At 68.3% G+C, this 57671-nt stretch carries 52 protein-coding genes and 3 tRNA genes (1 of these 55 running past the window's edge); 29 read left to right on the plus strand and 26 right to left on the minus strand.

Annotation, left to right across the window (positions count from 1 at the left end; all coding sequences use genetic code 11):
• Positions 1-40 precede the first annotated feature (40 nt).
• The 4 genes from FDK12_RS11110 to FDK12_RS11125 all read right to left on the minus strand — a co-directional run bounded on the left by FDK12_RS11110 (position 41) and on the right by FDK12_RS11125 (position 2806).
• Positions 41-562 (minus strand): flavin reductase family protein, encoded by a 522-nt coding sequence (locus tag FDK12_RS11110; protein WP_137369641.1) that lies wholly within the window; start codon positions 560-562, stop codon positions 41-43.
• Positions 563-605: 43 nt separating this feature from the next.
• Positions 606-1046 carry a redox-sensitive transcriptional activator SoxR gene (gene soxR, locus FDK12_RS11115; RefSeq protein WP_137369642.1) on the minus strand — a complete coding sequence of 147 codons (441 nt, stop codon included), beginning with the start codon at positions 1044-1046 and terminating at the stop codon, positions 606-608.
• 94 nt (positions 1047-1140) lie between these two features.
• Entirely contained in the window at positions 1141-1998 is an 858-nt protein-coding gene (locus FDK12_RS11120) for an SDR family oxidoreductase (RefSeq protein ID WP_137369643.1), read from the minus strand.
• A 157-nt stretch (positions 1999-2155) separates the two neighbouring features.
• On the minus strand, positions 2156-2806 hold the full coding sequence (locus FDK12_RS11125; protein WP_223263240.1) for a nucleoside/nucleotide kinase family protein: 651 nt from the start codon (positions 2804-2806) through the stop codon (positions 2156-2158).
• A gap of 233 nt (positions 2807-3039) precedes the next feature.
• Here FDK12_RS11125 and FDK12_RS11130 point away from each other — a divergent pair, with 233 nt between their 5' ends.
• Complete coding sequence (locus FDK12_RS11130) at positions 3040-3669, plus strand: SGNH/GDSL hydrolase family protein (protein WP_137369645.1); 630 nt, start codon at positions 3040-3042, stop codon at positions 3667-3669.
• 23 nt (positions 3670-3692) lie between these two features.
• On the opposite strand, the gene FDK12_RS11135 is transcribed toward FDK12_RS11130, so the two are convergent.
• Positions 3693-4472, minus strand: coding sequence for a hypothetical protein (locus FDK12_RS11135; RefSeq protein WP_137369646.1), 780 nt, complete (start codon positions 4470-4472; stop codon positions 3693-3695).
• A 209-nt stretch (positions 4473-4681) separates the two neighbouring features.
• Here FDK12_RS11135 and FDK12_RS11140 point away from each other — a divergent pair, with 209 nt between their 5' ends.
• On the plus strand, positions 4682-5935 hold the full coding sequence (locus FDK12_RS11140) for an amidohydrolase (RefSeq protein WP_137369647.1): 1254 nt from the start codon (positions 4682-4684) through the stop codon (positions 5933-5935).
• Positions 5936-5981: 46 nt separating this feature from the next.
• Positions 5982-6287, plus strand: a complete 306-nt coding sequence (locus tag FDK12_RS11145; RefSeq protein WP_137369648.1) for an MmcQ/YjbR family DNA-binding protein — start codon at positions 5982-5984, stop codon at positions 6285-6287.
• Here FDK12_RS11145 and FDK12_RS11150 read toward each other — a convergent pair.
• The 8 genes from FDK12_RS11150 to FDK12_RS11185 all read right to left on the minus strand — a co-directional run bounded on the left by FDK12_RS11150 (position 6260) and on the right by FDK12_RS11185 (position 17152).
• A complete protein-coding gene (locus FDK12_RS11150) occupies positions 6260-7312 on the minus strand; it encodes an acyl-CoA thioesterase (protein WP_137369649.1) in 1053 nt (350 codons plus the stop codon). The genes FDK12_RS11145 and FDK12_RS11150 overlap by 28 nt on opposite strands.
• Before the next feature lie 39 nt (positions 7313-7351).
• Positions 7352-8419, minus strand: coding sequence for an alcohol dehydrogenase catalytic domain-containing protein (locus tag FDK12_RS11155; RefSeq protein ID WP_137369650.1), 1068 nt, complete (start codon positions 8417-8419; stop codon positions 7352-7354).
• Positions 8420-8471: 52 nt separating this feature from the next.
• A complete protein-coding gene (locus FDK12_RS11160) occupies positions 8472-10097 on the minus strand; it encodes a BCCT family transporter (protein ID WP_137369651.1) in 1626 nt (541 codons plus the stop codon).
• 323 nt (positions 10098-10420) lie between these two features.
• Positions 10421-11644, minus strand: coding sequence for an MFS transporter (locus tag FDK12_RS11165; protein ID WP_189636332.1), 1224 nt, complete (start codon positions 11642-11644; stop codon positions 10421-10423).
• Between the two features lie 221 nt (positions 11645-11865).
• Positions 11866-12213, minus strand: coding sequence for a hypothetical protein (locus FDK12_RS11170; protein ID WP_137369653.1), 348 nt, complete (start codon positions 12211-12213; stop codon positions 11866-11868).
• 120 nt (positions 12214-12333) lie between these two features.
• The gene (locus FDK12_RS11175) at positions 12334-13254 is read right to left on the minus strand and encodes an AEC family transporter (RefSeq protein WP_137369654.1); all 921 of its coding nucleotides are present in this window, start codon (positions 13252-13254) and stop codon (positions 12334-12336) included.
• A gap of 100 nt (positions 13255-13354) precedes the next feature.
• Entirely contained in the window at positions 13355-14995 is a 1641-nt protein-coding gene (locus tag FDK12_RS11180; RefSeq protein WP_137369655.1) for an arabinogalactan endo-beta-1,4-galactanase, read from the minus strand.
• Positions 14996-15073: 78 nt separating this feature from the next.
• The gene (locus FDK12_RS11185) at positions 15074-17152 is read right to left on the minus strand and encodes a beta-galactosidase (RefSeq protein WP_137369656.1); all 2079 of its coding nucleotides are present in this window, start codon (positions 17150-17152) and stop codon (positions 15074-15076) included.
• 178 nt (positions 17153-17330) lie between these two features.
• Between FDK12_RS11185 and FDK12_RS11190 the strand changes: the two genes are divergently transcribed.
• From FDK12_RS11190 to FDK12_RS11235, 10 genes are all read left to right on the plus strand, one after another.
• The gene (locus FDK12_RS11190; RefSeq protein WP_137369657.1) at positions 17331-18632 is read left to right on the plus strand and encodes an ABC transporter substrate-binding protein; all 1302 of its coding nucleotides are present in this window, start codon (positions 17331-17333) and stop codon (positions 18630-18632) included.
• A gap of 238 nt (positions 18633-18870) precedes the next feature.
• Complete coding sequence (locus FDK12_RS11195; protein WP_137369830.1) at positions 18871-19740, plus strand: carbohydrate ABC transporter permease; 870 nt, start codon at positions 18871-18873, stop codon at positions 19738-19740.
• A gap of 1 nt (position 19741) precedes the next feature.
• Positions 19742-20635: a carbohydrate ABC transporter permease gene (locus tag FDK12_RS11200; RefSeq protein ID WP_137369658.1), complete on the plus strand. Its 894-nt coding sequence runs from the start codon at positions 19742-19744 to the stop codon at positions 20633-20635.
• Between the two features lie 19 nt (positions 20636-20654).
• Positions 20655-21698: a LacI family DNA-binding transcriptional regulator gene (locus FDK12_RS11205; protein ID WP_137369659.1), complete on the plus strand. Its 1044-nt coding sequence runs from the start codon at positions 20655-20657 to the stop codon at positions 21696-21698.
• A 163-nt stretch (positions 21699-21861) separates the two neighbouring features.
• Positions 21862-26880 (plus strand): fibronectin type III domain-containing protein, encoded by a 5019-nt coding sequence (locus tag FDK12_RS15420; protein WP_317616735.1) that lies wholly within the window; start codon positions 21862-21864, stop codon positions 26878-26880.
• A gap of 136 nt (positions 26881-27016) precedes the next feature.
• Positions 27017-28291 carry an Nramp family divalent metal transporter gene (locus tag FDK12_RS11215; protein WP_223263241.1) on the plus strand — a complete coding sequence of 425 codons (1275 nt, stop codon included), beginning with the start codon at positions 27017-27019 and terminating at the stop codon, positions 28289-28291.
• A gap of 31 nt (positions 28292-28322) precedes the next feature.
• A complete protein-coding gene (locus tag FDK12_RS11220; protein WP_137369661.1) occupies positions 28323-28664 on the plus strand; it encodes an MTH1187 family thiamine-binding protein in 342 nt (113 codons plus the stop codon).
• A gap of 46 nt (positions 28665-28710) precedes the next feature.
• Complete coding sequence (locus FDK12_RS11225) at positions 28711-29250, plus strand: GNAT family N-acetyltransferase (RefSeq protein ID WP_223263242.1); 540 nt, start codon at positions 28711-28713, stop codon at positions 29248-29250.
• A gap of 215 nt (positions 29251-29465) precedes the next feature.
• Positions 29466-30278 (plus strand): spermidine synthase, encoded by an 813-nt coding sequence (locus FDK12_RS11230; RefSeq protein WP_137369662.1) that lies wholly within the window; start codon positions 29466-29468, stop codon positions 30276-30278.
• Positions 30279-30516: 238 nt separating this feature from the next.
• Complete coding sequence (locus FDK12_RS11235) at positions 30517-32241, plus strand: cation:proton antiporter (protein WP_137369663.1); 1725 nt, start codon at positions 30517-30519, stop codon at positions 32239-32241.
• A gap of 33 nt (positions 32242-32274) precedes the next feature.
• Here the strand turns inward: FDK12_RS11235 and FDK12_RS11240 are convergent, their stop codons facing one another.
• Positions 32275-33726, minus strand: coding sequence for an NCS2 family permease (locus FDK12_RS11240; protein ID WP_137369664.1), 1452 nt, complete (start codon positions 33724-33726; stop codon positions 32275-32277).
• A 146-nt stretch (positions 33727-33872) separates the two neighbouring features.
• On the opposite strand from FDK12_RS11240, the gene FDK12_RS11245 reads away from it, so the two are divergent.
• On the plus strand, positions 33873-34499 hold the full coding sequence (locus FDK12_RS11245; RefSeq protein WP_223263243.1) for a copper resistance protein CopC: 627 nt from the start codon (positions 33873-33875) through the stop codon (positions 34497-34499).
• A 76-nt stretch (positions 34500-34575) separates the two neighbouring features.
• Here the strand turns inward: FDK12_RS11245 and FDK12_RS11250 are convergent, their stop codons facing one another.
• Positions 34576-35229 carry an FAD-dependent monooxygenase gene (locus FDK12_RS11250; protein ID WP_223263244.1) on the minus strand — a complete coding sequence of 218 codons (654 nt, stop codon included), beginning with the start codon at positions 35227-35229 and terminating at the stop codon, positions 34576-34578.
• 258 nt (positions 35230-35487) lie between these two features.
• Between FDK12_RS11250 and FDK12_RS11255 the strand changes: the two genes are divergently transcribed.
• Positions 35488-36489 (plus strand): universal stress protein, encoded by a 1002-nt coding sequence (locus FDK12_RS11255; RefSeq protein ID WP_137369665.1) that lies wholly within the window; start codon positions 35488-35490, stop codon positions 36487-36489.
• A gap of 78 nt (positions 36490-36567) precedes the next feature.
• Here the strand turns inward: FDK12_RS11255 and FDK12_RS11260 are convergent, their stop codons facing one another.
• Positions 36568-38124: an NlpC/P60 family protein gene (locus FDK12_RS11260; protein ID WP_137369666.1), complete on the minus strand. Its 1557-nt coding sequence runs from the start codon at positions 38122-38124 to the stop codon at positions 36568-36570.
• A gap of 151 nt (positions 38125-38275) precedes the next feature.
• On the minus strand, positions 38276-38647 hold the full coding sequence (locus tag FDK12_RS11265) for a metallopeptidase family protein (RefSeq protein ID WP_223263245.1): 372 nt from the start codon (positions 38645-38647) through the stop codon (positions 38276-38278).
• 203 nt (positions 38648-38850) lie between these two features.
• Here FDK12_RS11265 and FDK12_RS11270 point away from each other — a divergent pair.
• The 13 genes from FDK12_RS11270 to FDK12_RS11330 all read left to right on the plus strand — a co-directional run bounded on the left by FDK12_RS11270 (position 38851) and on the right by FDK12_RS11330 (position 46920).
• A tRNA-Glu gene (locus tag FDK12_RS11270) sits at positions 38851-38923 on the plus strand.
• Between the two features lie 85 nt (positions 38924-39008).
• Positions 39009-39082 (plus strand) — tRNA-Asp (locus FDK12_RS11275).
• Between the two features lie 71 nt (positions 39083-39153).
• Positions 39154-39226 (plus strand) — tRNA-Phe (locus FDK12_RS11280).
• Between the two features lie 160 nt (positions 39227-39386).
• Positions 39387-39896: a hypothetical protein gene (locus FDK12_RS11285; RefSeq protein WP_137369667.1), complete on the plus strand. Its 510-nt coding sequence runs from the start codon at positions 39387-39389 to the stop codon at positions 39894-39896.
• A gap of 108 nt (positions 39897-40004) precedes the next feature.
• Positions 40005-40463: an Asp23/Gls24 family envelope stress response protein gene (locus FDK12_RS11290; RefSeq protein ID WP_137369668.1), complete on the plus strand. Its 459-nt coding sequence runs from the start codon at positions 40005-40007 to the stop codon at positions 40461-40463.
• A 7-nt stretch (positions 40464-40470) separates the two neighbouring features.
• Positions 40471-40662 (plus strand): DUF2273 domain-containing protein, encoded by a 192-nt coding sequence (locus tag FDK12_RS11295; RefSeq protein ID WP_104117580.1) that lies wholly within the window; start codon positions 40471-40473, stop codon positions 40660-40662.
• A complete protein-coding gene (locus FDK12_RS11300) occupies positions 40659-41078 on the plus strand; it encodes a hypothetical protein (RefSeq protein ID WP_317616736.1) in 420 nt (139 codons plus the stop codon). Before FDK12_RS11295 ends, FDK12_RS11300 begins: the two co-directional genes overlap by 4 nt.
• Complete coding sequence (locus tag FDK12_RS11305; RefSeq protein WP_137369669.1) at positions 41075-41677, plus strand: DUF6286 domain-containing protein; 603 nt, start codon at positions 41075-41077, stop codon at positions 41675-41677. Before FDK12_RS11300 ends, FDK12_RS11305 begins: the two co-directional genes overlap by 4 nt.
• Positions 41674-42315, plus strand: coding sequence for a hypothetical protein (locus tag FDK12_RS11310; protein WP_137369670.1), 642 nt, complete (start codon positions 41674-41676; stop codon positions 42313-42315). Before FDK12_RS11305 ends, FDK12_RS11310 begins: the two co-directional genes overlap by 4 nt.
• 178 nt (positions 42316-42493) lie before the next feature.
• Entirely contained in the window at positions 42494-43843 is a 1350-nt protein-coding gene (locus tag FDK12_RS11315) for an ABC transporter substrate-binding protein (RefSeq protein WP_104117583.1), read from the plus strand.
• A 131-nt stretch (positions 43844-43974) separates the two neighbouring features.
• The gene (locus FDK12_RS11320) at positions 43975-44940 is read left to right on the plus strand and encodes a carbohydrate ABC transporter permease (RefSeq protein WP_137369671.1); all 966 of its coding nucleotides are present in this window, start codon (positions 43975-43977) and stop codon (positions 44938-44940) included.
• Positions 44937-45902 (plus strand): carbohydrate ABC transporter permease, encoded by a 966-nt coding sequence (locus tag FDK12_RS11325; RefSeq protein WP_137369672.1) that lies wholly within the window; start codon positions 44937-44939, stop codon positions 45900-45902. The genes FDK12_RS11320 and FDK12_RS11325 overlap by 4 nt, the downstream gene beginning before the upstream one ends.
• Before the next feature lie 4 nt (positions 45903-45906).
• Complete coding sequence (locus tag FDK12_RS11330; RefSeq protein ID WP_137369673.1) at positions 45907-46920, plus strand: LacI family DNA-binding transcriptional regulator; 1014 nt, start codon at positions 45907-45909, stop codon at positions 46918-46920.
• Here FDK12_RS11330 and FDK12_RS11335 read toward each other — a convergent pair.
• From FDK12_RS11335 to FDK12_RS11375, 9 genes are all read right to left on the minus strand, one after another.
• Positions 46917-47756: a hypothetical protein gene (locus tag FDK12_RS11335; RefSeq protein ID WP_137369837.1), complete on the minus strand. Its 840-nt coding sequence runs from the start codon at positions 47754-47756 to the stop codon at positions 46917-46919. The two genes, FDK12_RS11330 and FDK12_RS11335, sit on opposite strands and share 4 nt — an antisense overlap.
• 5 nt (positions 47757-47761) lie before the next feature.
• Entirely contained in the window at positions 47762-48571 is an 810-nt protein-coding gene (locus FDK12_RS11340; RefSeq protein WP_137369674.1) for an exodeoxyribonuclease III, read from the minus strand.
• Between the two features lie 26 nt (positions 48572-48597).
• Positions 48598-49422, minus strand: coding sequence for an ammonia-dependent NAD(+) synthetase (nadE, locus tag FDK12_RS11345; protein WP_137369675.1), 825 nt, complete (start codon positions 49420-49422; stop codon positions 48598-48600).
• A 107-nt stretch (positions 49423-49529) separates the two neighbouring features.
• Positions 49530-50591 (minus strand): Gfo/Idh/MocA family protein, encoded by a 1062-nt coding sequence (locus FDK12_RS11350; RefSeq protein ID WP_137369838.1) that lies wholly within the window; start codon positions 50589-50591, stop codon positions 49530-49532.
• A gap of 163 nt (positions 50592-50754) precedes the next feature.
• The gene (locus tag FDK12_RS11355; protein WP_137369676.1) at positions 50755-51753 is read right to left on the minus strand and encodes a sugar phosphate isomerase/epimerase family protein; all 999 of its coding nucleotides are present in this window, start codon (positions 51751-51753) and stop codon (positions 50755-50757) included.
• A gap of 24 nt (positions 51754-51777) precedes the next feature.
• A complete protein-coding gene (locus tag FDK12_RS11360; RefSeq protein WP_137369677.1) occupies positions 51778-52968 on the minus strand; it encodes a Gfo/Idh/MocA family protein in 1191 nt (396 codons plus the stop codon).
• Positions 52969-53012: 44 nt separating this feature from the next.
• Positions 53013-53852, minus strand: coding sequence for a carbohydrate ABC transporter permease (locus tag FDK12_RS11365; RefSeq protein ID WP_137369678.1), 840 nt, complete (start codon positions 53850-53852; stop codon positions 53013-53015).
• A complete protein-coding gene (locus FDK12_RS11370) occupies positions 53845-54828 on the minus strand; it encodes a carbohydrate ABC transporter permease (RefSeq protein WP_137369679.1) in 984 nt (327 codons plus the stop codon). Before FDK12_RS11370 ends, FDK12_RS11365 begins: the two co-directional genes overlap by 8 nt.
• A 69-nt stretch (positions 54829-54897) precedes the next feature.
• Positions 54898-56223 (minus strand): ABC transporter substrate-binding protein, encoded by a 1326-nt coding sequence (locus tag FDK12_RS11375; RefSeq protein ID WP_223263246.1) that lies wholly within the window; start codon positions 56221-56223, stop codon positions 54898-54900.
• Positions 56224-56474: 251 nt separating this feature from the next.
• Between FDK12_RS11375 and FDK12_RS11380 the strand changes: the two genes are divergently transcribed.
• A protein-coding gene (locus FDK12_RS11380) for an ROK family transcriptional regulator (RefSeq protein WP_137369680.1) crosses the window boundary here: on the plus strand, positions 56475-57671 show its 5' portion. Its footprint extends 36 nt past the window's final position; the window shows 1197 of its 1233 coding nt (coding positions 1-1197); the start codon lies at positions 56475-56477; the stop codon falls past the right edge of the window.

Here is a 57671-nt window from a genome sequence, read left to right on the forward strand (position 1 = left end):
GTCGCTCATGTGGTGCTCCTCGTTCGGTGTGGCGGTGGTTTCAGCCCAGCATCGACTGGTCGCCCAGGCGATGGTAGGAACGGTTGTGGTAGACGAGCGGGGTGGCGTCGTCGCTCCTGGCCTGCTCGATCGTTACGACCTCGGCGGCGAGGATCATCGATCCGCCGATGGGGAGTCGGTGCAGGATGCGGCAGCGCAGGGCCCAGGGTGCGTCCGTCAGGAGCGGCTCGCACGTCGGGAGCGGCTGCCATTGGACCGCTCCGCCGAATCGGTCTGCACCCCGCGTGGCGAACAGCCGTGCGATGTCGAGCTGCTCCGCGCCGAGCAGGTGCACCACCAGGGTCTCCGCGGCGACGAGGACGGCGGCCGACGACGACGCCGTCGACACCGAGAAAGCCAGGACAGGCGGTTCCGCCGATACCGAGGAGACCGATGACGCCGTCAGGCCGACCGGACCGTCGGGCCCCTGCGCCGTGATCACGGCTATGCCGGCAGGATGCGTGCGGAACGCATCCTTGAAGAGCTCTGCGGTGGGGGCGGCGTGCCCGGTGGGGATCGTCATGCCTCCAACGCTAGAACCTGAACAAAGGTTGAGGTCAAATCGGTCAGGAGTCGAGCAGCGTCGAGCGGATGCCCTTCGATGCCGCGGCATCGTCCGGGTTGACGAAGCCGCAGGTCGCGAGCGAAAGACACCCGCAGCCGATGCACCCGCCCAGTCGGTCGCGGAGGTGTTCCAGCTGGGCGATGCGCCTGTCGATCTCCTGGTGCCAGGTCGCCGAGAGCCGCTGCCAGTCCGCCTGGTCCGGCACGCCGTCCTTCGGAAGCTCCGCGAAGGCGGTGGCGACCGTCGCGAGGGGGATTCCAGCGCGCTGCGCCGCCGCGATCACGGCTACCCTGCGCAGCACCGAGCGGTCGTACCGGCGCTGGTTGCCAGCGGTCCTTCGGCTGTGGATCAGGCCCTGGCGCTCGTAGAAGTGCAGCGCGGAGACGCTCATGCCGCTGCGCGCGGCCACCTGCCCCACCGAGAGATCCGGGTCATTCGGCATGAGCGCTCCTTCCTGCTGCGGCGAACCGCCGTCGTCGTGCCAGCGTGGGCCGCGGGGCGGCGTCGATGGCGGGGGCGACGGCGAGCGCCATCAGCTACTTGCCCAGCAGCTCGCTGACGTACTGCTTCAGCGGCGTCGTCGGGCGCCCGATGGTGCGGGAGAGCGAGCCGTCGCTCTCGGCCAGGAGTCCGTCCGCGATATTGGCGTCGATTGCGGCGACGAAGCCTGCCGTGCCCTCGTCGAGTCCGAAGCCCTTGAGTGCCGCGATGTGCTCGTCGGTCGAGACCTGGTTGACGGTGACGTGGTTGCCGGCAACGTCCGAGACGGTGGCTGCAAGCTCCTCCATGGTCCAGGGCTCATCGCCGCCGAGCTCGAGGATCTCGCCCGTGTACTCGTCCGAGAGCAGGACGACGGCGGCCGCTTCTGCGTAGTCCCTGCGCGTCGCGCTCGCGACGCTGCCGTCACCCGCACTCGTCAGGATCGCGCCCGTCGAGGCCGCCTGGCGGATGGTGTCGTCGTAGTTCTCGGTGTACCAGTTGTTGCGGAGCACCGTGTAGGTCAGTCCCGAGCCCTCGAGAAGTCCTTCGGTGGCTTTGTGCTCCGGCGCGAGGACGAGCGCCGATGTCGATGCCTTCGGTGCGCTCGTGTAGACCAGTGGGGCATCCACCCGGCGGGCGGCGTCGATCACGGCCTTGTGCTGGACGGAGCGCTGCCCCACCTCGTTGCCCGAGATGAGGAGGATCTTGTCGGCCCCCGCGAAGGCGGTGTCGAGCGTCGTGGCGTCCGCGTAGTCGACGCGCGCGGTACGGACACCGTGCGATGCGAGCATGCCGAGGGCTTCCTCGTTGCGTCCGCCGGCGACGATGGTCGAGGGATCGACGCCGCGCGCCAGCAGCTGCTCGACGACCTGGCGGCCGAGGTGACCCGTGGCTCCGGTGATGACGATGGTCATATGTGTCCTCCTGGTGGGTAGATCGGGCACCTGGGCGGTGCGTCTACGAGGGGTAACCGGGCGCGGGCGGATTCACTTCCCGGTGGCGGGTCCGGGCTGCGCGGGAAGCGGAGGATCACCGGCGGACCTGATCAGGGCAGGTCGTCCCTGCGCCGTGTCATGACTCGGCCGGCTGCCACTGGGACAGGTCGACGATGCGGTCCGCGGCGCTCCTCGTCGCCTCGACGAGCGCGGCATTCGGCTCGTCGACGCGCTGGACCCACTCCTCCGCGGCGCGCGCGTCCTTGCCGAAGCGGATGTGGCGGTCGACCAGGCGACGACGGCGGACCTCCTGGTCGCCGTCGACGAACCAGACCTCGTCGAGCTGCTCCCTGGCTTCACGCCAACCCGGCGCATCGAGCAGGAGATAGTTGCCCTCGGTGACGACCAAGGATGCCGAGGGCGCAACGGGCAGGGCATTGGCCAGTGGCTGCTCGAGGGTGCGCTCGAAGGCCGGGACATACACTATATGACCGGGATTGCGCCGGACCCGTGCGAGCAGCGCCGCATAGCCGTGTGCGTCGAAGGTCTCGGGGGCGCCCTTCCGTTCGAGGAGCCCCAGTGCGTTCAGGGCCCGATCGGCGAGGTGGAAGCCGTCCATGGGAACATGCGCCGACGCTCGGGGGCCGAGGGCCACCAGTGCGGATGCGAGGGTGGTCTTCCCTGCGCCCGGCGCCCCCACGACCCCCAGCAGGATGCGCTGCCCTGACGCGGCGCGCGGCACGAGCCGGCGGAGCGCGTCGGTATCCCGGATCTGCTGTGCTTCCATGCCGCCGTCCCTCGCCACGCATCGGTTTCGTCCTGCCGTGCTGCCCAGCAGGCATTCCAGCTCCATCATGCCGGGAGGCGCCAGGTAAAGCGCGCACGAATTCGCACGACGGGCGCACCAGTGGGCCGGGAGCACGAGCGCGGGACCGGCGCAAGCGCTACCTGCCCGAGGGCGTGACTGGAGGGCCGGACAGGCGCTCCGCGAGGATGGAGCGATACCTGCCGGGAGGGCGAATGGGACACGCGGTGCTGCTGGGGGACTCCATCTTCGACAACAAGCGGTATGTCGGCGGCGGTCCCGACGTCGTGGAGCAGCTGCGGGACGTCCTGCCGGTGGACTGGTCCGCCACCCTGCTGGCGGTCGACGGTGACATCACGACCGGAGTCGCCCGCCAGCTGCGCTCGGTGCCCGCCGATGCCACCCACCTCGTGGTCAGCGTCGGCGGCAACGACGCCCTCGGGCACAGCCACCTGCTGCAGCGGCCCGTCGGGAGCGTGCCCGAAGCACTTCTCGCGTTCCATGCCGCGCAGCAAGCCTTCGCCCACGACTACGCGACCATGCTCGACCGCGTTGTCGCCATGGGTCTGCCCGTCGCCGTCTGCACCATCTACGACACGCCCAGCTCGGAGCCGGCCTACAGGGTCATCCGCACGGCGCTCGCGTTCTTCAACGACTGCATCACCCGGGCGGCCTTCGCGCGGGGCGTGTCCGTCGTCGACCTCCGATTGGTGTGCGACGACGACGGCGACTACGCGAATCCGATCGAACCGTCGGTGCAGGGCGGCCGCAAGATCACCGCAGCCATCCGAGCATTCCTCCTGCCTGAACCGACCGTCAGGCACTCAGCCGTCATCGCGGGCTGAGGTTCCCACCCGGTCACGGCCTGCTAGCCCGCAGGACGCAGCGAGGTGATCATCGTCCTGATATCCCGGTACTCCTCCGTCTCCATGTAGGCCTGCGGAGTGTCGATGTGCATCGGTTTGCCCGGATACGCCTCGAACGGATCGTAGGTGCCCCCGAAGGCAGCCCCGGACGGCGGCCACGTGAAGAAGTGGGAGATGGGGCAGGCCGTGGGTCCCGCTGGTTCAGGGGCGGAGGTGATGCCGTAGGCGAGCGTCGATGCGGCCACCGGATCCGCCACGGCGGGATCCGTGCGTCCCTCGAAAACGAATCTCGGAGCGTCCGGTCCCTGTGCCAGCGCAGGCAGGGGCTCCGAATCGAGGAGGGCATACGGAAGTTCCGCCGGACATACTGCCCCGGTGACCAGATTGGTCCGGAGGGTTGCCAGGTGTCGGCCGGCTTCGTCCGCGACGATGACGGAAGCGCCCTGCTCAGGTGCATCCGGGGAAACGGCCGCCGACCAGCCGGACGGGTGATCGAAGGACAAGCTCCCGTCGGTCGTCGTGTAGGTCGCCCAGTCCCCGTCCGCGACCGGGTCCGCTGACGCCTTGGATGCCGGTGACGTAGCTGGGGCCGGCGACGGTGCCGGAGGCGGCGGCTGGGTCGATGTGGGCGCCGGCGCGGGCGAGGTCGCCGTGACGGCGTCGGCGTCCTGGCCGGGATCACCGCCCGCGGTGCCCGAGCCGGGGGAACTGCAGGAGGCGAGCACGACGGCGAGGCACAGGGCCCCGGACGGGAACAGCGCGGTTGTAGTTGATCGATGCATGGTTACTCCTTCAGAACGCGGTTGGATCGCCCCATGATGCTGTTCCTCCAGGGGTGAGGAACAGCATCGCAACGGGATTGTTGCCGGTACCGCCTGATCGATGCAGATTCGTGCGCTCGTCGTTATACCTGCGTGATCACCCGCGGCGACGACTGCTGCCGCCGGATGCTGTGGCGCCACCGTCGCCGGTCGGTGCGTAGGGTCGAACCATGAGACCCGAGACGATCACTGCCCTCCGCCGCCAGTTCCATTCCCACGCCGAGCCCGGGTTCCTCGAGTACCGGACGGCGTCCGTGATCCTCGCGGAACTGGCGGGGATGGGCGTGCGCGCCACCACCGGAAGGGACGCGATCGACGTCGGAGGCATCGCGCTCCCGCCCACCCAGGCCGAGAAGGACGAGTGGGGCGGGCGGGCCGTCGCAGCCGGAGCATCGGCGGAGGATGTCGCCTACTTCCAGGAGCACGGCACGGCGATCATCGCGGAGCTGGAGGGGAACCGGGCAGGCCCGACGTGGGGACTCCGGGTGGACATCGACGCCCTGCCGGTCGACGAGGAGACAGCCACCGATCATGCCCCGGTGGCTGGAGGATTCCGCTCGACCACGCCCTGCATGCATGCCTGCGGCCATGATGGCCACGCGGCGATCGGTTTGGCGCTCGCGGACCGCCTGCGCGACGGTAACTTCCCGGGTCGCGTGCGCATCATGTTCCAGCCGGCGGAGGAGGGTGTCCGCGGGGCGCAACCGATGATCGACGCCGGGGTCACGCGCGGCGTGAACCGAATGCTCGCGGTCCACCTCGGTGGGGACCTGCCGACCGGGACGGTGGTCGGCGGCGTCACGGACGCGATGGCGACCACCAAGTGGAAGGCCACCTTCGACGGCGAGGCCGCCCACGCGGCGGCAGCACCGGAGAAGGGACGCCACGCCCTCGCGGCCGCCGCCCAGGCGACCCTCGCGATCCTCGGACTCACCCGCTTCGCGGAGGCGGACACGCGAGTCAACGTCGGGACCTTCCATGCCGAGGGCAGCGCCAACATCATCCCCGCACGTGCCACCATCACCTACGAGACCCGGTCGACGTCGAACGCGGTCCTCGCCGATCTCAACGACCGTGCGGAGGCAGCCGTCCAGGGAGCGGGGCAGATGTACGGGGTGACCGTCTCCACGAGAGCCTACGGACGGGCCGCGGTCTCGCAGCCGGACGACGGGCTGCTCGAGGACGTCGCCCGCGCGGCCGCCGGCGTTCCGGGCGTCACGACCTTCACCCCCAAGGGTCCCTCAGGCGGTGGAAGCGATGACGCACACCTGCTCATCCGCGACGTCCAGGCGGCCGGTGGCTCGGGCACCTACATCTTCGTCGGTGCCTCCAACCCGGCACCGCACCACCACCGCCGGTTCGACGTCGACGAGGACGCCCTGGTTCTCGCCGTCGACCTGCTCGAACGCCTCTTCAGGAGCTGAACGACGACCACTGGACCGGACGGGCGGCCGGTGCGAGGGTTGGGGAATGGTCAGCGAAGACGACGTCCGGTCGGTATGCCTCGCACTGCCCGGGGCCTCCGAGCGGCTCAGCTGGAACAGGCCCGCGTGGTTCGCGCGCACGCTGTTCGCCCGGATGTGGGACGACGCCGTCCTGACCGTCAAGACCGTCGAGCGCGACGCATTGATCGCTACCCAGCCGGACGCCTTCTTCGTTCATCCACACCATGAGCGGTACGAAGCGCTTGTCCTCGTCCGGCTCGACGCGGTGGACCTCGGTGAGCTGACGGAACTGATCGAAGAGTCCTATCGGATCGCTGGGCGCCGGTCCTGAAGGCCGACCAAGGGTCCAGCCACCGGCGCCTCCTGGCCGGTGGCCACCCGAAGATGGGTGGGGAGGATCGCTCCGGGCGCGCGGCTGCGGATCAGGAGGAGGTTCCGGGCATGCTCGTGAAGCCGGCGGTCCTCCTCCGAGCGCGGCACCCAGGGCGGCACCGGGACAGCGGTGCCCTCGTCGTCGCGCGCGACCATGACGGTCAGGCACGTGGTGGTCAGGGCCATCTCCCGCGACGTCGGGCTCCCCGAGCGGACATGGACGGCGACGTGCATGCCCTTGTGGCCCGTGTAGACGAGGCGCGCCTCCACCTCGACGACGTCCCCGATGCGCAGTGGCTTGAGGAACCGGACGCCGCCCGAGAAGACGGCCACCGTGTCGAGTCCGCAGTACCGCGTCGAGCAGACGTAGGCGGCTTCATCGATCCAGTCCATCACCGTTCCACCGTGCACCTTGCCGCCCCAGTTGACGTCGGTGGGTGCGGCCAGGAACCGGAGGACGGTGCGTTCCGCCGTGCCCGCGTCCGTGTACTCCTGTCGGCGCATCTCCTCGACGATCTCCTTGCGGACGCCGATGCGCGCCACCGCGTGGTCGCTCTCCAGCCGCTCGGCATCCGTAGCCGGCACGAAGGCGGGGACGGGCACGGGTCTTCCGTCGGGTCCCACGGCCACGAAGATCACAAGGCACTCGCTGCGCTTCCCGCCGTCGTTCCCGGAGACGGAACCGGACGAGACCACGGTGCGGATGTGCATGGAGGACGTGCCCGTGTGCACGATCGTGGCCTCGACCTCCACGAGATCGCCCACCACCACAGGGTCGGCGAAGTGGATGTTGCCCACATAGGCCGTCACGCAGTAGGTCTTGGCCCAACCGACCGCTGCCGCGTACGCCGCCTTGTCCACCCACTCGAGCACTGTCCCGGCGTCCACCGAGCCGCTGTGCCCGAGATCGGTGGGAGAGGCAAGGAACCTCAGGGTGACGGCGTTCGAGGGGGGCTGGGCCGGAAGGGCCGGGTGTTCGTCCATGACCAAGTATCACCATGTTAAGGACATGGTGATATCTGATCACCCCTGGGCGTCGAAGTGTTGCCCGGGTCCGAGGTCGACGACGGTCAACCCACCCGCCGAACGGTCGTCCGCCATGGCGACGAGGGCATCAGGGACGTCCGCGAGGGAAATGGTCCGCTCGATCAGGTCCTGCGGACGCAACCTGTTGTCGGCGACGAGGTCGAGCAGGCCCGGGTAGTCCTGCGCCGGCATCCCGTGGCTGCCGAGCACGGACAGCTCCTTGCCGATCACCGCGCCCATCGGGATCACCGGATCCTTCGGGAAGAGGCCGATCTGCACGTGGCGGCCGCGGGGTCGTAGCGAGAGGATCGCCACTGCAGCGGTCTCCTCGCGGCCGAGGGCGTCCACGGACACGTCGAACCCGCCCGGTGCCGCCGTCGCCAGGGCCTGCAGCACCGCGGCTCGGGACATCCCCGACGAGTCGACGGTGCTGGCGGCGCCGAAGCGGGCGGCGCGCGCCAGTGCCGCAGGATCGACGTCGACCGCGACCACCTCCGCGCCCAGCGCGACGCCGATCATGACGGCGCTCAGTCCTACCCCGCCGCAGCCCACCACGACGAGCGTGTCCCCGGCTCCGAGCCGCGCCTGGTGCACGAGCCCGCGGTAGGACGTGGCGAACCGGCAGCCGAGAAGGGCAGCTGCACCGCTGTCCAGGGACGCGGGCACGGCGATGAGGTTGGTGTCGGCGTCGTGCAGGGCCACGAAGTCGGCGAACGAGCCCCAGTGCGTGAAGCCCGGCTGTGTCTGGTTCCGGCACACCTGACCGTTGCCGGACGCGCACTCCGGGCACTGCCCGCAGGCGCACACGAAGGGAGTGGTGACGCGGTCACCCACGGAGAAGCGGCGGACCTCGTCACCGAGCGCGGTGATGGTACCGACCAGTTCGTGGCCGGGGACGTGCGGGAGGGCTATCCCGTCGTCGTGCCCCAGCCAACCGTGCACGTCGCTGCGGCACAGGCCGGTCGCCTCCACCCGGACGACGACGCCTCGCCGCGAAGGGGTGGGCTCGGGAACGTCCCTGAGAACGGGACGGGCGGAGAATTCGTCGAACCAGACAGCGCGCATCGCACCATTCTGCCTCGCGGATTCCCCGCCCGGACCATTCAGGCCTGTCGTATCAGGACCTGCGCTGCCCTGCTGTGCGTGCAGTGCGCGAGCCGGTGCGCCGGGCTCCGGTGATGAGGGGGTCCTTCGAGAGGTCCATCATGAGTGCAACGCACAGCCCGATCATCACGAGCAGGAACGGTGCCGCGGCGATGATCGTGAGTGTCTGCAGGGCCTGGAGGCTTCCGACCGACAGCAGGATGGCGGCCACGCCGCCCGTCAGGGCCCCCCACATGATGGTCAGCCACTTGCGCGGCACGGCCGCGCCGAAGGAGGACAGCGAACCAAGGACGATCGACGAGGCGTCCGCTCCCGAGATGAAGAAGATGGCGACGAGGATCACCACGAGGATCGAGGTCACCGAGGCCAGCGGGTACTCGGCCAGCAGTGCGAACATCGCAGACTCCTGGCTCTCGGCATTCGCCGCCGCGATGTCGACGCCGTTGTTCTGGAGGTTGAGCGCCGAGCCGCCCCACACGCCGAACCACACCACGCTGATGAGGCTCGGAACGGCGACGACCCCGATGATGAACTCGCGGATGGTGCGGCCGCGCGAGATCTTCGCGAGGAAGGAGCCGACGAACGGGGTCCACGAGACCCACCAGGCCCAGTAGAAGATCGTCCAGGCGGCGAGCCACTCGTGTCCGCCGAAGGCGCCGGTGCGCGAGGACATCTGGGGCAGGCTGATGAGGTAGTTGCCCGCCGATGCCGGGATCAGTTCCAGGATGAAGACCGTGGGGCCGACGACGAAGAGGAAGAACAGCAGGGCCAGGGCAAGGATCATGTTGCCGTTGGAGAGCCACTTGATGCCTCGGCTGATCCCACTGACGGCGGACAGGACGAAGCAGACCGTCAGCAGTGCGATCAGCCCTATCTGCAGACCGAGGCTGCTGCCCACTCCGAAGACCTTGGTGAGCCCGCCGTTGATCTGGAGGACGCCGAGGCCCAAGGAGGTGGCGGATCCGAAGAGGGTCGCGAAGATCGCGAAGACGTCGATGGCGCGCATGCCCTTCGGTGCGGGTCGGCCCCGGAACAGCGCGGTGAAGGCGCCGCTGAAGCCGGTGCCGCGTCCCTTGCGGAAGGCCGAGTAGGCGAGCGCCAGACCGACGACGGCGTAGATGGCCCACGGATGGATGGCCCAGTGGAAGAGCGTGTAGTTCATCGACTGGCGCGCCGCCTCGGAGGTGGCGGGCTCGATGCCGCTCACGGGAGGCGTGAGGTAGTGCGTGATCGGCTCGGTCACACCGTAGAACATGAGACCGATGCCCATGCCGGCACTGAACATCATCGCGATCCAGGACGCGCGGGAGTACTCGGGTTTCTCGCCGTCCTTGCCGAGGGGGATGCGCCCGTACTTGCTGAAGGCGAGGAAGAGCGCGAACACGACGAAACCGGTTGCCGTGAGGACGAAGGCCCAGCCGAAGTTCGAGACGAGGCTGTTCAGCACCGCGGTGGTGACATCGGAGAAGGCGGTCGGGAAGATGACCGCCGCGAGCATCAGCAGGATGACGATCGACAGCGAGATGAAGAGGACCGGCCTGTCCAGCGCGGCTTTCGCGGGGGCCTCTCCGGGAGGGGCCTCGAAGGGGGTGTCCTCGCTGGGCGGTGATCCTTGGATGGGCTCGGTGGAATTAGACATAGGGCTTACGATACGCGCGGCGCACGGGCCGGGCGTGGCGTAATTCGGCCCGGATGCTGCTTGCTCGTACCCTCCGCTGCTGCTTCTGGGCGCCCGGGTCCGACCCGCCGGCGGCCTCCGCCCGGGCGGACGCAGGGAGCCTGCTTCCCTCTATCCCCGGCGAATCCTCTGCCCCGCCGGCGTGCAGTCGGCGCCACTCGGGGTGCTGCACGCCACGCCGAGTGGTGTCCGCTTCCCGCGGTTGCGGCCGGTGCATTCGACGGCCCGATTGTGACCAAGCACGCAGCCCGGGCCGACAGTACGGGGCCGGAGCGGCCGACGGATCAGCTCGCGCGCAGCTGGTGGCGCTCCCGCCGGTCCTTCACGGTGTCGGTGGCGAGGCTCAGTCCGAGGCCGATCGCGACGAGGAGGATCATCACGAACGGGAGGACGTCGAGCCCGATGCCGTCGAGCAGGAGTCCGCCGAGCAGGGCGCCGCCACCGATGCCCACGTTGAACGCCGTCGTCTGGAGCGCGGCCGAGAGATCGCGGGTCCGGAAGGACGCGGTGCGCAGCATGCGGGTCTGCAGCATCGCGGGGATGCCGCCGAACGCCGCTCCCCAGACGATGACGGCTATCAGGACCACCACGGTGCTGGCGGTGGCGAGCGCAAGGGTGAGGACTGCCGCCATGACGACCAGCACGACGCCGACGAACGCCTTGCGCGGGAAACGGTCGGAGGCGTACCCGGCACCGACCAGCCCGATGATCCCCGCACCGCCGTAGAGGAACAGGACGAGGGCGACGGATCCCTGCTCGAAGGAGGAGACGTCCGTCAGCCAGGGGGCGATGTAGGTGTAGAAGGTGTTCTGGCCGGTCAGCAGGATCAGGATCACGGTGCACAGCAGGAGTACGGCTTTGAAGCTGGGGTCCCGGTACAGGGGAACGCGTTCCTCTCCGGCTTTCCGTTCCACGTGGTGGTTGACCGGTGGCAGGAATTTCACGATCACGAGGGCGAGGACGGCGACCACTACCCCGATGATGATGAAGGCCGCACGCCAGCCCAGCGCATTGCCGATGGCCGTTCCCACCGGGACGCCGAGCACGAACGCCGCCGTTCCGCCGCCCGCGGTGATGGACACGGCCTTGCCGAGTTGGTGGGCGGGGACGAGGTGCGCCGCGTACGCCGCCACGACGGCCCAGAACAGGCCGTGCGCCAGTCCGCCGAGGATGCGCGCCGCCACGAGCACTCCGTAGGTGGGCGCTATCGCCGCGATGACGTTCGCCACCGCGATGACGAGCAGCACCACGACGATCAGCGTCTTCCGTGAGTACCGCTGGGTCACGGCAGCGAGTGGAGTGGTCGCGATGACGACGGTGCCGGCGAAGATGGTCACGAGGTAACCGGCCGTCGAGATCTTGACGTCGAGGTCACGCGCCATGGCGGGGAGGAGTCCCGTGGGGAGGAATTCGCTGGTCACGGAGACGAAGATCGCGCCCGCAAGGGACAGCAGCCCGATGTAGGGGAACGGCGCGGTGGTCGTCACCGGCGAGGAGGAAACAGACAAGGGATACCAATCATGGGGATTCCGGCGGTCGTCGCCCCGGCTGCACCGTTGAAATCCGAAGGGCGTACTGCGGTCAAGACTAATGATCGCCCTGACCCTTGGGCCAACACCGCGGGCTCCCAAGTCATTCCTGCGACGTCATGGCCCCTGATGGGAGCCACCCGGCTCCAGATGATGTGCTGAGCGCGGGAAGCCGGCCCGCAGGGCGCGGTGAACCGGCGTCAGTTCCGCTCAGCGTCGGAGGCGAAGCGCCCGGACGCCGTCTCGGTCCGCTCGCCCGGCGCTGCTGTTTCCTGCGCGCCAGGGGCCTGCTCGCCGTTGGTCCCGGCGGAGTCCTCCGGGTTCGCGTGCTGCGGGACGAGCGTCAGGCGCGGACCGTCCTCGCGGTCGTCGAGCTCCTCGGCCAGTTCGGCTTTCCGGAACTCCGTCTCGGTGGCCACTTCGCCGTCCTCGGCGACCTCGTGCTCGATCTCGCGATGCACCTTGCTGTTCAGGATCTCGACATCCTCGTCCCTCAGCCGACCGAGGTCGGCGGGGAACGGTTCGTCCGGGGCGATCCTGCTCTTCATGGCCATCCAATCTCTGACCGTGAACCGCACGGCAACCGTTCGATAGTAGGGGCAGGGCACGCAGGGAACAAGCAGGCGGCTTACCGCAGGGGTGGGGGACCCTGCGCGGTCGCCCGCCGGTCAGGCGAGCAGGGCGGCGACCACGATCAGTGCCGGAATCGCCAGGGCCGAGGACAGCAGCACCGCGTCGCGGGCCAGCGGTATGCCGCGCCCGTAGCGAGTGGCGAACATGAAGACGTTCTGGGCGGTGGGCAGGGCGGATACGACGACTGCGCCGAGCAGCCTCTCGCCGTCGAGCCCGAAAAGATGATGTGCGGTCAGGTAGGCGGCCACCGGCATGAGGACCGTCTTGAGCGCCGTCGCGGTGAGCACCTGAAGGCGGTCCGGGCTGCGCCTGAGCGGTCTGCTCCCCGGCAGGGACATCCCGAAGGAGATCAGCACCATCGGGACCGCGGCGCCGCCGATGAGGGTGAGGGAGTCCCACACCGGCGCGGGCGGTCGGATCCCGGTCGCGGCCACGGCGACGCCGAGCAGCGAGGTGATGATCATCGGGTTGCGGAACGGTTGGGTGAGCACGGCCAGCACGGAGGGCTTCCGGCTGGAGGTGAGGTCGAGGATCGTCAGGTAGAGCGGCGCCAGGAGGAGGAGTTGCACGAGCAGTACGGGCGCGATCAGCGCCGCGTTGCCGAGGGCGTAGACGGTGATGGGGATGCCGATGTTGTTGGCGTTCACGTAGGAACTCGCCATGGCGCCGACCGCCGTTTCGGCTGCCGCCCGGCGGAAGAGAAACCTGCTGATGAGCACGTAGACGCCGGCGACGCCCAGCGAGGAGATGAGGGCGATCGGCGCATACTCCGAGAACACCGAGCCGAGGTCGGCGTCCGCGAGGACGGTGAACAGCAGGGCCGGATTGGTCACGAAGAATGCCACCTGGTTCAGCGCGGCTCCGGCCTGTGGTCCGCCGATGGCGAGGCGCCCGGCGACGTAACCGACCAGGATCACGGCGCCGACGACGGCGAAACCACCCAGCACTCCGAGCATGCGTCCTCCCTCCGGCAGTCGAGACCGATAACCCCCTTAAGAACCTAGTGCGTCCTGCGGTGGAAGCAGGACGCACCAGGTCTCAGGAGGCGCGGACGTGCTACTTGATGCGCGGCTCCGCATCGGGTGCGTACTCGGCGAGGGCCGGAAGCGCCCTGCCCTGGAAATCGAACATCGCCTGGTTCTCCCACGCGTTGCCGCTCGCCGGATCGGCCGGGTCCCAGCCATTACCCTCGACGGCGGTCCAGGCGGGTTCCCAGCTCACTACGCCGATGCCACGACCGCCGGGAGCGGAGGCGACGACGTCCTGTACCGCCCGGAAGTTCGCTGCCTGGCCCTCCGGCGTCGCCGGGTAGCCCGGCACCAGTTCGGATTCGAGGTCGATGACGTTCTCCCAGGGATCCACGGTGTTGTCCGCCAAAGTGAAGGGGTAGGAGTTCTCGACCACGAGCACGTCGCGGTCGTACCTCGACGAGAGGGTGGTGATCGCGTTCTGCAGGTCGGCCATCGAGCCGTGCCAGTAGCCGTAGTAGGACAGGCCGATGGTGTCGAACTGCACGTTCCGTGCGGTGATCTCGTCGAACCACCAGGTGAGCCCGCCGATGCCGTTGTTGATGTTCGTCAGGTGCAGGATGACGTCGGTGTCGGCGCTGACGTCCTTGACGGCACGGGAACCCGCGGAGAGGAACATCGCAAGGTTGTCCCACTGCGCGCCGTCCACCCCGTCGCCCGGAACGACGTCCCAGGTCTGACCGAGGGGCCACAGCATGCCCGGGTTGATCTCGTTGCCCACCTGCACCGCGTCCGCCGTCGCACCCGCGTCCTTCAGTGCGGTGAGTACCTCGTGCGTGTGCTGGTACAGGGCGTCGGCCACGGCTTCGGGACCGAGGCCGACCCATGCCGCGGGCATCCCCTGCGCGCCGGGGTCGGTCCACCGGTCGCTGTAGTGGAAGTCGACGAGCACCTCCATGCCCGCAGCCTTCGCACGCTTAGCCGTCGCGACCACCTGGTCCGTCGTGTTGTAGCCGTCCGCGGGATCCACCCACACCTTGAGGCGCACCATGGTGGCGCCGGCGTCGGCGAAGGCCTGCACGGCATCGGCGGGCCGCCCGGCGGCGTCGAAGTACGCCGCCCCGTTGTCCTCGTTCTTCAGCAGGTTGGACAGGTCGGCACCGCGGACGGTGCGGGAGACGCTGCCGGGCGCCAGGGTCACGTCATCGACGACCACCCAGTCGCCGGCCGTGCCGCGCGTCTCGATGACGACCTCGCAGGAGCCTTTGGTGACATAGGCGTCCGCGGCGATGGTCAGCCACGCCCCGTCCTGGGCCGTCGACGGGATGACCGTCTCACCGTCGGTCCCGCAGTTGCGCAGGCCGATGCGCGATGCACCCAGCGAGCCCTCCGACTTCACGCGGGCGGACACCGTCCACCAGCCCGGTGCCAGCGCGCCGGTCTTCTGGCGGGCGGTGGCGGTGCCGTCCTCGGCGAGCCGCTGCGTGAGGTGCGTGCCGCCGGCGTCGCTCCCGACGACGGTGGAGCGCGGATTGCCCGTGGTCTTCCAACCCTCCAGTCCCGCGTCGAAGCCCGGATTGATGATGCCACCCGGAGCGGGTGCTGGTGCGGCCACGGCCGGTGCCAGCCCTGCGGGCAGGGCGACGGCGGCCAGGACTGCGGCGGCCAGGGCCCTTCCCTTGTGGCGTCGTCCGCCCCGTGTTCGCGGTGCTGCGTGCAGTGTTCTCATGCGTCCTCCTTGACGTAGGTCCCCAGCCGGGGTTGTGCGGGTACTGCTGTTACGCGCCCTGCCGGATGGCGGGGTAGATCAGGCGCCGACGGCGGTCTCGATGATCGCCGAGGCGCCTGCGGGGAGCCTGTCGCCGGCCGAGACGTCACGACCGCTCACGAGCTCCGTTCCTCCGACGGGCAGCGCGGCGTCCCCGTCGGTGTGGTTGAGGACGAACGTGAAGACCGACGTCGCGGATGTCCTGCGGACGGTCTCGACGCCCGCCTCCGACGGGCCGTCGGGGATGCCGGCTGCGGCGAGGGCCTCGCCCAGCAGCGCATCGAGTGCTGACGCCTCCGGCCGCGTGGAGACGTACCACGCCGCCCCCTTGCCGAAGGCGTTCACGGTCACGGCCGGCTTGCCTGCGGTGGGACCCGAGGCGTAGCGGGTGTGGTGCTGGGCGCCGTCCAGCTCGAGTTCCTCGGCCCAGACGTCCGCCGTCGAGCCGTCGTCGAGGGCCACGGTCTCGTGCTCACGAAGCGGCAGCCATTCGGCCACCGTCAGTCCCAGCACGTTCCGCAGCTGCCCGGGGTAGCCTCCGGCAGGCACGGCGTCGTGATCGTCAACCACGCCCGAGAAGAAGGAGACGACGAGGTTGCCGCCCTCCGCGACGTAGGCCTCCAGGTTCAGGCGCGCAGTGGCCGACACCGCGTAGAGCGCGGGGGCGAGCACGAGGTCGTAGGCGCCCAGATCCTGCTCCGGGTGTGCGAAGTCCACGGTCACGCCCCGCCGCCACAGGGCGGTGTAGTAGGCCTCGATGCGCTCGCGGTGGTCGAGGTCCACGGACGGCCGCCACTCGAGGTCCTGCGCCCAGAAGGACTCGGTGTCCCACAGGATCGCTACCCGTGCGGTGACGGTCGATCCACGCACGGCGCCCGCCCTGCCGAGGGTGTGTCCGAGCTCGGTCACCTCCCGGAAGATGCGCGACTCCGTGCCCTGGTGCGGAACCATGGCGGAGTGGAACTTCTCGGCACCGAACCGCGAGGCCCTGAACTGGAAGAACATGACGGCATCGGCTCCACGCGCCACGTGGCTGAGGCTGTTGCGCAGCATCTCGCCGGGCCGCTTGGCGATGTTGCGCGGCTGCCAGTTCACCGCCGAGGTCGAGTGCTCCATGAGCATCCACGGTTTCCCACCGGCGAGTGACCGCGTGAAGTCGGCGTCGAGCGCCAGGAGCACGTGGTTGTCCTCCCGCTCGGCCGTCAGGTAGTGGTCGTTGGCGACGACGTCGACCTCGCGGGCCCACGACCAGTAGTCGAGCGAGGGGCAACTGGTGGCCATGAAGTTGGTGGTGACGGGCAGGTCCGGCGTGTACTGCCGGATGGTGTCGCGCTCGAGGACGTAGCACTCGAGGAGGGAATCGGAGGTGAACCGCTTGAAGTCGAGCCGGTGCGCCGGGTTGACCACCGTGGCACTCAGCCGGGGCGCGTCGATCTCGTCCCATTCACCGTAGCGCTGCCCCCAGAAGGTGGTGCCCCAAGCGTTGTTGAGCGCCTCGAGCGTGCCGTAGCGATGCTCGAGCCAGGCGCGGAAAGCCCGCACGGAGTGCTCGGAATAGCACTCGCTGATCGGGGCGCCGTACTCGTTGTGCACGTGCCACATGCGCAGTGCCGGATGGGCGGCGTACCGGCGGGCCAGCTCCGCGGTGATGCGGGCAGCGTGGTGGCGGTACTCGGGAGAACTGGGGGACGCCATGCCACGGGACCCGTGGCCGAGCGTCACGCCCTCGCGGGTCACCGGCCGGGCCTGCGGGTACTTCTTCCAGAACCAGGCCGGCGGTGCGGCGGTGGGCGTACCGAGGTCGACGTCGATGCCGGCCGAGGCGAGCAGGTCCATGATGTCGTCGAGGAAGGTGAAGTCGAACTCGCCGTCACGAGGTTCCAGCAGGGCCCAGGAGAAGATGCCGATGCTCACGAGGTTGATCCCGGTCTGCTGCATCAGCGCGATGTCCTCGAGCCACACGTGCCGAGGCCACTGCTCGGGATTGTAGTCACCGCCGTAGCGCAGCTGCTGGGTTCCGCCGGGCCAGGACCGGCTTGCGGGAGCGGTGGCGGTGTCCGGAACGGCGGTGCCCGCGAGGGCGCCCCGGGTGGTGACCTCGGAGTGGTCAAGCGACATGGAAAATCCCCTTCGACTGTGTGCGCTCCCAGTTGTAGCACGGGCAGGGCGACCAGCGATAGCTCACGCAAACCATCTTGACAGCGCTCCGAGCCCTATGCGGTACTGGAACCGCTCACAGTCTGGCGCCGTACTCGTTCGAGGGGCGTACTGGATTGCTTTCGACAAGGAGGACGAAATGCGTTCAATTCTTCGCGTCGGTGCCATGGCTACCGTCGTTGCAACTGCCCTGCTCACCGCGGGATGCTCCAGCCCTGCTGGAAACGAGTCCGCCGCTGAAGGCCCCGTGGAGCTCAGCTTCTGGGCCTGGGCCCCCAACATCGAGAAGGTGGTGGAGATGTGGAACGAGGAGAACCCGGACATCAAGGTCACCGTCAGCAAGCAGGACGGCGGAGATCCCGCGATCACGAAGCTCCTCACCGCCATCAACGCCGGCAGCGGCGCTCCCGACCTGATCCAGGCGGAGTACCAGAAGATCCCCACGCTGGTGGCATCCGACGCGCTCGCCGACATCTCGGAGCAGGCGGGTGACCTCGAGGAGAAGTTCCCCGAAGGAGTCTGGTCCTCGGTCACGCTCGGCGGGGACGCCCTGTACGCCGTCCCGCAGGACTCCGGCCCGATGATGTTCTACTACCGCGCGGACGTCTTCGAGGAGCTCGGTCTCGAGGTGCCCACCACCTGGGAGGAGTACGCCGACGTCGCGCGTGCCGTCCACGCGTCCGATCCGAAGCGCTACCTCGGCACGTTCTCCGCCAACGACGCCGGCTGGTTCGCCGGCATGGCGCAGCAGGCCGGCACGTCCTGGTGGAGCATCGACGGCGACTCCTGGGGTGTCGACATCGACAGCGAGGCCACCGAGAAAGTCGCCTCCTTCTGGGGCGGACTCGTCGAGGAGGGCGCCATCGACAACAAGCCGATGTACACGCCGGAGTGGAATTCAGGGCTCAACGACGGCAGCCAGGTCGGCTGGCTCAGCGCCGTGTGGGCTCCGGGCGTCCTGTCCGGCAACGCGGCCGAGACCGCCGGCCTCTGGAAGGCCGCCCCGATGCCACAGTGGGAGGGTGAGGAGGCCACGGGTAACTGGGGCGGTTCCTCGACGGCCGTCACCACCCAGAGCAAGCACGCCGACGCAGCGGCCGAGTTCGCCACGTGGATGAACACGGATCCCGAAGCCGTCCAGGCCCTCGTCACGGAATCCGGCATCTACCCCGCTGCCACCGAGGAAGCCGAAGCGTCACTGACATCGGCGCCGGAGTTCTTCAGCAACCAGCCCGATTTCTACGACGTCGCGGCGGACGTCGCGCAGACGGTCAGCCCGTTCACCTACGGGCCCAACGTCAACGTCGCGTTCAGTGCCTACAACGACGAGTTCGCTAAGGCGGCAGACGCGAAGACGGAATCCGCCTTCGTGGACGCCCTCAAGGCCATGCAGGAGATCACCGTCGCCGATCTCGAGGACAACGGCTTCAACGTCAAGTAGCCGTACCAGTACCAGCGGTCCCGCCGCCGGCCGTGGAGGCCGGCGGCGGGGCCGACGTTCGAAGGGGAACACCGTGAGCGTTCAGCCAGCAGTATCCGGGAGCACCAGCGCCCGCACCGACAGGGGTGTGGACAAGAGCGGCACCACGCCGCCGGGCAGGGCATCCGGTCGTGGCGCCGGTCGCAGCGCAGGTCACCGCTCGCACCGCTTCAGGTCGCGGGTCGTGACGCCGTACCTGATGCTCGCTCCGGGCATCCTCCTGTTCGCCGTCTTCATGGCGGCGCCCATCTTCTACACGCTGTACCTCAGCTTCCAGCGCGTCGAGGTGTCCGGGCTCGGGCTCGGCTCGGGCGCCCGGAAGCAGGTCTTCGCAGGCCTGGACAACTACGTCGCGGCCCTGGGGGACCCGGAGTTCGGTGCGAGTGTCGGCCGGGTGCTGATGTACGGGGCCATCCTGATCCCCTGCATGCTGGGGCTCGCACTCCTGTTCGCCCTGCTGCTCGACTCCCGCAGGTCCAGGGCCACGACCTTCACGCGGGTATCGATCTTCCTGCCGTACGCGGTGCCCGCCGTCATCAGTTCGCTGCTCTGGGGTTTCCTGTACCTGCCGTCCGTGAGTCCCCTCTACTACGTGACGGAACGGCTCGGCATCGACATGCCGCAGATCCTCTCGTCGCAGCTCATCATGTTCGGCATCGCGAACATCGCGCTGTGGGGAGGCGTGGGCTTCAACATGATCGTCATCTACACCTCGCTCAAGGCCGTCCCGACCGACATCTACGAGGCGGCCAGGCTCGACGGCGCCACCGAGATGCAGATAGCCCTCCGCATCAAGATCCCGATCGTGATGCCGTCCCTCATCATGACCGCGCTGTTCTCCATCGTGGCGACGCTCCAGGTCTTCGCCGAGCCCACGACGCTGCGCCCGCTGACCAACACGCTCTCCACCAGCTGGACCCCGCTGATGAAGGTCTACCGCGACGCCTTCACGCGCGACGACATCTACTCGGCCGCGGCGAGCTCGATCGTCATCGCCGCCGCGACCCTCCTGATCTCCTTCGTATTCCTCCGCGTGGTCCAGAAGCGCGCATTCGGACAGGAAGACTGACATGGCCGCCATTGACTCCACGCTCACCCCATCTCTGAAGAACCGCCGCGACAGCGTCCACGGGCACGAGAAGCCCAGCGCCGTCGCCACGGCCCTGCTGCTCCTCGGGGCGCTCTACTGCCTGCTCCCGGTGCTGTGGGTGCTCATGGCCTCCACCAAGGATGGTTCCGAGCTCTTCTCGACGTTCACCTTCGCGCCGAGCACCCACCTGTTCGACAACATCGCCGAACTGAGCGGCTACCGCGACGGGCTCTTCTGGCGCTGGATGGCGAACACGGCGCTCTACGCCGGGGCGGGCGCCATCGCCTCCACCTTCGTGTCCGCGCTGTCCGGCTACGTCCTCGCGAAGTTCGCCTTTCCCGGCAAGGGCGCAGTGTTCAACATCCTGCTGATGGGTGTGCTGGTGCCCGGCGTCATCCTCGCCATCCCCCAGTACTTCCTCATGGCACAGCTCGGACTGACGAACACCTACTGGGCCGTGTTCCTCCCGCAGATCATCAGCCCCTACGGGATCTACCTGGCGCGCATCTACGCGGCGGCCGCGGTCCCGACCGACGTGGTCGAGGCCGCCCGGACGGACGGGTCGAGCGAGCTGGGCATCTTCGCCCGCATCGCGATGCCCATGATGCTCCCGGGCCTGGTGACCATCTTCCTGTTCCAGTTCGTGGCCATCTGGAACAACTTCATGCTTCCGTACATCATGCTCGGTGACGATTCCCTGTTCCCGATCACGGTGGGACTCAACGGGCTGCTGAACCAGGGTGCCTCGGCCCCTGCGCTCTACACACTCGTGGTGACGGGAGCGCTGCTGTCCATCCTGCCGCTGATCCTCATGTTCCTGCTGCTGCAGAGGTTCTGGCGCGTGGACCTTGCTGCGGGAGCGGTGAAGGCCTGATCGGGCTGGAGGATACGCTATGTCCGTGACCAGCGCCCGGGGCTCGAAGCGGCCCACCATCGACGACGTCGCCAGGACGGCCGGCGTCTCGCGGGGCACTGTGTCGCGGGTCCTCAACGGCGGGCACTGGGTCAGCCCGGATGCGCTGAGCGCGGTCGAACTGGCCATCAAGAAGACCGGTTACCGGATCAACCCGCACGCCCGCAGCCTGGCGACGAGCAAGGCCAATACGGTTGCGTTCCTGCTCAGCGAGACCCAGGAGCGGCTCTTCGAGGACCCGAACTTCTCCATCCTCATGCGGGGGGCCTCCGAGGCGCTGGGTGACCACGACGTCTCCCTCGTCCTCATCATGGCCGGCACGAAGGACGAGCAGCGGCGTGCCCGGGAGTTCATCACCGCTGGCCACGTGGACGGGGTCCTCCTCGTCTCGTCGCACGCGCGCGGGCAGTCGATCGTGGGGGAGATCCACCGGTCCGGCGTCCCGATGATCGCGTGCGGCATTCCGCTGGGGTACGAAGGGAAGATCGGCTACGTAGCGGCCGACGACGCCGCGGGAGCGCGCGAGATGGTGGCCTACCTGCGCGGCCTGGGCCGCACCAGGATCGCGACCATCACCGGTCCCATGGACACCTCGGGCGGCGTGGGACGGCTCCGCGGGTACCGCGAGGAGATGGGCGACGACTTCGACGAGAGGCTGACGGCGCCGGGTGACTACAGCAGGGAGAGCGGGCGGGACGCCATGCGGCAGCTCCTGGTGCAGGCGCCGGACCTGGACGCCGTCTTCGCGGCCAACGACCTCATGGCAGCGGGAGCGCTTGATGTCCTTCGCACGGCGGGCAAGCGGGTCCCGGAGGACGTCGCAGTAGCGGGCTTCGACGATTCTCCCGTCGCGACGGCGACCGACCCGGCCCTCACCACGATGCGCCAGCCCTTCGCCCGCATCAGTCACGAGATGGTCCGCATCCTGCTCGGTGTGATCCGAGGCGAGGATCCTGCCTCGATCATCCTGCCCACGCGCCTGGTCGGGCGGGCATCGACGGGCCATACGGCGAACCCGTCCTAGAGCGGCAAGCGTTTTCCCAAAAGCATTGATTAGTTGTCACGCGCACCGTTAGGCTGACGGGACGTCGCTGCTGATCTGCTCCGGACGCCGCCGTACCCGGCATCCGGAAGTGCAGTCGATCCCGCTCACCGTTTTCAATGACGAAACGAGAAGGTACCTCCCCATGCCCCGATCCGGTCTCCAACGCGCCCTTTTCACCTCCCCGCTTTTGGCCGGGGTCACGATCCTCGGTCTCTCCGTCGCCGGGACACCCGCCCTCGCGCTCGATCCACCGCCTCCACCCGCCGCCGCTGAAGCCACGTCGTCGCTTCCCGTTCCGACGAACCTGCGCATGGCACGCGTGACGGAGACGTCCGTGATGCTGCGCTGGAACGAGGTCCGGGGCGCCACCGGCTACGTCATCTCGAGGGCGGATTCGGTGGGTGGCGACTACGTGCAGGTCGCGGAGACCGGCGGCGACGTCTTCGCCACGGATCCGTCCGTCGACACCTCGACGCCGCACTTCTACCGTGTCCAGGCACGTGGAACGGACGGCATCACCGCTCCGTCCGCCGCGACCGCGTCGAGCTTCTACAACAACCCGCCCGCGCTGCCCGACGGCGGATTGCTCACGTTCGACCTCGGATCCGGTGCGCTGGCGCCGGGCGCCGCGCGGTTGGACCCATCGTCCGCCTATGGCGCCACTTTGCGGGCGGGATTCGTCGATCCCTCGAAGGTCACGGCCACCGACCGCGGGACGCCGGACGCCACGCGCTCCGACTTCGTGACGGTCGGCGACACCGAACTCGTCGTCGATCTCCCCAACGGCGACTACACCGTGGGCCTCACGGCCGGCGACGCCGCGGGCGCGACGGACATCGCGATCGTCGCCGAGCAGATGACCAAGGTGCAGCCCACCACGCGGACGGCCGGTCAGTACCTCGAGATGTCCTTCGACATCGCCGTCGTCGACGGCCAGCTCAACCTCGACTTCGCCGGGGCGGCGGCCAACCTGAACGCGCTGACCATCAAGCGCCGGGCGGACCGTGCCCAGGCACCGACGCCGACGGTCTGGGTCACGGGTGACTCGACGGTGCAGACGTACCGGTCGGATGTCGCGCCGCAGGCGGGCTGGGGGCAGATGATCGACCGCTACCTCGACGACGACGTCGCCGTGGACAACCGGGCGATCGGCGGCCGCAGTTCCAAGAACTTCATCAGCCAGGGCCGCCTCGACGAGGTGCTGCGCGGCATCAAGCCGGGGGACTACCTGTTCGTGCAGTTCGGCCACAACGACAACAGCTACGGCGTCGACGACCGCTTCGCCGCCCCCGCCGACTACTACGAGTACCTCCGGACGTACGTGGACGGCGCGCGACAGCGCGGTGCGACGCCCGTGCTCGTCACCCCGGTGTCCCGGCGGGCGTTCGGGCCCGACGGCAAGGCCGTGGTGTCCTTCCCCGCCTACGTCGAGGCCGTGCAGAAGCTGGCCGCGGAGACCGGGACGCCGATCGTCGACCTTGCGGCATCGAGCCGCGCCTACCTCGACGAGATCGGTGCGGAGGCGGCCAAGTCGGTCTACCTCCACGTCCCGGCCGGCGTGTACCCGAGCAGGCCCACGGGCACGGTGGATGACACCCACTTCCAGGAGTACGGCGCCATCCAGATGGCCCGCCTGGTGGCCGACGGCGTCGCGGGGCTCGACATCCCGCTGGCCGCCGCGGTCGAGGAAGCCGAACCGCCGGCAGCAGTGCCGGCGGCTCCGGCCGGGGTCGTCGTCGCGAGCGTCTCCAACTCAACCGCGCAGCTCACCTGGGGCGCCGTCGAGGGCGCGGACATCTACCGCGTGTTCCGGAGGGACGCGGGGACGGGGGACGAAGCGTACGCCCTCGTGGCGACCTCGACCCTTCCGCAGGCGGCCGTGCCGGGCCTGGCTGAAGGCAGGGAGTACGACGTGCGCGTCGTCGCCGTCAACGGGCGGGGGGAGTCGGCGCCGTCCGCGGCCGTGCGCGTCGCCACGAAGTCGCCCCTGTACCGCTTCGACGTCCAGCAGGCCGGATCGCCGGTGATGCCCGGCTACACCGAGGTCAACCAGACGAGCGCCTACTCGGCGCAGCGCGGCTGGGGTTTCCTCAACACCACGGGACTGGCCGGTCGGGATCGCGGGATAGCGTTCACGCCGCCGCCCACGGACCTCGAGCGCGACTTCCTGCTGCCGACGCCGAGCCACGACTTCGCCGTCGACGTACCGAACGGCTCCTACGCCGTGAAGACGTACAGCGGTGACTGGATCGGCACGAGCCGCTCCAATGTGCAGCTCGAGGGCAAGGACTTCGGATCGGCCAACGCCGGCCGTGCCGCCGTCGCACAGAAGACCAGCGAGCCCGTCCTCGTCACCGACGGCCAGCTCAACCTCGTCATGACGGGGACGTCGTCGCGCCTCAACGGCATCGAGATCACGCCGCTGCAGCTGGCGCCGTCGGACCTCGCGCTGAAGGACCTCAGCATCGACGGGGCCGGTGTCGCCGTGTCCCTCACCTGGCAGGCGGCCGAGGGAGCCGCGGGCTACCGCGTGTACCGCACGGCGTCCGGCTCCACCGCGCGGGTCGCGATCGGCGACACGAAGGACTCCGCGTTCACGGACACGACGGCGGACGTCGGGCTCGAGTACACCTACACCGTCGTCGCCCTCGCTGCGGGCGGCACCGAGTCCGTCGCGTCGAACGCGCTGGTGCTCACCACGGTGGATCCGGACGTCCCGACGGCTCCCGCGCCGACCGGGCTCACACTCGGCGCCGTCAACAAGAACGACGTCACGATCAGCTGGACGCCGTCGGACGGAGCCCTGTTCTACCAGGTGTACCGCGCCGAGCCGAAGGCCGACGGCACGCTCGGCGACTTCGAAGCCGTGGGCCGGGCCGACAGCGCGAGCTACACGGACCGCGATGTCCTCACGACCATCGAGTACACGTATGCGGTCGCTGCCGTGAACGCTGGCGGCGCCTCCGAGCGGTCCTCGACGATCACCTCCCCGGCGGCCACCACGCTGCAGCGCCAGGCCGAGCGGCTGGACCGGGCGCCCGTGGCGGTGCAGGGCGAGGGCGGCGTCTACGTGGGGTGGCGCATGCTCGGCCTGGACGACGACGGCATCGCCTTCCACGTCTACCGCGACGGCGAGCGCGTCACGGATTCCCCCGTCACCGAGAGCACGAACCTGCTCGATGCCGAGGGCTCGGCCCAATCGGTGTACCGCGTGAGCTCCGTCGTCGACGGCGTCGAGCGCTGGGCCACCGAGGACTTCACGGTCTGGGACCAGCAGTACCTCGACGTCCCGATCCAGAAGCCGGCCGACGCCGTCACCAAGGACGGCCAGCCTTACTCCTACAAGGCCGGTGATGCCTCCGTGGGCGACGTCGACGGCGACGGCGAGTACGAGGTCATCCTCAAGTGGGATCCCACCAACAGCCGCGACAACTCGCAGGCCGGCTACACCGGGACCGTCTACATCGATGCCTACAAGCTCGACGGAACGCGCCTGTGGCGTATCGACCTCGGGAAGAACATCCGGGCCGGCGCGCACTACACGCAGTTCCAGGTCTTCGACCTCGACGGCAACGGGAAGGCCGAGGTCACCCTGAAGACCGCCGACGGCACCGTGGACGGCGCGGGCACCGTGATCGGCGACCCTGCGGCCGACCACCGGAACTCCTCCGGCCACGTCCTCAGCGGCCCCGAGTACCTCACGGTGTTCGACGGCGCGACGGGCGCGGCGGTCGACACGATCGACTACATCCCGGCCCGCGGCGACGTCGGATCGTGGGGCGACACCTATGGCAACCGCGTGGACCGCTTCCTGGCCGGCGTGGCCTACCTCGACGGCGAGAAGCCGAGCGTCGTCTTCAGCCGCGGCTACTACACCCGCGCCGTGATCGCCGCCTTCGACTTCGACGGCACCGACCTCACCTCGCGCTGGACGTTCGACTCCGACGAGTCGGGCAGCCAGTACCGGGGACAGGGCAACCACGAGTTCTCGGTGGCGGACGTCGACGGGGACCAGAAGGACGAGATCGTCTTCGGGTCCATGACCATCGACGACGACGGCGAGGCGCTGTACACCACGGGCCTCGGCCACGGCGACGCCCTGCACGTCTCCGACTTCGACCCGACCAACCCGGGTCTCGAGGTCTTCGCGGCGCACGAGGACATGAACTCCTCCGGCAACCGCGGTGCGACCTACCGCGACGCCGCGACGGGTGAGATCCTCTGGTCCATCCCTGCCGCCCGCGACACCGGCCGTGCCGCCATGGCTGACATCGATCCGAACCACCCCGGCGCGGAGGGCTGGGCGATCGGCGGGGACGCCGCCTACAACTCGCCGGTCGGTCAGCTCCGCTCGTCCTCCGGCGAACTGCTGTCGGAGAAGATCCCGGCGGCGAACTTCGTCACCTGGTGGGACGGCGACCTGCTGCGCGAGATCACGGACAACGACTACGATGCGGCGGCGGCCGCCGGAGTCCCGACCATCTCGAAGTGGAACCCTGCCACCCAGGAGTCCGAGGAGATCTACCGGGCTGAGGGCACGCTGAGCAACAACACCACGAAGGCGAACCCGGCCCTGCAGGCGGACCTCTTCGGTGACTGGCGCGAGGAGATCATGACGCGCACCGACGATTCGTCCGCACTGCGCATCGCGACGACGGTCGACGTCACCGATCACCGCATCAGGACGCTGCAGTCGGATCCGGTGTACCGGCTGGGCGTGGCGTGGCAGAACACCGCGTACAACCAGCCGCCCCACACCTCCTACTTCCTCGGGAAGGACATGCAGCAGCCTGCGGCGCCGAGCATCTCCTACACGGGCGAGGACACGGGGCCGGGCGAACTCCTGAATCCGGAGCCGTCCTTCGTGCCGGGCCCCGCGGGAGCGAAGGACCTCAAGGACGCCACCCGCGTCGACCTCGGTCTCGCGGGTGAGAAGTTCGGCCGCGGGCCCAGCGAGGTGACACTGGAGAACCTCGAAGCGGGCCAGTGGTACTACGTGTACCTCAACGGCTCGGGGCTCGGCTGGCGGCAGGCGTCCGACGACGGCGAGGTCACCGTGACCACGCCCGCGGACACCCGCCCGGGCAACAACAAGGTCGTCGTGTACTCCGGCGACGGTGCACTCCACGGCTGGGAGGCGCTCCGGGTCACCGGTAGCTGACGGCGAGCACAACGGACACCGCAGGGGCCCGGACGGTGGACGTCCGGGCCCCTGCCCTGTCCGCCGGCGGGTCAGGACTGCTCAGGGCCCTTGCTAAGCTCTCGACGGAACGATCACGACTTCGAGGGAGCAGGCAGTGGCTGAGGGTGCGCGTACGGACGTCGACGGGCTCGAGAGACCGAAGTGGAGGATCGTCGGACCAGGGCTGCTGGCAGCGGCGACCGGCGTCGGCGCCGGCGACCTCGTTGCCACCCTGATAGCCGGCAGCCAGTACGGGTACGCACTCCTGTGGGCCGCGGTGATCGGCTGCGTCCTCAAGATCATCCTCGTCGAGGGAGTGGGTCGCTGGTACCTCGCCACGGGAAAGACCATCTTCCAGGGCTGGCGGACCCTCGGCGTCTGGACCAGCTGGTACTTCGGCCCGTACATCGTCATCTGGGGTTTCGTGTACGGCGCGACCGCGATGAGCTCCACGGCGTTGCCACTCCAGGCACTCTTCCCCGCGATCCCGCTCAACGTCTTCGCGGTGGCCTCGGGGCTGATCGGCCTCGCCCTGGTCTGGTTCGGCCGGTACGGCCTCTTCGAGAAGATCATGACCGTGATGATCGCCATCATGTTCATCTCGGTGGTCGGTTCCGCCGTCCTCGCCCTGCCGAACATCCCGTCGATGCTCACCGGGCTGGTACCCACCCTCCCTGCCGGCTCCGTCTTCTACGTGCTGGGACTCGCGGGTGGCGTCGGGGGCACCATCACCCTCGCGGCCTACGGGTACTGGCTGAGGGAGAAAGGATGGAACCGGCCCAGGTGGATGAACGTCATGCGGGTGGACAACACGGTGGCCTACACCGTGACCGGCATCTTCGTGGTCTGCATGCTCATCCTGGGCGCCGAGCTGCTCTACTCCGCGAACATCTCGCTCCAGACGGGTGACCGCGGCCTGCTCGACATGGGCGAAGTGCTCGAGGACCGTTACGGGGTCGTCTGGGCGAAGGTCTTCCTGGTGGGTTTCTGGGCGTCGTCGTTCTCCTCGCTGCTGGGCGTGTGGCACGGCGTCAGCCTCATGTTCGCCGACTTCTGGGCGAACTTCCGCAAGAAGGCGGATGACCTCTCCGACGACGACGCTCCGGGCGCCACCAGCAAGCCGGCACGTGCGTACATGCTGTGGCTGACCGTTCCGCCGATGCTGCTGCTGCTCATCGGACGGCCCTTCTTCCTGATCCTTCTCTACGGGGTCCTCGGCTCCCTCTTCATGCCGTTCCTGGCCATCACGCTCCTGGTCCTCCTGAACAGCACCCGGCTCGCGAAGGAGTGGCGGAACAAGTGGCTGTCGAACGTGTTCCTCACGGTCACGACCATCGTGTTCCTCGTCCTCGGCGCGAACGAACTCGTCAAGGCGGTCTCCGGAGGCTGACCCGCGGCGGGGTGCATGCCAGACTGGGACCATGCTCGTAGCCTTCAGCGTCGCCCCGTCCGGAACGTCCGACTTCTCCCGCGAGAACCCCGACGGGTCCGTGCACGACGCCGTGGCCGCCGCAGTCGCCGTCGTCCGTGAATCCGGGCTGCCGAACCACACCGACTCGATGTTCACCACCATCGAGGGGGACTGGGACGAGGTGATGGCCGTGGTCAAGAACGCGACGGAGGCAGTGGGCCGCTACGGCAGCCGCGTCTCCCTCGTGCTGAAGGCGGACATCCGCCCGGGCCGCACGGGCGAGCTGACCGGCAAGGTCGAGCGGCTCGAGGCGGCGCTCACCGAGCAGGAACAGTTCGAGGGCCACTCCTGATGCGACAGCCGGCCACTCCGTAGCCTCAGGACACTAAACTGGAGTAGTGACACAGCCCTTGCTGACGCTGCCCTACCTGATCCGACCGGCCACTGTGGACGACGCCGAGGCGTATGCCCGCACGCACGTCGCAGCCCTGCACGAGACGTACGAGCACATCATGCCGCCGGAGTATCACGAGTACTACGACGCCGAGCTGCCCGCCATGATCGAACGGCGGCGCGCGGCCTTCGAGGAAGCGGAGCGGACGCCGGGGAGCGCGCGGAGCTGGCTGGCATACGACGACGCCGGAGAGCCGGTCGCCATCGCGACCTCCGGCCCGGGGCGGGACGAGGACAGGCCCGACTTCGAGCTGCACCACATCTACACCCTGCGGTCCACGCATGGAACGGGTCTCGGACAACGGCTGCTCGACACCGCCATCGGGACCCGCGCGGCCTATCTGTGGATCCTCGACGACAACCCGCGGGCCGAGCGCTTCTACCTCCGCAACGGCTTCGTGCCGGACGGCACCAGGATGCTCTGCGGACCCACGTGGCACCACAAGCCGATGTTCCGCATGCACCGGGCCGACCAGCCGGGCTGAAGGCGGCCGGGCTCCGGGCGGTATCACACCGCGCCGTCCACCTCGTCGCGCAGGAGGAGGCCCCACCCCCGACACCACGTGGCAGGTGGGAACCTGAAGCCGCGATACTTGAAGGGTCCACTTACCACACCGGGTCCTGACAAGGGCCGGGCGCGGTGCGGGACGGCGGGAGTGCCTGGTTCCCGTGCGGATCACGACATGAAGAGGCTTTCCTGATGGCGAAGACCGCCGGTGCGCGCCCGGAGATCGGCGAGTTCCCCATCGATACCGGAACGTGCGAGCTCGAACCGGACCCGTACAACGCGAACGGCTGGGTGTTGCGCATCAACGGAGTGCCCAGCTCGCACATCGACCTCGCCGACCCGCTCCGGCTCGACTTCGAGTACATGCGGTGGATCGCTTCCCTCGTCGACTCCCGCTGGGCGGCGTCCGAGAGGCTCCGCGTCCTGCACCTCGGCGGAGGGGCCTGCTCGCTCGCCCGCCGTTTCGCATCCTCCCACCCGCAGGCACGCCAGGTCGTCGTCGAGCTGGACGGACGGCTTGCGGAGCTGGTGCGTGAATGGTTCGACCTCCCGCGGGCGCCCCTCGTCCGCATCCGCGTCGGGGAGGCGCGAGCCGTGACGGAATCGCTCAGTGAGCAGAGCCGTGACCTCGTCATCCGTGACGTCTTCGCGGGCAGCATCACTCCCGAGCCGCTCACCACGCTGGAGTTCACGCAGGCCGCCAAGCGTGTGCTCGCCGCTGACGGCGTCTACGTGGTCAACTGCGGGGACAGCCCGAACCTGGCGATGGCCAAACGCGAAGCGGCCACCATCGGAGAGGCGTTCGACCATACCGTCGTCATCGCCGATCCCGCCATGCTCAAGGGCAGGCGCTATGGCAACGTGATCATCGCTGGGAGTGACGCTCCGCTGGCCGAGGACCCGGGGCTGGCACGCGAACTGCTCGGCGGTGGCGTTCCGGCGCAGATCTGGCAGGACGCCCGGGTGAGGTCCTTCGCGGCCGGGGCACGCATCCTCACGGACTGACCAGGCGCAGCGGGCCCGGTGGTGGCTGACGACGGGCAAGGCCGAGTCGCCCAGGGCCGCCCGGCCGGGGAGCAACGGGCACGGGCGGGCCGTCGCTCAACGCCGCGGCCGACGCTGGCGACCCGGGCAGGGCCTGAGGGGACGGCACTCGCGAGCCCGAGGTGTCCGAAGCGTCAACCCGGCCAAGGATGAACGGAGGCCCCGGGCACCCCGAACAGCCCGGCACTAGGCTGGCAGCGTGGAAGTGGGACTGCTGGGAATCATCGGGATCGCCGTCCTCGTGGCGGTCGCCGTCCTCTCCAGGCGCGTGGGTGTGGCAGCCCCGCTCATCCTGGTGGTCGTCGGGATCGGCCTGTCCTTCGTGCCCGGGGTCCCCAGTTTCAGCATCCCGGACGAGTGGATCCTCACGGGCATCCTGCCACCCCTGCTCTACGCCGCGGCGATCAAGACGCCCGTGACGGACTTCCGACGCAACCTGACGCCGATCGTCAGTCTCTCCGTGGCGCTCGTCGTGGTCTCGGCGCTCGCTACGGGGTTGCTCCTGCATGTGCTCCTGCCAGGGTTGGGCCTCCCCGCGGCGATCGCGCTGGGTGCTGTCATCAGTCCGCCCGACGCCGTAGCGGCCACCTCGATCGGGCGGCGGCTCGGTCTGCCGCCGCGCCTGCTCACGGTGCTCGAGGGGGAGGGCCTGGTCAATGACGCCACGGCGCTCGTTCTCCTGCGCAGCGCCATCGCGGCATCAGCGGGGGCGCTGTCCGGCGTCGGCTCGGCCGTGGCGGACTTCGCGTTCGCCGTGGTCGTGGCGGTCCTGGTGGGATACGTGGTCGGCGTGGTGACTGTCCTCGTCCGCGCGAAGCTCGACGATCCCGTGCTGGACACCGCCATATCGCTGGCGGTCCCGTTCGTCGCCTTCATCCCCGCCGAGGAACTCGGCGCCTCGGGTGTGCTGGCGGTGGTCGTGGCAGGTATCTACACGGGCCACCGGAGCGCGAGCCACCTCGACGCACGCGCCCGGATCAGCGACAACGTGAACTGGCGCACGGTGCAGTTCCTCCTCGAGAACGGCGTCTTCCTGCTGATCGGACTCGAGGTCCGGAGCCTGCTGCAGAACATCGACGAATCGCTGCTGACGGTCGGGCAGACGGTGCAGATCGGTCTCCTGGCCACCCTCGTGCTGATCCTCATCAGGTTCGTCTGGGTGTTCCCCCTCGTGCTGCTGATGCGGCGGCTGCCGAGCCGGGCCGAGCGGCGGACCTTCCAGCTTCGTCGGGGCCTGGCCAGGCTCAGGCAGCAGGAGCACCTCGATGGTCGGCAGGAGCGCCGCAAGCGGGCCCTGACCAGGCTGTACGCGCGGCGCCAGGCTGACCTCGACCTCGAACGGCGCGAGGGATTCGGCTGGAAGGGCGCCACTGTCCTCGGGTGGTCCGGCATGCGCGGGGTGGTGACGCTCGCTGCGGCGCAATCCCTTCCGTCGTCGTTCGCCTATCGGGAGCAGCTGGTGCTGATCGCCTTCACCGTCGCCGTCGCCACCCTGCTGGTGCAGGGCAGCACCCTGCCCGCCCTCATCCGGGTGCTGAGGATCGAGGGCATCGATGTGGGTACCGACCGTGAGGAATCCGCGACCCTCTTCGACGAACTGCGGAGGGAGGGCCTGCGTGTCCTGGAGGACCCGCAGGCCGTCGTGGGGGAGGACGTCCCTGTGGACGACGACGTGCTGGACCGCGTGCGGATGGAAACGGGTATGCGGAGCGAGGTCGAGTGGGAGAAGGCCCGTCTGTCGGAACAGAAGCTCGTGCGCTCGCCCCACCGCCAGTACCGCGACCTCCGGCTCGCCGTGCTCGAGGCGGAGCGGCAGGCACTACTGGCAGCCAGGGCCCGCGGAACCTATTCCTCGCGGGTGCTCGCACGGGCCCAGCGCATCCTCGACGTCGAGGAGACGCGCCTGCGGCCACGGAGCGGCTAGCACGGCGCAGGTCCTTCCGGTGGCGCTGCCTCGTCAGATTCCGAGGAGCTCCTCGATGGGCCCGATGCCGAAGAAGACCACGAAGGCCGCCGCGACAGCCCACATCAGCGGGTGGACTTCCCGGCCGCGCCCCTGGATGGCGCGGATGAGGACGAAGGCGACGAACCCGGCGCCGAGCCCGTTCGCGATCGAGTAGGTGAACGGCATCAGGGTGAAGGTGAGGAAGGCCGGGATGGCGATGCCCCAGTCGTCGAAGTCGATGCGGCCCACCTGCGCGACCATCATGAAGCCCACCACCACGAGTGCGGGCGCCACCGCTTCGAACGGTACGAGGCTGATCAGCGGCGTGAAGAACATCGCGAGCAGGAACAGCAGGCCCGTGACGACGTTCGCGAGGCCGGTCCGTGCGCCTTCCCCGATGCCGGCGCCGGACTCGACGTAGATCTGGTTCGACGACACGGATCCAGCGCCACCGGCCACGGCGCCGAGGGCGTCGATCACCAGCACACGGTTGACGCCCGGGATGTTGCCCTTGGCGTCGACGAGCTTCGCCTCGTTCGCGAGACCCACCATCGTGCCCATGGCGTCGAAGAAGATGCTGAGGAGGATCGTGAAGGTCAGCAGGATGGCGGCGGTGCCGCCGAGGTGTCCGAAAGCGCCGAAGAGGCTGACGTTCCCCACGAGGCTGAGGTCGGGAACGCCCACCCACGAGCCGGTCGGCAGTTCGGGGACCACGAGGGACCACCCGGCCGGATTCGGCTCCTGGCCGGGAGAGACGCTGGCGCCCACATTGAATACGGCTTCGAGGACGACGGCGAGGACCGTCGCTGCCAGCACGCCGATGAGGATGGCGCCGCGCACCCTGCGGACCACGAGCGCGATGGTCAGGATCAGGCCGAACACGAAGACCAGGGTGGGCCACCCGATCAGGACGCCGCCGAACCCCAGTCCCACGGGCACGGTGGTGTTGGCGACGTCGGGCACGCGCCGCACGAAGCCCGCGTTGACCAGGCCGATCAGGGCGATGAACAGGCCGATGCCGACCACGATCGCCGTCTTCAGGCTCTCCGGCACGGCATTGAACACCGCCGTACGGAAGCCCGTCAGCACGAGGACGAGCATGGTGAGGCCCGCAAGCATGACCAGGCCCATGATGTCCGGCCAGGTGAGGCCCGGATTGGTGGCCACGGTGATCGCGACGAACGCGTTGACGCCGAGCCCCGTGGCCAGCGCGAACGGGTACTTCGCCCAGGCGCCCATCACGATGGTGAGGATGCCCGCCACCAGGGCGGTCACGGCGGCCACGCGCTCGAATCCCAGTTCGGCTCCGGAGGAATCTGCACCCGCGAGGATGAGCGGGTTGAGCACCACGATGTAGCTCATGGCGAAGAAGGTGGCGAGTCCACCGCGGATCTCCCGGGAGAACGTCGACCCCCGCTTCGTGACGTCGAAGTAGCGATCCAGCACGGAACCAGTTTTGAGCATGGGGGATCCTAGGGCGAAGGGACGGGGAGCGACCGCAGAAATTCTATCCCGGCGCTCGTGCGGGGCTCCGTTCATGACGAACCCGGGCAGGCGCATGCCCGAACGAGTGCCAGCATCTGGTCAGTGTTGCAACGTAGGGTTGGACCATGGCTGCCCTTCCGACCCTGCCCGAACAGCATCCGATGAGCGTGCGTAGCGACCGCCGTCGTCCCGCCCCTTCCGTTGCCACGATCGTCTCCGCCGTGCTGCTGACGCTCGCCGTGCTCCTCGGCGCGGGCGGAGCGGCGAGTGCGCACGACGAACTGGTCGGCAGCACTCCTGCCGAGGGCGCCACCCTGGATGTGCTGCCGCCTGCGCTGGAGCTGAGTTTCTCGAACGTTCCCTCGGGGATCGGCGCCCAGGTGCAGGTTCTCGACGAGGCCGGTGTGGACTGGGCCGACGGCCCGGTAGCGATCGTCGATCGCACCGCCAGCCAGCCGCTGAGGGCCGGTGCCCCCGCCGGCGAATATACGGTGAACTGGCGCGTCGTGAGCTCGGACTCGCACCCCATCGAGGGCACCTTCGCCTTCAGGACCCAGCAGGGCACGACGACGGTCCCGGACTCGGCGACCACCGCCGGTCCGCTGGACGCCCAGGAGGACCCGGCCAACGAGACGCAGACGGCCGGGGTGAGTGACTTCCCGTGGAGTGTCGTGCTGATGATCGCAGCCCTGATCGCCATCGCCGTCGCCCTTGCGGTGACCGCCCGGAAGCGGCTCGGCGCGAACAAGTAGGGCGGATCGCCGTGCGGCGAGGATGACGCTGTCGTACGAGCAAGTACCGCAGACGGCCTGCCGAGCGCAGGAGCGGTCAGGCGCCCAGGGGCGAGATGGCTGCCCGAGGCGGGGCTATGCGGTTGAGCGCCGCCGGACCCTGGGTCACGATGGCGTCGCTGACGAGTTTCGCCTGGCGGACGATCTCGCGCGTGGTGGGCGTCAGCAGTTCGCCGACGCCGACGAGGTGGAGGCCGATGGCGCGGAGGGCCGCCTTGAAATCGCGTCCGATCGCGATGCCCATCGAGTTGAGGAACCTGCGCAACTCGTTCTGCGGGTACTTGGTGAGCACCACATGATCGGCGAGCAGCACGCCGTCTGCCGTCTGGACCGCCCACTTCTTGCGGCCCACGGGCGCCGAGAGGAGCTTGGGGTGCCCGATGATGCTGAGGTGTTCCGCCACGGTGCTCTGCCGCACGTCGAGTTGGTGGGAGGCGGCATAACCGCGCAGGAGGCGCATGAGCTCGGTGCGCTCGGAGAGGGAGACGGAGTCGGTCATCACGGTGCGCATGGCTCCGGAGTCGAAGCACTCGAGGCTCTCGACGACGATCGAGTCGATGCCGCGGCGGCTGAGTTCGCTGGCGACGGCGAGACCGGACAACCCCGAACCGATGACCACCGTGCTCGTATGCTCTGCTGACGCGGGTAGCGCAGACGCAGAGCGGGCCGGGTCGAGCGGCAAGGAATCCACCGAGTTACCTCCACACGAAGCATTGGTCCCGTACGGCCCGGCGCCTCTTCCGGGCCGTACGGACTCTTGGCTGCGAACGGGTCAGCCAAGAGCACTACGCATAGGGGTATTCCGGCCATCAGGCCGGGCCCCCGCAACGGTTCATCGAAGCCTATATAACTTTTCAGACCGTGGATAGACCGATGCACAGGAGTGCGCTACAAATGGGGAACCGGCCGCTCCAGGCGGGAACAACACGCGACCGAGGGGAGATCTGCCGTGAGCAGCGAGCACGCAGAGGGATTGTCGCAGCACGGGATCGTGGTGGGCGTCGACGGCTCCGACCAGAGTACGTGTGCCCTGTTGTGGGCCGCGAGGGAGGCCGAACGGCGCGGGGCGCCGCTGTACGTCGTGACGGCGTACACCGTGCCCGTCTTCGCGGCCTCGAGCATGGATGCCGGCTATGCGACGGTCGACGACGACGTCATCAGGGAGAGCGCCCAGGCCGTCCTGAACGAGTCGCTGTCGCACCTCGAGGGCATCAGTGTCGATGTGCACCCCAGGATCGAGACGGGCGATGCAGCAGGTGTGCTGCTCGATCTGTCCGAGGAAGCCGAGTTGATGGTTGTCGGGTCGCGTGGTCGCGGCGGTTTCGTGGGCCGGCTGCTGGGCTCGGTCAGCAGCGCCTTGCCGGCGCATTCCAAGTGCCCGACGGCAGTCATCCCGGTGTGCACGGGCGCGCGCCTCGGGCATCCCGAGCTCGGTGGCAAGCCGGGCAGGGAGAGGCCGTCTGCGACGGTGGAACCTGTCGTGGTGGTCGGCGTGGACGGCTCGGAACAGGCCCGGATGGCGTCGCTCGCTGCAGCGGAGGAGGCGCGTTCGAGGGGACTGGCGCTCAGGGTCATCTGCTCCGTCGCCCCCTTCAACGGCTCGCTGGCGTGGGTGCCGGCACCTGTCGACCGTGAGGCGCTGCACGCCGATCTCGCCCTCCAGCTCGCGGCCGGCCGGGACTGGCTCAAGAGCCACTTCCCCGACGTCGACATCTGGGTGGACCTCGTGGACGGCCCTCCCGCGGAAGTCCTCATCGAGGCATCGGCGACATCCGAGCTGCTGGTCGTAGGAACCAGGGGCCGCGGAGGCTTCGCCGGGATGCTCATGGGTTCCACGAGCCAGGGCGTCCTGCACCATGCGCGAGGGCCGGTGCTCGTCGTACCGGACAAGCCGGATCCTCGGCTCGACGACCGGAAGTCCTTCGGCCCGATGATCGCTCCCGTGCGCTAGCCGAGTTCCCCGGGGCTCGTTGCACGTCGTCGGTCGCCGCCGAAGCCACTGTCAACCGGCCGGCCTCGCCGTCGCAGGTCAGACCCGCCCGGCCGACGGGTTCAAGGGACCCATGCCGCCCATGTGGGCGAGATCCGTGACGAGGATGCCCTGGCTGGGGTTGAGCGCGTTGACCACCTTGTTGCCGCCGATGTAGATCGCGACATGCCAGATGTCCGCTCCGCTGCCCCAGAACACCAGGTCTCCGGGCTGCATCTGCGACAGCGGCACATGTCTCACGGCGAAGTATTGCTGAGCTGCTGTGCGCGGCAGGGATACGCCGGCGGAGGCGAATGCCTGCTGGGTGAGGCCTGAGCAGTCGTAGCCGAGTGGGCCGTTGCCGCCCCACGCGTAGTAGTACGGACTGCCGGTCTTCGACAGCGCGTAGTTCATCGCCACCGCGCCGGCGCCGCTGCTCGAAGGAGGAGCGGGCGGTGCCGGGGCAGGCGGAGCCGGTGCGGGCGCAACGGGTGCTGCAGGAGCCACCGGCGCAGGTGGTGCGGGTGCCGGTGCTGCCGGAGGTGCGGGTGCTGGCGGGGCGGGCGTTACAACAGGCGCCGGTGCGGGTGGTGCCGGTGCCGGTGGTGCGGGTGCCGCCGGCCGTGCAGGGGCGGGAGCAACGGGGGCCGCCGGTGTCGACACCACTGGAGCGCCCGCCGTGGACCGGACCGGTGCGGGCGCGACTCTCGAGGGGGCTTGAAGCGACGCCGGGTCGCGGAGCGGCGGGGTGCTGGTGGAAGTGCCCTGGGGTGCGGCGGCTGATTCCGTCGCTGCAGCGGCGGATTCGGCGATCATGCGGGCGAGGTCGCGCTCCCGCTGGGCCTGTTCGAGGCCTGCTATGCGCTGGTCCTCGAGCTCTGCCGTGGTGTTCCTGAGTGTGGCGAGCTGGCCCACGAGAGTGGATCGCTCGGCCTGCTTCTCGCCGACGAGCTGTTCCGCGCTGCCCGCTGCCTCGCGGGCCTGCTCGCCGGCTGCCTGGGCTGCATCGGCGGCGTCCTGCGCCGCTTGCCGTGCTGCCGCGGCATCCTGGGTCAGGGAAGCCCACGCGTCGCGTGCCGCCTGGGCCTCGTCAAGCGTGCGCGTGCTACTGCTCGAGAGTCCGTACAGGGTCGAGGCGCGGTACATGACCTCGTCGGGATCGGTTCCGTCCAGCACGCTCTCGATACCGGGGTTCATTCCCCCGGACCGGTAGAGGTCGCCCGCGAGTCGGCCCACCTGCTCCTCGGCGGCATCGTGCTGACGCCCGGCGTCCGCAGCGCGCTGCTCGGCACGGTCCGCGGCAGCCCGGCGTTCGTCGAGGATGGCAAGGGCGTTGTTGTAGTCGTTCTGGGCCTTGAAGGCGGTGAGTTGCGCCTCCTGCAGCTGCTCGCCGGCCACCGCGATGATCCCCTCGATGTCCGCAACGAGTCCGGCTGCCGCGGCGGCGTCATCCTGGGCCCGCTTGATGTCGTCCGGCGACGGGAGCGCGACTCCGCCGGGATCGCTTGCGGGAGTCGCGAACGAAGGAGCAATCATGGTGCAGCCGATCAGCGCGACGGCGGCCAGGGTGGCGACACCGTGACGCAGGAGGTTGCCGGTGGTTCTCGATGACTGCACGTTCTGCCGCTCTTTCGCCCGGATCTGCCGTTGGTGGTTGACGCAACAGACCCGACAATAGAGCTCCCCTATTCACTTTGGCAACAGGAGTCACATCCGTATCGTAAACAACATCGGTGTCATTTCCGCCGATCCGGCGCGGCGTGTCGCCTCAACTCCATCCCAATTCGTGGAGCCTCTCGTCGTCGATGCCGAAGTGGTGGGCGACCTCGTGCACGACCGTCACCAGGATCTCCTCGACCAGTTCTTCCCGCGAGTCGCACAGGCGTGACAGGGGGCCGCGGAAGATGCTGATGCGGTCCGGCAGGGACCCTGCCTCCCACCACGAGTCCCGCTCCGTGAGGGGAGTCCCCTCGTAGAGACCCAGCAACTCGGAGTCTGCCGGTTCGCCGGGCGCGGGCTCGTACTCCTCCACGACGAAGATGGCCACGTTGTCCATCGCGCGGGCGAGATCGTCGGGGATCTTGTCGATGGCGTCGTTCACGGCGTCCTCGAACTCTTCACGGGTGATCTCGTACGGCACGCCCTGATCGTACCGACCGTCACCGTGTCCGCGGTGCGACGAGGGGTGCTTGCCGGGTAGTGACCGGTCGACGGACGGTCGCGGTGCCTGATTTTGTGTAATCGGCAAACTCGACCTATAGTTTTACAGGTCCACGACAGGGAATGATCGGCCGGAAGTGCTTGCCTTTCGGTAGGTCGCAGGAAACCCGAACTGTGGTCCAGGCCCCCATCGTCTAGCGGCCTAGGACACCGCCCTTTCACGGCGGCGGCACGGGTTCGAATCCCGTTGGGGGTACGCGGGAGATGCCCTCACGGGCGGTCAACCAGGACGGAAAGTGCTGGTAGGCTGGAACCTGCAAATCAGCAAGTGAAGTTAGCAAGGCCCTGTAGCGCAGTTGGTTAGCGCGCCGCCCTGTCACGGCGGAGGTCGCGGGTTCAAGTCCCGTCAGGGTCGCTCAGGCGGCTGGGTCCCCTCGGGGGCGCCGGTCGGGCTGGATACGGTGATCATCCGCAAGATGGTCGCAAGGCTCTGTAGCTCAGTTGGTAGAGCGTTCGACTGAAAATCGAAAGGTCACCGGATCGACGCCGGTCGGAGCCACCGCTGAAAACCCCGCAGTTCCCCTCGGAACGCGGGGTTTTTTCGTGTGCGTCCTGCGGTCCTTCCGATCGCCCCAGGTTGCCCGGGCGAACGATCTGGGATAGTAGTGGGCGCCTTGTGCGTTGAACCACCGGCACCGAATCGAGACGAAAGGGCACCCGTGAGACTCCTTCGTTCCGCAGTCGGACCCGGTGTCCTGACCGTGGTCCTCGGCGTGGCCCTGACCGGTTGCAGCCAGGGGTCGGCATCACCGGCCGACACGATGCTCACCATGCCCGCCAGCCCCTCGCCGCAGCCGTCCGCGCTGCCCACGCCATCCCTGGAGCCCGCGCCCCTGCAGTCCGAGGGCCCGCCGGCGGATGCGGCCACTCAGGGTCGGGTGTCCGGCGCATCGGACCACTGCGTCGTCGTGGCCGGTGGGGTCACGACGGCGATGCTCGCGCCGCTCGGCCTGCGCTCTCATCCCGATGCGAGCGAACTCGTCACCCTCCGGCAGCAGATACTGGACTTCCGGGACAAGGTGCCGGTCGATCTGCAGGATGAATTCGAGACGCTCGCTCACTCCGTGGAGGTGCCTCCCGAAGGTTCGGGGATCTTCGACGAGAAGGCCTTCCGGCACGCGATCGTCCCCGTGCAGGATTGGCTCGGACAGCATTGTGCCGGCTCCTGAAGCGCGGGCGACGACGGAGGCCCGGCCCTGCGGAAGCAAGCTCGTGTTCCCACTCGCGGTGGCGGCGCGGTGCCTTAGGCTGTCCACAAGCGAAAGGGGTCCGATCCGATGACCGAGCAATCCGCGGGGCGGCCATTCCCCGCTCTCCAGGACGTGCCGGGCGGGAGGACCCTCATTGGAGACCCCGCCGCGGTGAAGATCGCGGCGATCGCCGCGCGCGACGTGCCTGGCGTGTACTCCCTCGGAGCCGGCTCCGGACGGGCACTGGGAGCCATACGCGATGCCGTCGGCGCCAATGACCTCATCCACGGTGTGAAGGTGGAGGTGGGCCAGACCCAGCTCGCTGTCGACATCAGCCTCGTCGCGGAGTACGGCTACGCGCTCAATGCGCTGGCTGATGCGGTTCGCGTCGCCGTCTACGAAGCACTCACGGAACTGGTCGGGCTCCAGGTCATCGAGGTCAATGTCGAGATCCTCGACGTGCACCTGCCGCCGCCTGCGGAGCCGAGAACCGTCGAGCGAATCCGCACGACCGGCTCGACACAACTCAAGCAGCCTGCCGAGTGAACCGGCCATGAGTCCCACCACCACCGGTATGGCGGCCGGGGCCGTCCTCTCCTTCGCGGCCCTGATCTTCGGTTTCTGGGGTTTTCTGCTGACCCTCGTCCTGGTGCTCTGCGGCGCCGTCGTCGGACGCGTCATCGAGGGCAAGCTCGACCTCCGCGGGGTCCTCGACGCCCTCTCCGGACGCCGCTCGTCCTCGTGACCACGGAGTCCTTCCCGACCGGGCGCGCGTCTGTAGGAGGTGCCGTTCGTGGTTTCCGGAGCCATGCTCCCGTCGCCGGCCACAACCGGATCACCACCGAGGCCCTGACCAGCACCGCACGGGCCGTGGCCGCAGAGGTGCTGGGCGTGCCGCCGGCGCAGGTCAGGGCATCCCTGGCGGATGACCGCGGCCTGCTCGCGCTCGTTCTCTCCCTGCCCCTTCCCGTACCGTCGTTGACCCGCGTACTCGAGGAGCCCGGCATCGTCGCCTCTTTCGGGGGGCCTCTGCTGGCGCGCGTGGACGCGGCCAGGACGCCGATCCTCGAGCGGGTCCAGGCTCTGACCGGGGCGCGGCTGAGCCGAGTGGACGTCCGGATCATCGGCAGCACCGTCACGCGGGGCGCGAGGGTGCTGTGAGTCCTGACCAGCTCGACCGGTCGACACCGGAGACCACGTCCCGGTTCGTGCGCCGGGAACTCCACTCCTCCCGGGCGGTCGCCTCGGTCGTCACAGGCGTCCTGTTGATCTCGGGTTGCCTGCTCCTCCTGTTCGAAGCCGTGCTGAGAGCTGTGGGGGATGAACCGTTCCTGCTCGACGTGGAGGCCGCGGTGGTGCTGCTCGGACGGCTGCCGGACGGTATGCCACCCTCGCTGCTCGTTGCCGCTTCCCTCCTGTTGCTCGCCCTCGGCGCGGTGCTTGTCCTCCTCGCAGTCCTGCCCGGCAGGCGTGCGCGCTATGCGATCCCGAACGAGCGGGCAGCCGTGGTCGTCGACGCCGAGGTCGTGGCGTCATCGTTGGCCCGCCGTGCGCGGGTCGCGGCGGGAGTGGCGCCTGAGCAGGTCCTCGTGACGGTGGGACGGCGCACCGTCAGGGTCCAGGTCCGGCCGACGTCGGGTGTACCCGTCGACGCCGATGCCGTACGTGCGGCTGTCGCCGACGACCTCGGCCGGCTGGGCGTGGAGCCCGCCCCTCGTATCACCGTCCTGGTGGCGGACACGGGGGTGGTCGGCCAGTGAATACGACGCCGCGCCTGCTCAACCGCATCGTTCTCGCAGTCGTCGGGCTCATGACCCTCGCCCTGGGGGCCTCCGGCCTGCTCCTCCTGGCTCTGCCCTCCACCGCCTCCCGGTGGCGCGACGTCGCACCACGGATCGGTGACGCGATCGACGGCCTCCGCACCGGTACCACCCTCGGGGAGCAGCGGGACACCATGCTCTGGACGTCCCTCGCGGCGGTCCTGCTGCTCCTGATCGTCCTCCTCGTCCTGTGGATCGTGGCTCAGGGCAAGGGGCGAACGGGAGTCTTCGCTGCCGTCGGCCGCAGTGGACGGCCGGGGCAGCGGACCGGCGTCGACGAGGCCACACCTGGATCGGTGACGATTACCGCCGCCGCCGCGGAACAGGCACTGAAGGCGGCGCTGCTCGAACGCTCCGATCTGGCGGGCGCCTCCGTCAGCACCTGGGAGGTGCAGGATGTTCCCGGCCTCCGTGTGCGGGTGTACCCGCGGAAGGGTGTGCCCCCCTATGCGGTGGCCGCCGAGGTCTCCCGCCTCGTCGAAGCGCTCGATACGGTCACCGGTTACCGGACGCCCGTGCTGATCAGCATCAGCTCGGGGGCTCGCGCACGTCTGACCCGCGCGGAACGGGTCAGCTGACCCGCAGTACGGTCACGAATCGGCATCAAAAGCGGGCTGGGCACAGGTCGTCTTGTGCCTGCCGATGTAAGCGCTTACTGTTGCTAGACCAATTCAGTGAGGCGGCGCATTCCTGGGTAGGGCGGCAACTCGCCATGACCCCTTTGAACGCGTACGCAAGACAAAGGAGTCTGTTTCAATGGCGAACATTCGCTCACGGAAGTTAGCGCTGCCCGCTGCAGCACTCAGTATTTCCCTTCTCGCTCTCGCCGGCTGTGGTTCGGAAGGATCGAACAGTGCGGGAGGTTCGGGAGACGCGGATTGCTCGGCCTACGAGTCCTACGGGACGTTCGAGGACACCGAGGTCAGCGTCTACTCGACCATCGTCGACGTCGAAGCCGAGCTCCTCGAGAACTCCTGGGCCGACTTCTCCGAGTGCACCGGCGTGGAGGTGGCCTACGAGGGTTCCAAGGAATTCGAGACGCAGATCGGCGTGCGTGCCAAGGGTGGCACCGCGCCCGACCTCGCCATCTTCCCGCAGCCCGGCCTGCTGGCGGCCCAGGCTCCGAACCTCAAGCCTGCTCCGCAGGCCGTGTCCGACCTCGTCGACGAGGGCTGGTCCGCGGACTGGAAGGAGTACGGCACGGTGGACGGCACCTTCTACGCAGCCCCCATGCTCGCGAACATCAAGGGCTATGTCTGGTACGTCCCGGCGACCTTCGAGGAGAAGGGCTGGGAAGTCCCGACCACCTGGGACGAGATGATGGCACTGACCGAGAAGATCGCCAGTGAGGAAGAGGACCTGAAGCCCTGGTGCGCAGGCTTCGAATCCGGTGAGGCAACCGGATGGCCGGGTACCGACTGGGTCGAGGACGCGGTGCTCCGCGAGCACGGCCCCGAGGTGTACGACCAGTGGGTCAGCCACGAGATCCCGTTCAATGATCCCCAGATCGTCGAGTCGTTCGACCGCGTCGGGGAGATCCTGAAAAACGACGATTATGTCAACGGCGGCTTCGGTGATTCCCGCTCCATCCTGTCGACGGCCTTCGCCGAGGCCGGCCAGCCCGTCCTCGACGGCCAATGCGCCATGCACCACCAGGCCTCCTTCCAGGCCGCCAACTGGCCCGAAGGAACCAACGTCGCGGAGGACGGCGACGTCTGGGCGTTCATGACGCCGCCCATCGATGAGTCCCAGGGCACGGCCATCACCGGTGGTGGTGAGCTGATCGGCGCCTACACGGACCGCCCGGAGGTGCAGGCACTGCAGACGTACCTCGCAAGCGCCGAGTTCGCGAACGCCCGCGTAGAGCAGGGCGGTGCCATCAGCGCCAACAAGGGGCTGGACCCGGAACTCGCAGGATCGGACCTCGACCGCCAGTCGATCGAACTGCTGCAGGACCCGGAGACCGTCTTCCGCTTCGACGGCTCGGACCTCATGCCGGGCGCCGTCGGTGCGAACTCCTTCTGGAGCGGCATCGTGAACTGGATCAACGGTTCATCGAGCGAGGAAGTCACGCAGACCGTCGAGGACAGCTGGCCCTCCTCCTAGGCAGGTAGCGGCAGACGCCCCGGCATCGCGTCCGGGGCGCCTGCTTCGACAGGGCTCGGCGTCGCCCACGCTCGACGTGCAGAGCCCTGCCGTCCCATTACTTTCAGCAAGCGCACCAAGGAGGCTGGGCTGTGGAAGATTTCGCTGACAAAGGTTTACAGGTGGTGATCGGACTCGCGATCTTCGCCGCAATCATCGGGCTGATCATGCTGGTGGTGGATCGGGCGCCCAAGTCCGGCCGCGAGAAGGTGCAGGTCGCGGGCTTCCTCGCACCGGCCCTGATCCTCCTGGCCGTGGGCCTGGTGTTCCCGGCCCTCCAGACGTCCTACCTCTCCCTGACGAACGGCAACGGGGACTTCGTGGGGCTCGACAACTTCGTGTGGATGTTCACGCAGCCCGAAGCGCTGGTGACGCTGAGGAACACCCTGATCTGGGTGGTCCTCGTCCCACTGCTGGCGTCCTCGATCGGCCTGGCCTACGCGGTGTTCATCGACCGCGCGCGGGGCGAGAAGGCGCTCAAGGCCCTGGTTTTCATGCCGATGGCCATCTCGTTCGTGGGTGCCGGTGTGATCTGGCGCTTCGTCTACGCCTACAAGGGACCGGAGCAGGATCAGATCGGTCTGCTCAACCAGGTGCTCGTGTGGTTCGGGCAGGAGCCCAAGCAGTTCCTGCTCGACGCCCCGGAGAACACGTTCTTCCTGATCGCCGTGATGATCTGGATCCAGACCGGCTTCGCGATGGTCGTGCTCTCCGCCGCGATCAAGGGCATTCCGACGGAGATCGTCGAGGCTGCCAGGCTCGACGGCGCCAGCGCGTGGCAGCAGTTCCGCAACGTCACCATCCCCACGATCCGGGGTTCCCTGATCGTGGTCGTCACGACGATCACGATCGGCACGCTGAAGGTCTTCGATATCGTCCGCACGATGACGGCAGGCCAGTACGAGACCTCCGTGGTCGCCAATGAGATGTATACCCAGGCGTTCCGGGCGGGTGAGCCCGGCAGGGGCGCCGCACTGGCCCTGGTCCTGTTCCTGATGGTGCTGCCCGTGGTGGTCTACAACGCCCGGCTGCTCCGCAAGCAGAAGGAAATCCGATGAGCACTGTGCCCCTGGACAACCAGAAGGAGCTGCTGCGCGACGTCGACGATGACGCCTCGCAGGGAGACCCCACGATACAGACTCGTGTCCGGCAGCGGCTGACGTCCCGCGGGGCGACCGCCGCGGCCATCATCATCGCCGTGATCTGGACGGTGCCCACGTTCGGGCTGCTGGTGTCCTCGTTCCGACCCGAGGACAACATCAAGGGAAATGGCTGGTGGAACGTCTTCACCGATCGCCAGTTCACGCTGGAGAACTACGCCGATGTGCTCAGTCCGGGAGGCAGCCAGTCTCCCAACCTGCTCTCCTACTTCGTGAACTCGCTCGCCATCGTGATTCCCGGAACCATCTTCACGCTGGTCCTCGGGTCGATGGCGGCCTACATGTTCGCCTGGGGGCGTTTCCGGGGCAAGGACAGCCTCTTCATCTTCGTGTTCGCACTGCAGATCGTGCCGCTCCAGATGGCGCTGATCCCGCTGCTCCAGTTGTTCACGCAGGTGCTGAAGTTCGGTGACTTCCAGGTGCTGCCGAGCGGCACGTATGCTCAGCTCTGGGTGGCGCACACGATCTTCGGACTGCCCCTGGCCATCTTCCTCCTGCACAACTTCATCGCCGAGATCCCGGGCGAGGTCATCGAGGCGGCGCGCGTGGACGGTGCCGGCCACAGCACGATCTTCTGGCGGATCATCGTCCCGCTCGCCACCCCGGCGCTGGCGTCCTTCGGGATCTTCCAGTTCCTGTGGCTCTGGAACGATCTGCTCGTTGCCCTGGTGTTCTCCGGCGGCGGGGCCGACGTCGCGCCGATCACGCAGCGACTCGCGGAGATCCAGGGTTCGCGTGGCGGGGAGTGGCAGCGACTCACGGCGGGCGCCTTCGTGTCCATCATCGTTCCGCTGGCGGTGTTCTTCGGGCTCCAGCGCTACTTCGTCCGGGGACTGCTGGCCGGTGGCCTGAAGGGCTGAGTGCATGACCAGCATCGACGACGTCGCGGCCTCGCTGGGCGTGTCCACGGCCACCGTCTCCCGCGCACTGCGCGGGCTGCCCGGTGTCGCCGAGGACACGCGCGCGCGGGTGAGGTCGACGGCGAAGAGACTGGGGTACGTTCCGTCGTCGGCGGCGTCCGGACTCGCTTCCGGACGCACCATGGCAATGGGAGTCCTCGTCCCGGTCATCGACCGCTGGTACTTCTCGGCAGTCCTCGAGGGGGTGGACCGCCGGTTGCGTGCGGCCGGCTACGATCTCATCCTGTTCAGCCTCGGCGGCGCCGGCGCCAACCGGGATCGGGTGTTCCATCGGTCCATCCTGCGCAAGCGGATCGACGCGTTGCTCGTGATGTGCATGCACCTGACGTCCGAGGAGCGTAAGGCGGTCCAGCAGCTCGAATACCCGAGCATCGTGATCGGCGGAGCCCTCGAGGGCGTACGCCACGTCGGGATCGACGACGCGCGCGCCGCGCGGGACGCGGTCGAACACCTGATCGGTCTCGGCCACACCCGGATCGCCCACATGCGCGGCGGGGGGTCCTTCGACATCGACTTCGAGGTGCCTCGCCTTCGCGAGCAGTCCTTCCGGCGGACACTGGCGGATCATGGGCTGACGGCGCGGGAGGACTGGTCGCCGTCGGGGGACTTTCGCTTCGCGACATCACGCGCGTCCGCGGCGGCGCTCCTGGCCGACCCCGACGATCGACCGACGGCGGTGTTCTGCTCGTCGGACGAGATGGCGTTCGGAGTGCTGAAGGCCGCAGCGGACCTCGGTATCGATGTCCCTGGGGAGCTGTCGGTCATCGGCATCGACGACCACGAGTTCGCCGAGCCGATGGGCCTGACCACCATCCATCAGGACCCCGCGGACCAGGGCGCGTTCGCGGCGGACATCCTGCTCGGCGAGCTGCTGCGGAACGAGTCTCCCGACTATCCGCCGTCGCGCCCCCACTCACTGGTCGAGCGGACGACGACCGGGCCCGTCAGGGCGGGCTAGGAGGCCCTGGCGAGCTGCCGGATCGGGATCCAGCGTGACGCCAGGCGCCGGTAGGACGCCGCGGCGCCCATCATGTCCGCTTCGGCGAGGCTCTCGATACCCAGGCGCACGTCCATCGGGGAATCGTCGGGGAAGACGCGGTCGGCCACCGAGCCGTAGTCGACCTCGACGACGGCGTCGCGGCGGAAGACCTCGAGCCACTCGACGATCTCCGTGAGTTCGTCGAGCAGATCCATCTCCGGCGCTCCGATGGCCAGCTGCGCCACCGACCGCCTTCCGCGGTCGATGCAGTCCCCGATCCTCGCCGTGACCCGGACCGTGCTGACGCGCCCGTCATCCTCGATCACCTCCGTGAGGTCGTCCTCGTGGATCAGGGCGAACCAGGCGAACGGCACGCCCCACGTCGCCGACCGCGTATGCAGCTTCGCGACCGAGTCGGCGAAGGTGTCCGGGTCCAGTCTCGCCTGGTGCGCCTCCCTGGCAACCTCGGGTACGAGGACGTCGATGAGTGGCCCGCGCAGGCTCTGGTCGAGGGACTCCGCTGCGAGGGTGCTGCGCACGGCGAGCTGGTTGGGGCAGTAGTAGGGCGCCGTCGTGCCGTTCTGGCCGGGGAAGTGGGTGACCCGCACGAGATCGGGTTCGTGGTGTGGGAACGGATCCGATACCGTGCGCATGATGCGCCGCAGCGACTGCTCGTGCTCGATCGCCTCGGTGAGCTCACGCTCACGTGCCCGCTGCTCGAGGATGGCGAGCTGCTGCGCATCCGAGAAGGCGTCGAGGGGCTCGTAGACGCGGAGGTAGGAGACGTAGGGGAACGGTCGGGCGCCGCCGCCCATCCGGCTCACGGCCCGCTGAGTTCCACGACGACGGGTGCGTGGTCCGAGGCGCCCTTGCCCTTGCGTTCCTCGCGGTCCACGAAGGCGTCGGTCACGCGCGCAGCGAGGGCGGGGGAGCCGAGGACGAAGTCGATGCGCATGCCCTCCTTCTTCGGGAACCTCAGCTGCTTGTAGTCCCAGTAGGTGTAGAGGCCGGGCCCGGGCGTGTAGGGGCGCGCGAGGTCAGCGAAGCCGGAGTCGAGGAAGGACTGGAAAGCGGCGCGCTCGGGAGGGCTCACATGGGTGTAACCGCCGTTGACGAACAGCTCGATGTCCCAGACGTCCTCGTCCTGCGGTGCGATGTTCCAGTCGCCCATGAGGGCGATCTGGGCCTCCGGGTCCTCGGTGATCCAGCGCTGCGCATGCCCGCGAAGGGTGTCGAGCCACTCGATCTTGTAGGGCATGTGGGGGTCGTCGAGGGATCGCCCGTTCGGCACGTACAGGCTCCACACACGGACACCCCCGCAGGTCGCCGCGATGGCCCGGGCCTCCTGCACGGCTTCGGTCCCCGGCTTGCCGAACGTCGGCTGGTCGGGGAAGGTGCGCTGGACGTCGTCGAGCCCGACGCGCGACGCGATGGCAACGCCGTTCCACTGGCTCAGCCCGAAGTGCGCCACCTCGAAACCGCTGTTCTCGAACAACTCCCAGGGGAAGTTGTCGTCCTTGCACTTGGTCTCCTGGATGGCCAGGACGTCGACGTCGGACCTGTTGAGCCAGGCTTCGACGCGGTCGGCGCGGGCACGGAGGGAATTGACGTTCCAGGTGGCGATCTTCACGGACCCTACGTTACCAACGGCGGTGTTTACTCCCGCCACCACGAATCGAAGACGGTGACCGGCACCGTTCGCTTGTGACGTGTGATCCAGTAGCGGTGCTCGATGGATTTCGCGGCGTCGGGTTCCACTTCCCGCCCCTCGAGGTAGTCGTCGATCTGCTCGTAGGTGAGGCCCAGCTCCTGCTCGTCGGACTGGCCGGGGCGTTCGTCGAGGAGGTCCGCCGTGGGGATCTTGTTGTAGAGGGCGGGAGGCGCGCCGAGCTCCTTGAGCAGTGCCCGGTTCTGGCGCTTGTTCAGGCCGAAGAGCGGGAGGATGTCCGCTCCGCCATCGCCGAACTTCGTGAAGAAGCCCGTCACCGACTCGGCGCCGTGATCCGTCCCGATCACGAGCAGGTTGTGTTGCCCGGCCACAGCGTACTGGGCGACCATGCGGGCACGGGCCTTCGTGTTGCCCTTGGTGAAGTCCGAGATGTGCTCGCCGGTCGTCTCCGCGTACTCCTGCTGGAATCCGTCAACGGCCGGAGCGACGTTGAAGACCTTCGACGTGCGGGGCTCGATGAACGCGAGGGCCGCCTGCGCGTCGTCCTCGTCCTTCTGCACGTTGTAAGGCAGGCGCATAGCGATGAAGTCGGCGTCGACCCCCTCGGCGCGCAGTTCGTCGACAGCGAGCTGCGCGAGCTTCCCGGCCAGGGTCGAATCGAGTCCGCCACTGATGCCCAGCACGAAGCCGCGCGTTCCAGTGGACCTGACGTAGTCCTTCAGGAAGGCGACCCGGGCGTGCACCTCCGCCGCTGGGTCGATGGTCGGCTTGACGCCCATTTCCTCGATGATCTGTGCCTGGAGTTCACGCATTCCCCTAGGCTACTCCGACTCGATTTCAGCAGGGTTACACGCGGCGGCTCCGTCATCACGTCGCTCAGCGCAGATGACCCCGGCACCGATCGATCGCTGCGAGAGCATCAGGCGGGTACGGGGTCGCTGTCACTCGGATACCGCAGCCCCATCTGGCGGCGCGCCTCATCCAGGAGTTCCATCATGCGGACGGACTCCGAGGGTGTCATGAAAGGGCTCTCGGTCAGTCCTTCCTGCAGGCAGCGCGTCACCTCACGCAGTTCGTAGCTGAAACCGTTGCCGAAGACCTCGAACCGTTCCGTGCGCAGCGTGCCCTGCCTGGGTTGGATCACGAGCTCGCCCGGATTGAACAGGGGACCGGACGAACGCAGCCAACCGTCGGTGCCGCTGATCGTGACCACGCTCGGGCAATGGGCGCCGATCGAGGTGGTGAGCTGCGCATGAGCACCACTGGAGTAGGAGAGGGTCAGGGCATTCTGCAGGTCGATGCCCTCAGGGGTGAGGAGCCCCTGCGCGGACACGCTGCTGGGCTTTCCCAGAGCTGCGAGCGCCCAGGTCAGCGGATAGACCGCGAGGTTTAGGAGGGCTCCGCCGCCGGCCGCCGGGTCCCAGGTCCGCGACGCGGGATCGAAGGGCGGCGCGAATCCGAGGTCCGCCTGCAGCCACCGCGGCTGTCCGATCTCGCCCGACCGCAGAATCGTGGAGGCCCTGCGGAAGCTCGGCAGGAAGCGCGTCCAGACAGCCTCCATGAGGAACAGGCCGCGCTCCGCAGCGAGGACGGCAAGTTCCGCGGCCTGCCCGGCGTCCATGGCGAGCGGCTTCTCGCACAGCACGTGCTTCCCTGCGGCGAGCGCGGCCAGCGCGACGGCATGGTGCTGCGCGTGCGGCGTCGCGATGTAGACGACGTCGACGGCGGGATCGGCGAGCAGCCGTTCGTAGCCGGTGCTGCCCTCGCCATCGAAGTACGCGGAAGCAAAACCGAAGCGCAGCCCGAAGGCACGGGCGGACGCCTCGGTACGGGAGCTGACGGCCTGCAGGACGGCGTCGTCGAGCAGCGCGAGATCGTGCACCACGCGGGCGGCGATCGACCCCGTCGCGACGACGCCCCAGCGGATGGGGCGGCCGGTCGCGGTGGAAGGTGCGATGGTGCTGACGGGAGCTGGAAGCATCGGTGGTGTCTTTCGGGCAAGATGGCGGTGCGTGGCTGCGGGCGCCACCTGGCCCTTGCTGAAGAGGACGGCATCGATCGGAGTGCCACGATCCAGGAGGGAGTGCATGGCGCCTGCACCGGATGGCGGGGGTGGACTCCCGGACCACCCCCGCCTCGTGCCGTTACTGGCTGAAGGCTGCGTCGAAGGACGTGTCCGACGGTGCGAAGTCGAAGCGCTTCAGGAAGGCGAGGGCCTCAGGCGCTCCCTGCAGGCGGTCCATGCCGGCGTCCTCCCACTCCACGGAGATGGGACCGGTGTAGTCGATGGCAGTCAACGCGCGGAAACTGTCCTCCCAGGGAACGTCCCCCCGACCTGTGGAGACGAAATCCCAGCCCCGGCGCGGGTCGCCCCAGGCGAGGTGTGAGGACAGGATGCCGTTACGGCCTCCACCCATGCGCATCTTCGTGTCCTTGCAGTCCACGTGGTAGATGCGGTCCTTGAAATCGGAGATGAAGGCGACAGGGTCGATCTGCTGCCACATGAAGTGGCTCGGGTCCCAGTTGAGGCCGAAGGCGGGGCGGTGCCCGATGGCCTCGAGGGTGCGCTGCGTGGACCAGTAGTCGTAGGCGATCTCGGACGGGTGGACCTCGTGGGCGAAGCGGACACCGCACTCGTCGAAGACATCGAGAATCGGGTTCCAGCGGTCCGCGAAGTCCTGGTAGCCCGCGTCGATCGTCTCGGCAGGCACGGGCGGGAACATGGCGACGTACTGCCAGATCGAGGAGCCGGTGAAACCCACCACCGTATCGACGCCCAGCTTCTGCGCGAGCCGCGCTGTCAGCTTCATCTCCTCAGCAGCCCGCTGACGCACACCTTCCGGGTCGCCGTCACCCCAGACCTTCGGACCGACGATCGCCTGGTGGCGGAAGTCGATCGGATTGTCGCAGACGGCCTGACCCTTCAGGTGGTTGGAGATCGCCCAGACTTCGAGCCCGTTGCGCTCGAGGATGTCCAGCCGGTTCTGGATATAGTCGTCGTCCTCCCACCGCCAGGCATCGAGGTGATCGCCGGACACGGCGATCTCCAGTCCGTCGTACCCCCACTGTCCGGCGAGTTCCGCGACCTTCTCGAAGGGCAGGTCGGCCCACTGGCCGGTGAACAGGGTGAAGTTGCGTGTCATGCGGGCTCCTTGAAGTGGTGGGGACTACTGGTGGGCGTGGGCGGCCGAACCGACCTGGACCACGGCGCTCTTCGCCGCAGCGCTCTCCTCGACGGCGGCGAGAACGCGCTGGATCTGAAGACCGGCCTCGAACGAGGGCTGGGGCTGCTCGCCCGTGCGGATCGACGTGAGGAAGTCGCGCAGCTGGTGCGTGAAGGTGTGTTCCCAGCCGATGATGTGGCCCTGTGGCCACCAGGCTTCCAGGTAGGGGTGCTCCGGCTCCGTGACGAGGATCCGGCGGAAGCCCTGCTCCGTCTCGGGTCCGGTAGCCTCCATGAACCACAGCTCGTTGAGGTTCTCGAGATCGAAGCGCAGCGCGCCGCGTTCGCCGAAGACCTCGATGCGCAGCCCGTTCTTCACACCCGTCGCCACGCGGGAGACCTCGACCGTCGCGACGGCGCCGCCGGAGAGTTCGGCAGTGATCCAGGCGGCGTCGTCCACCGTCACGGGTTCCGGCCCGTCCGGGCCCGGCCGCTCAGCGACGAAGGTACGCAACCGCCCGGAAACCTCGGAGATCTCCTCGCCCGTCAGGAACTGCACCTGGTCGAGGGCGTGGGAGGCGATGTCACCGAGTGCCCCCGATCCCGCGGTCTCCTTGCGGAGGCGCCACGTCATCGGCGACTCCGAGTCCACGAGCCAGTCCTGCAGGTAGGCCACGCGCAGCTGGCGGATCGCACCGAGGCGCCCCTCGGCGATCAGGTTCCGTGCGTGGGCCAGGGCGGGCACGCGCCGATAGTTGAACCCGACCATCGACTGGACGCCGTGGGTCCGCGCCTCCTGCGCGGTGGCGACCATCTCGGTGCTCTCGGCGATCGTGTTCGCCAGCGGCTTCTCCACGAGGACGTGCTTGCCGGCTTTCAGCGCCTCGATGGCGATCTCGGCATGCAGGTACCCCGGCGTGCAGATGTCGACGATGTCGACGTCGTCACGGTTGATCACGTCGCGCCAGTCCGTCGCGGATTCCTCCCACCCGTAGCGGGCGGCCGCTTCAGCGGTCCTTTCGGCATCGCGGCCCACGACGACGCGGCGGGCGACCGGCGGGACGTCGAAGTGGCTGCCGACCGTGCGCCACGCTGCCGAGTGCGCCTTGCCCATAAAGGCGTAGCCGATCATGGCGACAGCGAGGGGCTTCGATGCGGGACCGTCCGGTACCTGACCGGAAAGTGGGGATGTCATGGTGTTCTCCAGATGTAGGGGTGGAAGCGCGATCGGTGAGGTGGCTACTTCACGGACCCGGCGGACAATCCCGCGACGAGGTGCCGTTGAACCAGCATGAAGCCGATCAGCACGGGAAGGGAAACGACGACCGATGCGGCCATCAGCTGGTTCCAGTACACGTCCGTCTGGTTCGCGTACGCCTGCAGCCCGATCGCGAGCGTACGGGTGTCGTTGTTCGTGAGCACCGAGGCGAAGAGCACCTCACCCCAGGCTGTGATGAACGAATAGACGGCGACCGCGATGATGCCCGGCTTCGCGACGGGGATGACCACGCGGATGAACGCTCCGGCGCGGCTCGTGCCGTCGATCATGGCCGCTTCCTCGAGTTCGCGGGGGATGGAAGCGAAGTAGCCCGCGAGCATCCAGATCGCGAAGGGCAGGGTGAAGGTCAGGTAGGTGATCACCAGCCCCGTATAGGACCCGTTCAGCTGCAGGCCGACGGTCCGCTGGATCTGGGTGAAGATCAGGAAGAGCGGCAGGAGGAAGAGGATGCCCGGGAACATCTGGGTGGACAGGACCACGAGGCTGAACGAGCGCTGTCCGCGGAAGTTGAGCCGGGCCACCGCGTAGGCGGCCATGATCGCGATGATGACGGAGAAGACCGTGGCCAGCGTCGTGACGATCAGGCTGTTCTTGAAATAGTGCGCCAGGGGAACCGTCCGCCAGATCTCGAGGTACGGCTCGATGGTGACGGTGGACGGCACCCAGGTGAAGAGACCGCGCACGTCGGCGAGCGGTTTGAAGCTCGTCACCAACACCACATACAGCGGAAGCGCGACGAGGATGAACAGGAAGGTCAATCCGATACGGCGGAACCAGCGGAAACCGGGTGTCTCAATCAATGTCTTTACCCTTCGGAAGGACCATGCGCACGTAGACCACGGAGGCGATGAACAGGAGGATGAGCAGCAGCACACTCATGGCGCCGCCCAGGCCGAAGTTCCAGTTGGAGAAGGAGTGCTGGTAGATCAGCGGTGAGACCAGGCGCGCGGACTCCGGTGGCGCGGCGCCGAAGAGGACGAACGGCACGTTGAACTGGTTGAAGATCCACAGGCTCATGACGAGCAGGAGGACGCCGTTGGCCGGGCGGATCATGGGAAGCGTGATGAGCACGAACTGCTTCCAGAGGGAAGCGCCGTCGATCGCGGCAGCCTCGTAGACGTCCTTCGGGATGTTCTGCAGTGCAGCAAGGAGCATGAGGAAGGCGAACGGCCACATCTGCCACGCGGTCACGATGACGGTGACCCAGAAGGCGTTGCCACCGAGCAGCCAGAACGGCCGCTCGTCGAGGAGCCCGAGATCGTCGACGAGGATCTTGTTGATGGCGCCGTCGCGCTGGCTGAACATGAACGCCCAGGCGATGGTGGCCACGTAGCTCGGCAAAGCGTAGGGGATGAGGAAGAACGTCCGCAGGAAGCCGTTCCCGCGGAAGGAACTGTGCAGCAGGACGGCGGCCATGATGCCGAGGACCCAGACGATGGCAAGCACGATCACGGTGAACACGAGGGTGCGGCCGAAGCTCGCGAGGAACTCCCCGCCGATGGGGCCGTTGGGGTCGAGTCCGGCAACGAAGTTGTCGAAGCCGACGAACGGTGCCCGCAACCAGTTGCGGATGTTGAGCTGGGTCAGGCCGAGGAAGGCGATCCACACGCCGAGGATCATCGGGACGATGTGGATCAGGAGCTCCATGATGACTGCTGGAGCGATCAGGATGTAGGCGAACGGGGACTTTCGTTTGCGCCGGGCGGCAGGTGCCGGGCCCTGCGGCGTACCCGGCTCACTGCCGGCTGCTGGTGGCTTCTCGACCAGTTGTGACATGGATGCTCCTCGGACTGAGCGGGTCAGGGGCAGGTGCCCGGACGCTGCCGGGCACCTGCCTCGGGGGAGTTACTGGGCGGCTGCCATCTGGCTGTTGGCGTCTTCGAGCGCCTTTCGGATGTCGTCCTCCGTGACCGTACCGGTGGCCGCCTGGGCGAAGAGGTTCTTCATCGCCGTACCCACGAGGGTCTCCATCTGGCCCTCCTGGCTGATGAGCGGCATCGGCTTTGCGTTGTTCTCGAGGATCTCCTGCTTGAGCTTGATCTCCTCCGACTGGAAGGCTTCGTCCTCGTAGGCCGCGGTGAGCACGGGGAGTGCGGTGAAGGCCTTGTTCAGGTAGACCTGCTCCTCGTCGCTCGTCAGGTGCGCGGCGAGCTTCAGGGCGCCTTCCTCGTTGTCGGTCTCGTTGAAGATGCTCAGGTTGATGCCGGCCACGTGGCTCATGGTCGCCTCGTCTCCCGTGGCATCCGGGTTGGTCAGCGGAACCGGCGCTGCGGCGAAGTTCTCGAAACCGCGGGCATTGAGGGTCTTGGCCGGCGCCTGGTCGAAGAACATCGCGGCATTCCCGGCCGCGAAGTCCTCGACCATCTGGCTGCCGCCCGTGAACTCGGCGTTCGACGGCGACACGACCTTGTCGGTGGCCATGAGGTCGATCCACTGCTTGACGCCGGCAACCTGCTCGTCGCTCGCGAAGGTGGGCTCCCCGTTCTCGTCGAAGAGCGACCCGCCCGCCTGCAGGCCGCGGACGAACGCCTGGTGCGCGTTGTTCGAGATGGAACTGCCCGCCAGGGACACGCCCCACTGGTCGATCTGGCCGTCGCCGTCCGTGTCGATCGTCAGCTTCTTCGCGGTGTCGACGAACTCGTCCCACGTCTCGGGGGGAGCCTCGATACCGGCCGCCGCGAACATCTCCGTGTTGTAGTAGAGCGAGTAGCTGAGGCCGTACAGGGGGATCGACGTGGGTGTCTCCCCTTCGGCACCGCCCGTCGACCAGCTGCTCTGGATGAAACGGTCCTGGCCTCCGACCGCTTCGAGGGCCTCGCCCTCGAACGGCAGGAAGGCGCCGGTCTCCTGGAGGGTCGTCGCCCAGGTGTTGCCGATGTTCAGGACATCCGGCCCCTCACCACTACTGACCGCAGTGAGGATGCGGTTGTAGAGGTCGGTCCACGGGATGACCTCGAGCTCCACCTCGATGCCGGTCTCTTCGGTGAAGCGGGCGAGGGACTCCTCCAGGACCTTGCGGTCGTCCTCGACCGTGGTGCCCTGGTTGGAGGCCCAATAGGTCAGGGTGTCGCCCGATGTCGCTTCCCCGGATGCGGAGCCGCAGGCGGCGAGGCTGGACATCCCCAGTCCCAGTACAGCGAAGGTCGAAAGGGCCTTGACGGGTATTTTCACGGTTCATCTCTCCTTTGAGTAACTGCGATCAAGCCGGTCCGGGCCCTCGCGGTTGCATGCTGCGAGTGGTGCAGGAAGCCTGCGGGAGAGGCCCAGTGTGAGCTGGTTCACCCAAGCTATGACGACTTATGTCGATCGTCAATCAAAAGACGTCGTGGTTTCGACACCTTGGGTGTCGACTGCGACGGCAAGTCCGGCGTTCGAGCGAGAAAGGCACCCGGTTCTGCTGGCGCCCGTGCTTTACTGACAAGATGCTGAACGTTCATGCGGCCGCCGGTCCCGACGGCGGATCGTCCCCCCGACCCGGACAATCGGCCGGACCCGGGGTCAGCGACATCTTCGCGCTTCTCCGCGACGGTCAGCCCCGGACCAGGGCAGAACTCGCCGAGGTGTCCGGCCTCGCCAGGTCCACCGTCGCGGCACGGATCGACGCCCTCATGGCGCTCGGGCTCGTGGCACCGTACGGCGGTGCTGCGTCCACGGGAGGGCGCCGGCCCTCACTCTTCGCTCTCAACCCGGCGGCCCGCGTCGTGGTCGGCGCGGATTTCGGCGCGACCCACGCGCTGGTCAGCCTCACCGATCTCAGCGGTACCGAACTCGCCGTCGAACGCGAGGCGCTCTCGATCGCAGCGGGTCCGGACGACGTCGTCGCCTGGCTTGCCGGTGCCGTTCGCCGGCTCCTCGCGGCAGCGGACCGCCGCCCGGAGGATCTGGCCGCCATCGGGATCGGACTGCCCGGACCCGTAGAGCATGAGACCGGCCGCCCGATCAATCCGCCGATCATGCCGGGCTGGGACCGGGTCGATGTCCCCGCGCTCGTCCAGCGCCACATCGACGTCCCCGTGCTCGTGGACAACGACGTCAACATCATGGCCCTCGGCGAGCGCACCGCGAACTGGCCGGATGTCGACGACCTCATGTTCGTGAAGGTGGCCACCGGCATCGGAGCGGGGCTGATCTCCGGCGGCGTCCTGCAGCGGGGAGCCCAGGGAACCGCGGGTGACCTCGGTCATGTCCGGGTGCCGCGCGGAGGAGAGGCGAACTGCCGGTGCGGTAACACGGGCTGCCTCGAGGCCCTCGCCGGTGGGCCGGCGCTTGCTGCAGCACTCAACCGCCTCACGGGCGGGACCCTCGAGGGCAGTAGTGACGTCATCGCCCTCGTCCGCTCGGGTGACCTCTCCGCCATTCAGGTCCTCCGCCAGGCCGGCCGGGACATCGGGGACGTCATAGCGATGTGCGTGAACCTGATCAACCCCTCCGTCGTCGTGATCGGCGGCAGCCTCGCCCAGGCAGGAGAGCACCTGCTCGCGGGGATCCGCGAAGTCGTCTACACCCGGTCGCTGCCGCTGGCCACCGAGCACCTGCGGATCGTGCCGTCCGTCTCGGGTGAGCGTGCCGGTGTCGCGGGGGCTTCCGCCATGGCCGTCGCCCATGTTCTGTCCCCGGAG

This window comes from Arthrobacter sp. NamB2, assembly GCF_005281365.1.
Taxonomy (GTDB): Bacteria; Actinomycetota; Actinomycetes; order Actinomycetales; family Micrococcaceae; genus Arthrobacter_D.

Excerpts from the sequence above, each read along its gene's own strand:
- FDK12_RS11110 (WP_137369641.1), bottom strand. The coding sequence starts at position 562 with ATGACGATCCCCACCGGGCACGCCGCCCCCACCGCAGAGCTCTTCAAG.
- soxR (WP_137369642.1), bottom strand. The coding sequence starts at position 1,046 with ATGCCGAATGACCCGGATCTCTCGGTGGGGCAGGTGGCCGCGCGCAGC.
- FDK12_RS11120 (WP_137369643.1), bottom strand. The coding sequence starts at position 1,998 with ATGACCATCGTCATCACCGGAGCCACGGGTCACCTCGGCCGCCAGGTC.
- FDK12_RS11125 (WP_223263240.1), bottom strand. The coding sequence starts at position 2,806 with ATGGAAGCACAGCAGATCCGGGATACCGACGCGCTCCGCCGGCTCGTG.
- FDK12_RS11130 (WP_137369645.1), top strand. The coding sequence starts at position 3,040 with ATGGGACACGCGGTGCTGCTGGGGGACTCCATCTTCGACAACAAGCGG.
- FDK12_RS11135 (WP_137369646.1), bottom strand. The coding sequence starts at position 4,472 with ATGCATCGATCAACTACAACCGCGCTGTTCCCGTCCGGGGCCCTGTGC.
- FDK12_RS11140 (WP_137369647.1), top strand. The coding sequence starts at position 4,682 with ATGAGACCCGAGACGATCACTGCCCTCCGCCGCCAGTTCCATTCCCAC.
- FDK12_RS11145 (WP_137369648.1), top strand. The coding sequence starts at position 5,982 with ATGGTCAGCGAAGACGACGTCCGGTCGGTATGCCTCGCACTGCCCGGG.
- FDK12_RS11150 (WP_137369649.1), bottom strand. The coding sequence starts at position 7,312 with ATGGACGAACACCCGGCCCTTCCGGCCCAGCCCCCCTCGAACGCCGTC.
- FDK12_RS11155 (WP_137369650.1), bottom strand. The coding sequence starts at position 8,419 with ATGCGCGCTGTCTGGTTCGACGAATTCTCCGCCCGTCCCGTTCTCAGG.
- FDK12_RS11160 (WP_137369651.1), bottom strand. The coding sequence starts at position 10,097 with ATGTCTAATTCCACCGAGCCCATCCAAGGATCACCGCCCAGCGAGGAC.
- FDK12_RS11170 (WP_137369653.1), bottom strand. The coding sequence starts at position 12,213 with ATGAAGAGCAGGATCGCCCCGGACGAACCGTTCCCCGCCGACCTCGGT.
- FDK12_RS11175 (WP_137369654.1), bottom strand. The coding sequence starts at position 13,254 with ATGCTCGGAGTGCTGGGTGGTTTCGCCGTCGTCGGCGCCGTGATCCTG.
- FDK12_RS11180 (WP_137369655.1), bottom strand. The coding sequence starts at position 14,995 with ATGAGAACACTGCACGCAGCACCGCGAACACGGGGCGGACGACGCCAC.
- FDK12_RS11185 (WP_137369656.1), bottom strand. The coding sequence starts at position 17,152 with ATGTCGCTTGACCACTCCGAGGTCACCACCCGGGGCGCCCTCGCGGGC.
- FDK12_RS11190 (WP_137369657.1), top strand. The coding sequence starts at position 17,331 with ATGCGTTCAATTCTTCGCGTCGGTGCCATGGCTACCGTCGTTGCAACT.
- FDK12_RS11195 (WP_137369830.1), top strand. The coding sequence starts at position 18,871 with ATGCTCGCTCCGGGCATCCTCCTGTTCGCCGTCTTCATGGCGGCGCCC.
- FDK12_RS11200 (WP_137369658.1), top strand. The coding sequence starts at position 19,742 with ATGGCCGCCATTGACTCCACGCTCACCCCATCTCTGAAGAACCGCCGC.
- FDK12_RS11205 (WP_137369659.1), top strand. The coding sequence starts at position 20,655 with ATGTCCGTGACCAGCGCCCGGGGCTCGAAGCGGCCCACCATCGACGAC.
- FDK12_RS15420 (WP_317616735.1), top strand. The coding sequence starts at position 21,862 with ATGCCCCGATCCGGTCTCCAACGCGCCCTTTTCACCTCCCCGCTTTTG.
- FDK12_RS11220 (WP_137369661.1), top strand. The coding sequence starts at position 28,323 with ATGCTCGTAGCCTTCAGCGTCGCCCCGTCCGGAACGTCCGACTTCTCC.
- FDK12_RS11230 (WP_137369662.1), top strand. The coding sequence starts at position 29,466 with ATGGCGAAGACCGCCGGTGCGCGCCCGGAGATCGGCGAGTTCCCCATC.
- FDK12_RS11240 (WP_137369664.1), bottom strand. The coding sequence starts at position 33,726 with ATGCTCAAAACTGGTTCCGTGCTGGATCGCTACTTCGACGTCACGAAG.
- FDK12_RS11245 (WP_223263243.1), top strand. The coding sequence starts at position 33,873 with ATGGCTGCCCTTCCGACCCTGCCCGAACAGCATCCGATGAGCGTGCGT.
- FDK12_RS11290 (WP_137369668.1), top strand. The coding sequence starts at position 40,005 with ATGACCGAGCAATCCGCGGGGCGGCCATTCCCCGCTCTCCAGGACGTG.
- FDK12_RS11295 (WP_104117580.1), top strand. The coding sequence starts at position 40,471 with ATGAGTCCCACCACCACCGGTATGGCGGCCGGGGCCGTCCTCTCCTTC.
- FDK12_RS11315 (WP_104117583.1), top strand. The coding sequence starts at position 42,494 with ATGGCGAACATTCGCTCACGGAAGTTAGCGCTGCCCGCTGCAGCACTC.
- FDK12_RS11325 (WP_137369672.1), top strand. The coding sequence starts at position 44,937 with ATGAGCACTGTGCCCCTGGACAACCAGAAGGAGCTGCTGCGCGACGTC.
- FDK12_RS11330 (WP_137369673.1), top strand. The coding sequence starts at position 45,907 with ATGACCAGCATCGACGACGTCGCGGCCTCGCTGGGCGTGTCCACGGCC.
- FDK12_RS11335 (WP_137369837.1), bottom strand. The coding sequence starts at position 47,756 with ATGGGCGGCGGCGCCCGACCGTTCCCCTACGTCTCCTACCTCCGCGTC.
- nadE (WP_137369675.1), bottom strand. The coding sequence starts at position 49,422 with ATGCGTGAACTCCAGGCACAGATCATCGAGGAAATGGGCGTCAAGCCG.
- FDK12_RS11350 (WP_137369838.1), bottom strand. The coding sequence starts at position 50,591 with ATGCTTCCAGCTCCCGTCAGCACCATCGCACCTTCCACCGCGACCGGC.
- FDK12_RS11355 (WP_137369676.1), bottom strand. The coding sequence starts at position 51,753 with ATGACACGCAACTTCACCCTGTTCACCGGCCAGTGGGCCGACCTGCCC.
- FDK12_RS11360 (WP_137369677.1), bottom strand. The coding sequence starts at position 52,968 with ATGACATCCCCACTTTCCGGTCAGGTACCGGACGGTCCCGCATCGAAG.
- FDK12_RS11370 (WP_137369679.1), bottom strand. The coding sequence starts at position 54,828 with ATGTCACAACTGGTCGAGAAGCCACCAGCAGCCGGCAGTGAGCCGGGT.